This window comes from Streptomyces sp. NPDC048825, from assembly GCF_043198355.1.
GTDB classification, from domain to species: Bacteria; Actinomycetota; Actinomycetes; order Streptomycetales; family Streptomycetaceae; genus Streptomyces; species Streptomyces xiangluensis.
Genome location: NZ_JBICUR010000024.1, coordinates 1 through 56529 on the forward strand (window position 1 = coordinate 1; position 56529 = coordinate 56529).

The 56529-nt window shown below is 69.7% G+C and carries 49 protein-coding genes and 1 tRNA gene (1 of these 50 only partly in view); 27 read left to right on the forward strand and 23 right to left on the reverse strand.

Annotated elements, in window-relative coordinates; all coding sequences use genetic code 11:
* Window positions 1-288 precede the first annotated feature (288 nt).
* Window positions 289-3036: a pyruvate dehydrogenase (acetyl-transferring), homodimeric type gene (aceE, locus tag ACGFNK_RS39900; RefSeq protein ID WP_393424405.1), complete on the reverse strand. Its 2748-nt coding sequence runs from the start codon at window positions 3034-3036 to the stop codon at window positions 289-291.
* 479 nt (window positions 3037-3515) lie between these two features.
* On the opposite strand from aceE, the gene ACGFNK_RS39905 reads away from it, so the two are divergent.
* The 6 genes from ACGFNK_RS39905 to ACGFNK_RS39930 all read left to right on the forward strand — a co-directional run bounded on the left by ACGFNK_RS39905 (window position 3516) and on the right by ACGFNK_RS39930 (window position 8006).
* Window positions 3516-3953, forward strand: a complete 438-nt coding sequence (locus ACGFNK_RS39905) for a DUF3052 domain-containing protein (RefSeq protein ID WP_328771960.1) — start codon at window positions 3516-3518, stop codon at window positions 3951-3953.
* Window positions 3954-4099: 146 nt separating this feature from the next.
* Window positions 4100-4558: a peroxiredoxin gene (locus ACGFNK_RS39910; protein WP_393424409.1), complete on the forward strand. Its 459-nt coding sequence runs from the start codon at window positions 4100-4102 to the stop codon at window positions 4556-4558.
* Between the two features lie 113 nt (window positions 4559-4671).
* Entirely contained in the window at window positions 4672-5247 is a 576-nt protein-coding gene (locus ACGFNK_RS39915) for a TerD family protein (RefSeq protein WP_386356559.1), read from the forward strand.
* 124 nt (window positions 5248-5371) lie between these two features.
* Entirely contained in the window at window positions 5372-5947 is a 576-nt protein-coding gene (locus tag ACGFNK_RS39920; RefSeq protein WP_393424412.1) for a TerD family protein, read from the forward strand.
* A 49-nt stretch (window positions 5948-5996) separates the two neighbouring features.
* Complete coding sequence (locus ACGFNK_RS39925) at window positions 5997-7139, forward strand: DUF475 domain-containing protein (protein ID WP_393424415.1); 1143 nt, start codon at window positions 5997-5999, stop codon at window positions 7137-7139.
* A gap of 126 nt (window positions 7140-7265) precedes the next feature.
* Window positions 7266-8006: a Tellurium resistance gene (locus ACGFNK_RS39930; RefSeq protein WP_393424418.1), complete on the forward strand. Its 741-nt coding sequence runs from the start codon at window positions 7266-7268 to the stop codon at window positions 8004-8006.
* A gap of 22 nt (window positions 8007-8028) precedes the next feature.
* Here ACGFNK_RS39930 and ACGFNK_RS39935 read toward each other — a convergent pair whose 3' ends face one another.
* Window positions 8029-8868, reverse strand: a complete 840-nt coding sequence (locus tag ACGFNK_RS39935) for a TerD family protein (protein ID WP_393424421.1) — start codon at window positions 8866-8868, stop codon at window positions 8029-8031.
* 196 nt (window positions 8869-9064) lie between these two features.
* Between ACGFNK_RS39935 and ACGFNK_RS39940 the strand changes: the two genes are divergently transcribed.
* From ACGFNK_RS39940 to ACGFNK_RS39950, 3 genes are all read left to right on the forward strand, one after another.
* The gene (locus tag ACGFNK_RS39940) at window positions 9065-10237 is read left to right on the forward strand and encodes an HpcH/HpaI aldolase/citrate lyase family protein (RefSeq protein WP_393424424.1); all 1173 of its coding nucleotides are present in this window, start codon (window positions 9065-9067) and stop codon (window positions 10235-10237) included.
* Between the two features lie 90 nt (window positions 10238-10327).
* A complete protein-coding gene (locus ACGFNK_RS39945; protein ID WP_393424427.1) occupies window positions 10328-12778 on the forward strand; it encodes a phosphoribosyltransferase in 2451 nt (816 codons plus the stop codon).
* Complete coding sequence (locus ACGFNK_RS39950; protein WP_393424430.1) at window positions 12778-13599, forward strand: HAD family hydrolase; 822 nt, start codon at window positions 12778-12780, stop codon at window positions 13597-13599. Before ACGFNK_RS39945 ends, ACGFNK_RS39950 begins: the two co-directional genes overlap by 1 nt.
* On the opposite strand, the gene ACGFNK_RS39955 is transcribed toward ACGFNK_RS39950, so the two are convergent.
* Entirely contained in the window at window positions 13508-14314 is an 807-nt protein-coding gene (locus ACGFNK_RS39955; RefSeq protein ID WP_393424433.1) for a DedA family protein, read from the reverse strand. The genes ACGFNK_RS39950 and ACGFNK_RS39955 overlap by 92 nt on opposite strands.
* Window positions 14315-14446: 132 nt before the next feature.
* Between ACGFNK_RS39955 and ACGFNK_RS39960 the strand changes: the two genes are divergently transcribed.
* Both ACGFNK_RS39960 and ACGFNK_RS39965 read left to right on the forward strand, forming a co-directional pair.
* The gene (locus ACGFNK_RS39960; RefSeq protein ID WP_393424437.1) at window positions 14447-15586 is read left to right on the forward strand and encodes a sensor histidine kinase; all 1140 of its coding nucleotides are present in this window, start codon (window positions 14447-14449) and stop codon (window positions 15584-15586) included.
* On the forward strand, window positions 15577-16221 hold the full coding sequence (locus ACGFNK_RS39965; protein WP_393424440.1) for a response regulator: 645 nt from the start codon (window positions 15577-15579) through the stop codon (window positions 16219-16221). The genes ACGFNK_RS39960 and ACGFNK_RS39965 overlap by 10 nt, the downstream gene beginning before the upstream one ends.
* Window positions 16222-16321: 100 nt before the next feature.
* Here ACGFNK_RS39965 and ACGFNK_RS39970 read toward each other — a convergent pair whose 3' ends face one another.
* The 3 genes from ACGFNK_RS39970 to ACGFNK_RS39980 form a co-directional block, all read right to left on the reverse strand.
* A complete protein-coding gene (locus ACGFNK_RS39970; RefSeq protein ID WP_386356530.1) occupies window positions 16322-16543 on the reverse strand; it encodes a zinc ribbon domain-containing protein in 222 nt (73 codons plus the stop codon).
* 44 nt (window positions 16544-16587) lie between these two features.
* On the reverse strand, window positions 16588-18015 hold the full coding sequence (locus ACGFNK_RS39975) for a hypothetical protein (RefSeq protein WP_393424443.1): 1428 nt from the start codon (window positions 18013-18015) through the stop codon (window positions 16588-16590).
* A 74-nt stretch (window positions 18016-18089) separates the two neighbouring features.
* On the reverse strand, window positions 18090-18857 hold the full coding sequence (locus ACGFNK_RS39980) for a DUF4097 family beta strand repeat-containing protein (RefSeq protein ID WP_393424446.1): 768 nt from the start codon (window positions 18855-18857) through the stop codon (window positions 18090-18092).
* Window positions 18858-19087: 230 nt separating this feature from the next.
* Between ACGFNK_RS39980 and ACGFNK_RS39985 the strand changes: the two genes are divergently transcribed.
* Together ACGFNK_RS39985 and ACGFNK_RS39990 are read left to right on the forward strand one after the other, a co-directional pair.
* Window positions 19088-19159 (forward strand) — tRNA-Val (locus ACGFNK_RS39985).
* 246 nt (window positions 19160-19405) lie between these two features.
* Window positions 19406-20794 carry a Tat pathway signal sequence domain protein gene (locus ACGFNK_RS39990; protein ID WP_393424449.1) on the forward strand — a complete coding sequence of 463 codons (1389 nt, stop codon included), beginning with the start codon at window positions 19406-19408 and terminating at the stop codon, window positions 20792-20794.
* A 37-nt stretch (window positions 20795-20831) separates the two neighbouring features.
* Here ACGFNK_RS39990 and ACGFNK_RS39995 read toward each other — a convergent pair whose 3' ends face one another.
* On the reverse strand, window positions 20832-21179 hold the full coding sequence (locus ACGFNK_RS39995) for a hypothetical protein (RefSeq protein ID WP_393424452.1): 348 nt from the start codon (window positions 21177-21179) through the stop codon (window positions 20832-20834).
* Between the two features lie 462 nt (window positions 21180-21641).
* Window positions 21642-22241: a hypothetical protein gene (locus ACGFNK_RS40000; RefSeq protein WP_393424455.1), complete on the reverse strand. Its 600-nt coding sequence runs from the start codon at window positions 22239-22241 to the stop codon at window positions 21642-21644.
* 125 nt (window positions 22242-22366) lie between these two features.
* On the opposite strand from ACGFNK_RS40000, the gene ACGFNK_RS40005 reads away from it, so the two are divergent.
* The 6 genes from ACGFNK_RS40005 to ACGFNK_RS40030 all read left to right on the forward strand — a co-directional run bounded on the left by ACGFNK_RS40005 (window position 22367) and on the right by ACGFNK_RS40030 (window position 25562).
* Window positions 22367-22939 (forward strand): dihydrofolate reductase family protein, encoded by a 573-nt coding sequence (locus tag ACGFNK_RS40005; RefSeq protein ID WP_393424728.1) that lies wholly within the window; start codon window positions 22367-22369, stop codon window positions 22937-22939.
* A gap of 246 nt (window positions 22940-23185) precedes the next feature.
* Entirely contained in the window at window positions 23186-23758 is a 573-nt protein-coding gene (locus ACGFNK_RS40010) for a GNAT family N-acetyltransferase (RefSeq protein ID WP_393424458.1), read from the forward strand.
* A gap of 52 nt (window positions 23759-23810) precedes the next feature.
* Entirely contained in the window at window positions 23811-24179 is a 369-nt protein-coding gene (locus ACGFNK_RS40015; RefSeq protein WP_393424461.1) for an ArsR/SmtB family transcription factor, read from the forward strand.
* Window positions 24176-24661 carry an SRPBCC domain-containing protein gene (locus tag ACGFNK_RS40020; RefSeq protein ID WP_393424464.1) on the forward strand — a complete coding sequence of 162 codons (486 nt, stop codon included), beginning with the start codon at window positions 24176-24178 and terminating at the stop codon, window positions 24659-24661. The genes ACGFNK_RS40015 and ACGFNK_RS40020 overlap by 4 nt, the downstream gene beginning before the upstream one ends.
* 197 nt (window positions 24662-24858) lie before the next feature.
* On the forward strand, window positions 24859-25215 hold the full coding sequence (locus tag ACGFNK_RS40025; protein ID WP_393424467.1) for a YciI family protein: 357 nt from the start codon (window positions 24859-24861) through the stop codon (window positions 25213-25215).
* Window positions 25216-25328: 113 nt separating this feature from the next.
* Window positions 25329-25562, forward strand: a complete 234-nt coding sequence (locus ACGFNK_RS40030) for a DUF2277 domain-containing protein (protein WP_393424470.1) — start codon at window positions 25329-25331, stop codon at window positions 25560-25562.
* Window positions 25563-25617: 55 nt separating this feature from the next.
* Here ACGFNK_RS40030 and ACGFNK_RS40035 read toward each other — a convergent pair whose 3' ends face one another.
* The 5 genes from ACGFNK_RS40035 to ACGFNK_RS40055 form a co-directional block, all read right to left on the reverse strand.
* Complete coding sequence (locus tag ACGFNK_RS40035; protein WP_386356501.1) at window positions 25618-26235, reverse strand: DedA family protein; 618 nt, start codon at window positions 26233-26235, stop codon at window positions 25618-25620.
* Window positions 26236-26487: 252 nt separating this feature from the next.
* A complete protein-coding gene (locus ACGFNK_RS40040) occupies window positions 26488-26940 on the reverse strand; it encodes a DoxX family protein (RefSeq protein WP_393424474.1) in 453 nt (150 codons plus the stop codon).
* Window positions 26941-27026: 86 nt separating this feature from the next.
* Window positions 27027-28973, reverse strand: a complete 1947-nt coding sequence (locus tag ACGFNK_RS40045; protein WP_393424477.1) for an FAD/NAD(P)-binding protein — start codon at window positions 28971-28973, stop codon at window positions 27027-27029.
* A 298-nt stretch (window positions 28974-29271) separates the two neighbouring features.
* Window positions 29272-31149 carry an alkaline phosphatase D family protein gene (locus ACGFNK_RS40050; protein ID WP_393424480.1) on the reverse strand — a complete coding sequence of 626 codons (1878 nt, stop codon included), beginning with the start codon at window positions 31147-31149 and terminating at the stop codon, window positions 29272-29274.
* A 276-nt stretch (window positions 31150-31425) separates the two neighbouring features.
* Entirely contained in the window at window positions 31426-32070 is a 645-nt protein-coding gene (locus tag ACGFNK_RS40055; RefSeq protein ID WP_386356493.1) for an HNH endonuclease family protein, read from the reverse strand.
* A gap of 366 nt (window positions 32071-32436) precedes the next feature.
* On the opposite strand from ACGFNK_RS40055, the gene ACGFNK_RS40060 reads away from it, so the two are divergent.
* Window positions 32437-33105, forward strand: coding sequence for an HAD family hydrolase (locus tag ACGFNK_RS40060; RefSeq protein ID WP_393424484.1), 669 nt, complete (start codon window positions 32437-32439; stop codon window positions 33103-33105).
* A gap of 103 nt (window positions 33106-33208) precedes the next feature.
* On the opposite strand, the gene ACGFNK_RS40065 is transcribed toward ACGFNK_RS40060, so the two are convergent.
* Entirely contained in the window at window positions 33209-34336 is a 1128-nt protein-coding gene (locus tag ACGFNK_RS40065; RefSeq protein WP_393424487.1) for a peptidoglycan-binding protein, read from the reverse strand.
* 462 nt (window positions 34337-34798) lie between these two features.
* Here ACGFNK_RS40065 and ACGFNK_RS40070 point away from each other — a divergent pair, with 462 nt between their 5' ends.
* A complete protein-coding gene (locus ACGFNK_RS40070; protein WP_393424490.1) occupies window positions 34799-36880 on the forward strand; it encodes a DHA2 family efflux MFS transporter permease subunit in 2082 nt (693 codons plus the stop codon).
* Between the two features lie 357 nt (window positions 36881-37237).
* Here ACGFNK_RS40070 and ACGFNK_RS40075 read toward each other — a convergent pair whose 3' ends face one another.
* Window positions 37238-38848: a hypothetical protein gene (locus ACGFNK_RS40075; RefSeq protein WP_393424493.1), complete on the reverse strand. Its 1611-nt coding sequence runs from the start codon at window positions 38846-38848 to the stop codon at window positions 37238-37240.
* A 174-nt stretch (window positions 38849-39022) separates the two neighbouring features.
* Window positions 39023-39274 carry a helix-turn-helix domain-containing protein gene (locus tag ACGFNK_RS40080; RefSeq protein WP_386345027.1) on the reverse strand — a complete coding sequence of 84 codons (252 nt, stop codon included), beginning with the start codon at window positions 39272-39274 and terminating at the stop codon, window positions 39023-39025.
* A gap of 61 nt (window positions 39275-39335) precedes the next feature.
* Between ACGFNK_RS40080 and map the strand changes: the two genes are divergently transcribed.
* Both map and ACGFNK_RS40090 read left to right on the forward strand, forming a co-directional pair.
* Complete coding sequence (gene map, locus ACGFNK_RS40085) at window positions 39336-40103, forward strand: type I methionyl aminopeptidase (RefSeq protein WP_386345025.1); 768 nt, start codon at window positions 39336-39338, stop codon at window positions 40101-40103.
* A gap of 487 nt (window positions 40104-40590) precedes the next feature.
* Window positions 40591-43221, forward strand: a complete 2631-nt coding sequence (locus ACGFNK_RS40090) for an ATP-dependent Clp protease ATP-binding subunit (protein ID WP_393424498.1) — start codon at window positions 40591-40593, stop codon at window positions 43219-43221.
* 104 nt (window positions 43222-43325) lie between these two features.
* Here ACGFNK_RS40090 and ggt read toward each other — a convergent pair whose 3' ends face one another.
* The gene (gene ggt / locus ACGFNK_RS40095) at window positions 43326-45128 is read right to left on the reverse strand and encodes a gamma-glutamyltransferase (RefSeq protein WP_393424501.1); all 1803 of its coding nucleotides are present in this window, start codon (window positions 45126-45128) and stop codon (window positions 43326-43328) included.
* Between the two features lie 104 nt (window positions 45129-45232).
* Between ggt and ACGFNK_RS40100 the strand changes: the two genes are divergently transcribed.
* Together ACGFNK_RS40100 and ACGFNK_RS40105 are read left to right on the forward strand one after the other, a co-directional pair.
* Window positions 45233-45988: a hypothetical protein gene (locus ACGFNK_RS40100; RefSeq protein ID WP_393424504.1), complete on the forward strand. Its 756-nt coding sequence runs from the start codon at window positions 45233-45235 to the stop codon at window positions 45986-45988.
* A gap of 116 nt (window positions 45989-46104) precedes the next feature.
* Window positions 46105-47688 carry an alpha/beta fold hydrolase gene (locus ACGFNK_RS40105; RefSeq protein ID WP_393424507.1) on the forward strand — a complete coding sequence of 528 codons (1584 nt, stop codon included), beginning with the start codon at window positions 46105-46107 and terminating at the stop codon, window positions 47686-47688.
* Between the two features lie 80 nt (window positions 47689-47768).
* On the opposite strand, the gene ACGFNK_RS40110 is transcribed toward ACGFNK_RS40105, so the two are convergent.
* Both ACGFNK_RS40110 and ACGFNK_RS40115 read right to left on the reverse strand, forming a co-directional pair.
* Complete coding sequence (locus ACGFNK_RS40110) at window positions 47769-48512, reverse strand: amino acid ABC transporter ATP-binding protein (protein ID WP_393424510.1); 744 nt, start codon at window positions 48510-48512, stop codon at window positions 47769-47771.
* A gap of 197 nt (window positions 48513-48709) precedes the next feature.
* Window positions 48710-49147 (reverse strand): DUF6278 family protein, encoded by a 438-nt coding sequence (locus ACGFNK_RS40115; protein WP_386345018.1) that lies wholly within the window; start codon window positions 49145-49147, stop codon window positions 48710-48712.
* 254 nt (window positions 49148-49401) lie between these two features.
* On the opposite strand from ACGFNK_RS40115, the gene ACGFNK_RS40120 reads away from it, so the two are divergent.
* A complete protein-coding gene (locus tag ACGFNK_RS40120; RefSeq protein ID WP_393424731.1) occupies window positions 49402-51117 on the forward strand; it encodes an SGNH/GDSL hydrolase family protein in 1716 nt (571 codons plus the stop codon).
* Window positions 51118-51265: 148 nt separating this feature from the next.
* On the opposite strand, the gene ACGFNK_RS40125 is transcribed toward ACGFNK_RS40120, so the two are convergent.
* The 3 genes from ACGFNK_RS40125 to pcaC are packed head-to-tail and all read right to left on the reverse strand — an operon-like array spanning window position 51266 to window position 54059.
* The gene (locus ACGFNK_RS40125; RefSeq protein ID WP_393424514.1) at window positions 51266-52045 is read right to left on the reverse strand and encodes an exodeoxyribonuclease III; all 780 of its coding nucleotides are present in this window, start codon (window positions 52043-52045) and stop codon (window positions 51266-51268) included.
* 52 nt (window positions 52046-52097) lie between these two features.
* Window positions 52098-52733 carry an MBL fold metallo-hydrolase gene (locus ACGFNK_RS40130; RefSeq protein ID WP_393424517.1) on the reverse strand — a complete coding sequence of 212 codons (636 nt, stop codon included), beginning with the start codon at window positions 52731-52733 and terminating at the stop codon, window positions 52098-52100.
* Between the two features lie 33 nt (window positions 52734-52766).
* Complete coding sequence (gene pcaC, locus ACGFNK_RS40135) at window positions 52767-54059, reverse strand: 4-carboxymuconolactone decarboxylase (RefSeq protein ID WP_393424520.1); 1293 nt, start codon at window positions 54057-54059, stop codon at window positions 52767-52769.
* Between the two features lie 718 nt (window positions 54060-54777).
* On the opposite strand from pcaC, the gene ACGFNK_RS40140 reads away from it, so the two are divergent.
* On the forward strand, window positions 54778-56208 hold the full coding sequence (locus ACGFNK_RS40140; protein ID WP_393424523.1) for a glycoside hydrolase family 43 protein: 1431 nt from the start codon (window positions 54778-54780) through the stop codon (window positions 56206-56208).
* Window positions 56209-56297: 89 nt separating this feature from the next.
* On the opposite strand, the gene ACGFNK_RS40145 is transcribed toward ACGFNK_RS40140, so the two are convergent.
* Window positions 56298-56529, reverse strand: partial view of an ATP-binding protein gene (locus tag ACGFNK_RS40145; RefSeq protein WP_393424526.1) — the final stretch only. It continues 1193 nt past the right edge of the window; 232 of the gene's 1425 nt are visible here — the last part of the coding sequence; the start codon falls outside the window, past its right edge; its stop codon occupies window positions 56298-56300.

The window sequence follows — 56529 nt, forward strand, 5'->3', positions numbered from 1 at the left end:
GTCAGCCCGTCGCAGGGTGGGCATACGGCCCTCCGGCTCACACAGGGCGCAGGTGGCCTGAGACAGAACCTACGCGACGGGCATACGACGCACCGGCCCACGTCCCCTCCCGCCGGTGGGAGGGTGCGGGCACGTTGTGGCTGGTGAGCATGATGACTGGCGGCTCCGGGAGCGCCCCGTCAGGGGCGCGGGGCTGTGACATAAGCGGCTCCGCCGCGGGGCGCGACCAGCCACAACGGACCTGCAGTCAAGGAACGGCCCTTGGAACCGCCCCTCCAAGCGGAGCGCTTACGCGTCGCCGCCCGCCGCGCCGGGATCCGCCGCCGAGACATCCAGCAGCTGATACCGGTCGATGGCCTGCTTGAGGGCCGAGCGATCGACCTTCCCCTCGCGGGCGAGCTCCGTGAGGACCGCGACCACGATCGACTGGGCGTCGATGTGGAAGTAACGGCGAGCCGCCCCGCGGGTGTCCGCGAAGCCGAAGCCGTCCGCCCCCAGGGACTGGTACGTACCGGGCACCCAGCGCGAGATCTGATCCGGAACCGACCGCATCCAGTCGGAAACGGCCACGAACGGCCCCTCGGCGCCCGACAACTTCCGCGTCACGTACGGAACTCGCTGCTCCTCCTCGGGATGGAGGAAATTGTGCTCCTCCACCGACACAGCTTCGCGCCGCAGCTCGTTCCAGGAGGTCGCCGACCAGACGTCCGCCTTGACGTTCCACTCCTCGGCAAGGATCTTCTGCGCCTCGACGGCCCACGGCACCGCGACACCGGACGCCATGATCTGCGCCGGAATGGAGCCCGAAGCGCCTGCCGAGAAGCGGTGGATGCCCTTGAGGATGCCCTCGACGTCCACGTTCTCGGGTTCGGCCGGGTGCTGGATCGGCTCGTTGTAGACGGTGAGGTAGTAGAAGACGTCCTCGCCGTGCGGGTACTCCTCGGAGGAGCCGTACATCCGGCGCAGCCCGTCCTTCACGATGTGCGCGATCTCGAAGCCGTACGCCGGGTCGTACGCGACACAGCCCGGATTCGTCGAGGCCAGCAACTGCGAGTGCCCGTCCGCGTGCTGCAGGCCTTCACCGGTCAGCGTCGTACGCCCGGCCGTCGCACCCAGTACGAACCCGCGGGCCAACTGGTCGGCCATCTGCCAGAACTGGTCACCGGTGCGCTGGAAACCGAACATCGAGTAGAAGACGTACACCGGGATGAGCGGCTCACCGTGCGTCGCGTACGCCGAACCCGCCGCGATCAGCGAGGCCGTACAGCCCGCTTCGGAGATGCCGTCGTGCAGCATCTGGCCGGTCGGCGACTCCTTGTACGCGAGCAGCAGATCGCGGTCGACGGCCTCGTACTGCTGCCCCAGCGGGTTGTAGATCTTCGCGCTCGGGAAGAACGAGTCCATGCCGAACGTGCGGTACTCGTCCGGCGCGATCAGTACGAACCGCTTGCCGAGTTCCTTGTCCCGCATGAGGTCCTTCAGCAGCCGCACGAACGCCATGGTCGTGGCGATCGACTGCTGACCCGAGCCCTTCTTCACGCTCGCGTACGTCTTGTCCTCGGGCAGCGTGAGCGGCTTCGAGCGCACGACGCGGGTCGGGACGTAGCCGCCCAGGCCCTGGCGGCGGTCGTGCATGTACTGGAGCTCTTCCGAGTCGCGACCCGGGTGGTAGTAGGGCGGCGGGCCCTCCTCCAGTTCCTTGTCGGAGATCGGCAGGTGGAGCCGGTCGCGGAAACCCTTGAGGTCGGCGACCGTCAGCTTCTTCATTTGGTGGGTGGCGTTACGGCCCTCGAAGTTCGGGCCGAGTGTCCAGCCCTTGACCGTCTGCGCCAGGATCACGGTTGGCTGCCCCTTGTGGGCACGGGCAGCCGAGTACGCGGCGAAGATCTTTTTGTGGTCGTGACCGCCGCGGCCCAGGTGCAGGATCTGGTCGTCGGTCATGTTCTCGACCATCGCGCGCAGCCGGTGATCGTCGCTGAAGAAGTGCTTGCGGATGTACGCGCCGGTCTCCGTCGCGTACGTCTGGAACTGCCCGTCCGGCGTGGTGTTCAGTTTGTTGACGAGCACGCCGTCGCGGTCCTGGGCGAGCAGCGGGTCCCAGGTGCGGTCCCAGACCAGCTTGATCACGTTCCAGCCGGCGCCCCGGAACTGCGACTCCAGCTCCTGGATGATCTTGCCGTTGCCGCGTACGGGCCCGTCGAGTCGCTGGAGGTTGCAGTTGACGACGAAGGTCAGGTTGTCGAGACCCTCGCGTGCGGCGATCGACAGCTGGCCGAGCGACTCCGGCTCGTCCATCTCGCCGTCGCCGAGGAAGGCCCACACATGGGACTTGGAGGTGTCCGCGATGCCGCGCGCCTCCATATAGCGGTTCATCCGCGCCTGGAAGATCGCGCCCAGCGGGCCGAGGCCCATGGAGACGGTCGGGAACTCCCAGAAGTCGGGCATCGAGCGGGGGTGCGGGTAGCTGGACAGTCCGTCCGGATACTTCGACTTCTCCTGGCGGAAGCCGTCGAGCTGCCGCTCGGAGAGGCGGTCGAGCATGAACGCGCGTGCGTAGATGCCCGGGGAGGCATGGCCCTGGAAGAAGACCTGGTCGCCGCCGTCGCCCTCGTCCTTGCCGCGGAAGAAGTGGTTGAAGCCCACGTCGTACAGCGAGGCGGAGGAGGCGAAGGTGGCGATGTGGCCGCCGACGCCGATGCCGGGGCGCTGGGCCCTGGACACCATCACGGCCGCGTTCCACCGGGTCGCGTTCAGGATCTTGCGCTCGATCTCCTCGTTGCCGGGGAAGAACGGCTCGTCCTTGGTGGCGATGGTGTTGACGTAGTCCGTGCTGCGCATTTCGGGCACGGCCACGCGCTTCTCGCGGGCCCGCTCGATCAGGCGCAACATCAGATACCGGGCTCGCTCCCGGCCGCGCTGGTCGACAGCGGCATCGAGGGAATCGAGCCACTCCTGGGTCTCTTCGGGATCGAAGTCAGGTACCTGACTCGGAAGGCCGCCAATGATGATCGGGTTGCGATCGGGTCCGGAAGCCACGCTGTTCCTTCGCTTTCAGGGAGGCCGTTCTTCTCGGTTCTTCTTCTCGGCTCTGCTTGGTCCTTGCTCGGTGTTCTCGCCGCTGTCCTCGGGGCTCGCACCGATCCCCATCGTGTACCTCGGAAACGGAAACGTCACCTCTACCGAGGGGTAACCGGGACGTTCACACGGTTCCCCGGGGATGAGCCCGGCGAATCGCAACGATACGCCCGACCCATGACGCGGTCCGCAAAGCCATTCGAGTCCCGTACCCTCGAAGGGTTCCGAAATTCACAAAGCGGGCAGATCGCTGTGGTGTGTGTCACCTGGAGTCGTGATTGGCTGTCGGGAGTTGCGGCGACACCGCCAGGATCGTCACCGTTTCGGCGGTCTCGACGGCCGGGTACTTGCGCGATCCGTCCCGCCCGTGTGGACTACGGCCAATGCTTCGCGCACGCGCGTGGCTTGAACCTTTACCAAACATGATCAGGAGGCAACCCGTGAGCGCGACCGCGGACCACGCGGAGGAGCGGACGAGCCTGGCCGCCAGGCTGGGATTCCAGCCCGAGCAGGTGGTCCAGGAGATCGGCTTCGACGACGACGTCGACCAGGAGCTCCGCGAGGCCATTGAGGAAGTGATCGGCAGCGAGCTCGTGGACGAGGAGTACGACGACGTCGCCGACGCCGTGGTGCTCTGGTTCCGTGACGACGACGGCGACCTGACTGATGCGCTGGTGGATGCCACCACGTACGTCGAGGAGGGCGGCGGCATTCTGCTGCTGACGCCGAAGACCGGCCGTGACGGCTATGTGGAGCCGAGCGATATCGCCGAAGCCGCAACAACCGCGGGGCTGTCCCAGACCAAGAGCATCAGCGTGGGCAAGGACTGGAGCGGTAGCCGCTTGGCTACGCCGAAGGCGGCCAAGTCCAAGAGGTGACGCTCTGCTGGGCTGAACGTTCTCGTAATACCGGAGGGGCCCGCTTGCGCGGGCCCCTCCGGGGTTTTTGGGGGGCCTGGGTGCGGAGCCCCAGTGATCGTAAGGTGGACCTGCCCGACTAACCCCCAGGAAGGGATGGCAGGACTATGGCGATCGAGGTCGGCGACAAGGCCCCGGACTTCGAGCTCAAGGACAACCACGGCGCCACCGTGAAGCTCTCCGACTTCAGCGGAGCCAAGAACGTCGTTCTGCTCTTCTACCCCTTCGCCTTCACCGGGGTGTGCACCGGAGAGCTGTGTGCTCTGCGCGACAACCTGCCGAAGTTCGCCGACCGTGAGACCCAGCTGCTCGCCGTGTCCAACGACTCCATCCACACGCTGCGCGTCTTCGGCGAGCAGGAGGGGCTGGAGTACCCGCTGCTGTCCGACTTCTGGCCGCACGGCGAGGTCTCGCGGGCGTACGGCGTCTTCGACGAGGACAAGGGCTGTGCGGTGCGCGGGACCTTCATCATCGACAAGGAGGGCGTCGTCCGCTGGACCGTGGTGAACGGGCTGCCGGACGCGCGTGACCTGAACGAGTACGTGAAGGCGCTAGACACTCTGTGATTCTTCGGGCGCAGGGCCTGCGTCAACAGGGAACCCCTCACTAGGATCGACACGTTGATCCGATAGCAACGCACTACGGGGCTCCCCGCCCCTGGACACCATTGGGAGGACTCGTGGGAGTCAGCCTCAGCAAGGGCGGCAACGTATCGCTTTCGAAGGAGGCGCCGGGCCTTACCGCGGTCATCATCGGTCTGGGGTGGGACGTTCGCACCACCACCGGCACCGACTTCGACCTTGATGCCAGCGCCATCCTGGCGGGCACGGACGGCAAGGTCACCAGCGACGCCAACTTCGTGTTCTTCAACAACCTGAAGAGCCCGGACGGCTCGGTCGAGCACACCGGTGACAACATCACCGGTGAGGGAGAGGGCGACGACGAGCAGATCAAGGTCAACCTCGCCACGGTTCCGGCCGACGTCGACAAGATCGTGTTCCCGGTCTCGATCTACGACGCCGAGAACCGTCAGCAGTCGTTCGGCCAGGTCCGCAACGCGTTCATCCGCGTCGTGAACCAGGCGGGCGAGGCGGAGATCGCCCGGTACGACCTCTCCGAGGACGCCTCGACGGAAACGGCGATGGTCTTCGGCGAGCTGTACCGTCACGGCGCGGAGTGGAAGTTCCGCGCCATCGGCCAGGGTTACGCCTCGGGCCTGCGCGGTATCGCGCAGGACTTCGGCGTCAACGTCTGAGCCTTTCGGTCGCTGTCACACAGGGCAGGACCTGCCGCTTCACCTCCAGTCCGGCGTCGCACACTACGAGTGCGGCGCCGGACGTGCTCGACAACCGAAGGCTTTACCGGGGAGGAACAGGAACATGGGCGTCACGCTCGCCAAGGGGGGCAATGTCTCCCTCTCCAAGGCCGCACCGAACCTCACACAGGTGATGATCGGGCTCGGCTGGGATGCGCGCTCCACCACCGGAGCCCCCTTCGACCTCGATGCCAGCGCGCTGCTGTGCAACTCGGGGCGGGTGCTCAGTGATGAGTGGTTCATCTTCTACAACCAGCTCAAGAGCCCGGACGGCTCGGTCGAGCACACCGGCGACAACCTCACCGGCGAGGGCGAAGGCGACGACGAGTCGATCCTGATCGACCTCTCCAAGGTGCCGGCCAACGTCGACAAGATCATCTTCCCGGTCTCGATTCACGATGCCGACAACCGAGGCCAGACCTTCGGACAGGTCAGCAACGCCTTCATCCGCGTCGTCAACCAGGCCGACGGCCAGGAGCTGGCCCGCTACGACCTCTCCGAGGACGCCTCCACGGAGACCGCGATGATCTTCGGTGAGGTCTACCGATATGGCGCGGAGTGGAAGTTCCGGGCCGTGGGACAGGGGTACGCGTCGGGGCTGCGGGGCATCGCTCTAGACTTCGGAGTCAACGTTTCGTAAAGCCGCGCGTGGCGCGGGGGAGACCCGTAAACAGATGATTGGGTAGCCAGTGGTTCTGAAAACCTTCGGCTGGTCGTTCGCGGTCACCGCGCTCGGCCTCGTCGCAGCGGTGCTGTTCGGCGGATGGGGCGCATTCGGGATCGTGCTGATCCTTTCCATCCTCGAGATCTCGCTGTCCTTCGACAACGCGGTGGTCAACGCCGGAATCCTGAAGAAGATGAATGCCTTCTGGCAGAAGATCTTCCTCACCGTCGGCATTCTGATCGCCGTCTTCGGAATGCGGCTGGTCTTCCCCGTGGTGATCGTGGCGATCAGCGCCTCGCTCGGCCCCATCGAGGCCGTCGACCTGGCGTTGAACGAACCGGACCACTATGAGGAGTTGGTGACCGACGCCCACCCGTCGATCGCGGCCTTCGGCGGGATGTTCCTCCTGATGATCTTCCTCGACTTCATCTTCGAGGACCGTGACATCAAGTGGCTGGGCTGGATCGAGCGCCCGCTGTCCAAGCTCGGCAAGGTCGACATGCTCTCGGCCTGCATCGCGCTGATCGTCCTGCTGATCACCTCGTTGACCTTCGCCCAGAACGCACATCTGCACGCCGGGCCCGCCGACAAGGCGGAGACGGTACTGCTCTCGGGTGTCGCCGGTCTCATCACGTACCTGGTCGTGGGCGGTCTCTCCGGCTTCTTCGAGAACCGCCTCGAGGAATCGGAGGAGCGCGAACACGAAGCCGAGGAGGAGGCCAAGAAGGCCGGGAAGCCGGTCTCCGCGGTCGCGCTGGCCGGCAAGGCCGCCTTCTTCATGTTCCTCTACCTCGAGGTACTGGACGCCTCGTTCTCCTTCGACGGTGTCATCGGCGCCTTCGCCATCACCAACGACATCGTGCTGATGGCCCTCGGCCTCGGTATCGGCGCCATGTACGTCAGGTCGCTCACCGTCTACCTGGTCCGCGAGGGCACGCTCGACGACTACGTCTACCTGGAGCACGGCGCGCACTACGCGATCGGCGCGCTCGCCACGATCCTGCTGATCACGATCCAGTACGAGATCAACGAGATCGTCACCGGTCTCATCGGCGTCGTCCTGATCGCCTGGTCCTTCTGGTCCTCGGTCCGCCGCAACCGCGAACTGGCGGCCGCCGAGGGAAAAGCTGACGCCTCGGACAAGGCCGAAGTCTCGTCCGGGGTGTGACGACCCTCCTGTTGAGGAACGCTCTGAGGCGGGGCGGCCACGAGGAAGTCCTCATGGCCGCCCCGTCGTCGTATCTGTTGCATTCGTCTGTATTCGTCGGGGTGGACACCTAACCGTGGGGGTGGAATGAGCTTCTGGGACGGTCTGTGGCGTGGTGGGCGATCGACGCAGTTCGATTCGGGGAGCGCGGCGACCAACGCCATCACGCTGACCAAGCGGAACCAGACGGTCTCGCTCACCAAACAGGGCGCGGCCACCGGCAATCTGCGTATCAACCTGTCCTGGCGGATGCGCACCTCCGACATAGGCGGCGGCCGGCGCGACAGCCTGCTGCGCCATCCCTTCCAGGCGTTCAAGCCCGAAGTGGTGCAGGCGCACACCGAGAGCATGGTCAACGTCGACCTCGACCTGGGGTGCATGTACGAGCTGACGGACGGCACCAAGGGCGTCGTACAGCCGCTGGGCGGCTTCTACGGAGAGCTCAACGCGCCGCCGTACGTGAAACTCAGCGGCGACGACCGCTTCGGCTCGGGCTCGGGCGAGACGATCTTCATCAACCTCGACCACCGAGAGCAGATCAAGCGGCTCCTGGTCTTCGTCTACATCTACGACCAGACCCCGGCCTTCGACCGTACGCACGCCATCGTGACCCTCTATCCCAGCAACGGCCCGCGGATCGAGGTCGGCCTCGACGAGCGCCACCCGCAGGCCCGTTCCTGCGCGGTGGTCATGATCGAGAACGTCAAGAACGAGCTGATCGTGCGGCGCGAGGTGAAGTTCGTGTACGGGTTTCAGGCCGAACTCGACCGGCTTTATGGGTGGGGGCTCCAGTGGGGGCGCGGTTACAAGGCGAAGGCCGACCGTTAACGCAGGTTCGGCGCGGGCGCCCCTAACGCCCGACGAACTGCGGCCCCTGCGGCGGCAGTTTGAACTCCGGGTCGGGGAGGGCCGGGACCGGGTGCGGATAGCCGTACGCGGGCTGGGTCGTCGCCGCGGCGGGCTGGGGCGGGGCGGTTTGCGGATAGGTGTACGAGGCCGGGGAGGCCGGCTGCGGATAGCCGTACGCTGGCTGGGTCGTGGACTCCGGGGGGTAGCCGTAGGCGGGCTGCGACGGCTGCTGGGGCAGACCGGAGGCGGCGGGCTGCTCGGGCGGCAGCGGCACCGAGTTGCCCGCGGACGCGGGCTCGGACTCGTCCACCGAGATGCCGAAGTCGCTCGCCAGGCCCTCCAGGCCGTTCGAATAGCCCTCGCCGAGCGCACGGAACTTCCATCCCTCGCCGCGCCGGTACAGCTCGCCGCAGATCAGCGCGGTCTCCTCGCCGGTCTCCGGCTTGATGTCGAAGTACGCCAGCGGCTCACCGTCCGCGAGGGCGACGTCGTACAGCAGGATCCGCAGGGCGGGGACGCGGTCGAAGGTGACGCCGTCCGCCGAGGCGACCAGGAGGATCCTCGTCACGGCCTTGTCGACGCCCGCCAGATCCGACTGGATCGTTTCGGTGAGCCCCTCGGCGACCCGCTTCTTGCCGAGTCGCCAGACCTTGCCGGAGGGATGCCGGGGCTGGTTGTAGAAGACGAAGTCCTCGTCGGATCGCACACGATCGTCGGGCCCGAGGAGCAGCGCCGAGGCGTCCACGTCGGGAACGCCCGGCCCCGGCGTCCAGCGCAGCACGGACCGTACCGCCGTGGCGTCCAGCGGTACGTTCGACCCCTTCAGCATCGCGTGCGTCATGCGGTCATCCTGCCTTCTCGGTCCTGGTCACGACAACGCGGGTGCGCCACAACCCGTTCGATGTGACGCTGGAGGATATGGCTGTGTTCGTGTGTGTTACCTGAATTTCATGCCGGGCGGGAACCTCGGACATGGAACTCTACGTACTATTACCGGCCACATATCGTCAGGCCGCTCAGCCGCCCCGGGGAGTCTCATGCGTCATTTCGGGCACATCGCTCCGGAGGTGCGGCAGCGCCTCTTCCATCAGGAACCCTGCGTCTTCACCGCGGAATCCCCGGCCCGGATGCTCTCCGTGGCCCTCGGAGCCACGCTGTACAGCCCTGCGACCAGACCACGGCTGGCCGAGGACATCGTGAAGCAGATCGGGCGCGGCGTTGTCTCGATGGTGCTGTGCCTGGAGGACTCCATAGACGACGCGGAGGTCGCGGGGGCCGAGGAGAACCTGGTCCGGCAGTTCCGAGACCTGGCCGAGGGCTGCCCGGAGACCGAGCTGCCGCTGCTGTTCATCCGTGTCCGTACGCCGGAACAGATCCCGGATCTCGTCGAGCGGCTCGGTGACGCGGCCCGGCTGCTGTCCGGTTTCGTACTGCCGAAGTTCACCGAGGAACGGGGCGTGCCGTTCCTGGAGGCGCTCACCGCGGCCGAGGCCGCGAGCGGGCGGCGGCTGTTCGCCATGCCCGTCCTCGAATCGCCGGAACTGCTGTACCGCGAGTCGCGCGTGGAGACCCTGGGGGGCATCTTCCGCGCTGTGGACAAGTACCGCGACCGGGTCCTGGCGCTCAGGCTCGGTGTCACCGACTTCTGCTCCTCCTACGGGCTGCGCCGGGCGCCCGACATGACCGCGTACGACGTACAGATCGTGGCCTCCGTGATCGCCGACGTGGTGAACGTGCTGGGGCGGGCCGACGGCACCGGATTCACGGTGACGGGGCCCGTGTGGGAGTACTTCCGGGTCCAGGAGCGTATGTTCAAGCCGCAGCTGCGCCGCAGCCCCTTCACCCCTGAGGCCGAGGACCTGCGCACCGCGCTGATCGAGCACGACATGGACGGGCTGCTGCGCGAGATCTCTCTCGACCGGGCCAACGGTCTGCTCGGCAAGACCTGCATCCACCCCTCGCACGTACTGCCTGTGCACGCTCTGTCCGTGGTCAGTCACGAGGAGTACAGCGATGCCCAGGACATACTGCGGCCCGAGCGCGGCGGCGGAGGCGTCATGCGGTCCGCGTACACGAACAAGATGAACGAGGTGAAGCCGCACCGCGCCTGGGCCGAGCGCACCCTGCAGCGCGCCGAGGTCTTCGGCGTCGCGAACGAGGACATCGGCTTCGTGGAGCTGCTCGCCGCCGGGCTGACCGGCCAGACATAGGGATTTACCGCCGGGCTGACCGGCCGAACTCACCGCCGATGTGCCCGGCTGAACTCACTGCCGGGCTGCCCGGCCGAACACAGGGATTTAATGAGAAACGTGGTGTGGACAGGTACCTGGGTCGCCGAGCGGCTCGGCGTCGAACTCGTCGGTGACGAGAAGCTGAGCGGGCTGCTGGGGCTTGCCCTGCGGCGCAACCCCAAGCGCGCGCATCTGCTGGTGTCGAACGTGCTGGGCAAGCACGTACCGCAGAGCCCGCGCACGGTGTGGCAGGCCGGGTACGAACTGGGCCACCGGGTGCGTGAACTGCTCGGCGACGCAGCGGCGAGCCGGGCCGTGGTGCTCGGCTACGCGGAGACGGCGACGGGCCTCGGCCACTCGGTCGCGGACGGCCTGGGCCTCGCGCCCTACCTGCACTCGACGCGGCGCCCCGTCGAGGGAGTCGAGCGCGCGGGCGGCTTCGAGGAGTCCCACTCGCACGCCACCTCGCATCTGCTGCTGCCGGAGAAGCCCGGGCTGCTCGCGGGCAACGGAGCGCTGGTCCTCGTGGACGACGAGTTCTCCACGGGCAACACCGTCCTCAACACGATCCGCGCGCTGCACGAGCGCTACCCGCGCGAGCACTACGTGATCGTCGCGCTCGTCGACATGCGTTCCCCCGCCGACCAGGGCCGCCTCGACGCCTTCGCCCAGGAGATCGGCGCCCGCGTGGACCTGGTGGCGGCGGCATCGGGGACGGTGCGGCTGCCCGACGGCGTACTGGAGAAGGGGCAGGCCCTGGTGGCCGAGCATGAGGGGGCCCTGGAACAGCTGCCAGGGTTTGCGGAGCGTGGCAGCGTCGCGCGCGTGGAACTCGGCTGGCCGCGGGACCTGCCCGACGGCGGCCGGCACGGCTTCACTCCCGAGCACCGCATACGCCTGGAGGGCGCCCTGCCCGCCATGGCCGCGCGGCTCGCGGACGCGCTGCCGGACGACGCGCGACGCGTACTCGTCCTCGGCTTCGAGGAGCTGATGTACGCGCCTCTGCGGCTCGGCGTCGCGCTGGAGGAGCTGACCGACGCCGAGGTTCGCTACTCCACCACGACCCGTTCCCCGGTCCTCGCCGTCGACGACCCCGGTTACGCGATCCGCAGCCGCCTCGTCTTCCCCGCCCACGACAAGCCGGACGACGGCCCCGGCGAGCGCTACGCCTACAACGTCGCGGGCGCCGGATTCGACGCTGTCGTCGCCGTGGTCGACTCGGTCGCAGACACGCCCGAACTGCACGCCTCGGGCGGCCTGTTGGCGCGGCTCGCGGCACACACCCCGAGCGTGCTGCTCGCCGTCGTCCCCTCGTACACCCCGTCGTACGCCTTCGCCCCGCAGCTGTCCGAAAGGCCCACCATGCTGCCCGAGCCCCTTCGCGGCCCAGACTTCTCCTCGTACGCCCCTGACGAGGTCGGCTGGCTGCTCCAGGACCTCTCGGACGTGACGCTGGAGGCGCCGACGGAGGAGCGCGAGGAGGCGATCCAGAGCGGGGGCGCGCACTACGCGGAGTCGCTGCCGGTGGAGTACCAGCCGAACCAGCGCTACCAGGAGCTGTTCCGCGCCGCGCTGGACACCTCGGCCGCCCGCATCGCCCAGGCGGCAGGCGCCGTCACGGAGACCGTGCTGGCGGAGCGGTCCCCGCGCCCCGTCCTCGTCTCGCTCGCCCGCGCCGGCACCCCCATCGGCATCCTGATGCGCCGCTGGGCCCAGCACCGGCATGCGCTCGACCTGCCGCACTACGCCGTCTCCATCGTGCGCGGGCGCGGCATCGACGCCAACGCGCTGCGCTGGCTGGCCGCCCACCACGACCCGGCCGATGTCGTCTTCGTGGACGGCTGGACCGGCAAGGGCGCCATCACCCGCGAACTCGCCCAGGCCATCGAGGAGTTCGAAGCCTCCGACGGCATCACCGGCTTCGACCCGGAGATCGCGGTGCTCGCCGACCCCGGCTCCTGCGTCCGCACCTACGGCACCCGCGAGGACTTCCTCATCCCCTCCGCCTGCCTGAACTCGACAGTCTCCGGACTCATTTCGCGTACGGTGCTCCGTGCCGACCTGGTCGGGGAGCACGACTTCCACGGCGCGAAGTTCTACCGCGAACTCGCCGGCTCGGACGTCTCCGTCGACTTCCTCGACGCCATCTCCGACCGCTTCGACGAGGTCGGCGACGCGGTCGACACCCTCGTCAAGGAGCTGCTCTCCATGGACCGCAGCCCAACCTGGGAGGGGTGGGCGGCAGTTGAGCGGATCAGCGAGGAGTACGGCATCCATGACGTGAATCTCGTCAAGCCGGGCGTCGGCGAGACGACCCGCGTACTGCTGCGCCGCGTCCCCTGGAAGATCCTCGCCCGCGCCGGAGCGGGCGCCGACCTGGACCATGTACGCCTGCTCGCCGAACAGCGCGGGGTGCCCGTCGAGGAGGTCGCCGAACTTCCGTACACCTGCGTCGGGTTGATCCACCCCAAGTACACCCGCGGGGCGACCGGCGCCGACGGCAAGGCGGTGACGGTCTGATGCCCGTACTGGTGGCAAGCGACCTCGACCGCACGCTCATCTACTCCGCCGCCGCACTCGCGCTGCCCCTGCCGGACGAGCGGGCGCCGCGGCTGCTGTGCGTCGAGGTGTACGAGAGCAAGCCGTTGTCGTACATGACCGAGACCGCGTCCGCACTGCTCGCCGAACTCGGCGAGACGGCCCTCTTCGTACCGACCACGACCCGTACGCGTCAGCAGTACCGCCGCATCCAACTCCCCGGTCCCGCACCGAAGTTCGCGATCTGCGCCAACGGCGGCCATCTCCTCGTCGACGGCGCCTCGGACCCGGAGTGGCACACGCAGGTCACCGAGCGGCTGGCCGGCGAGTGCGCCCCGCTCGCCGAGGTCCGGGACCATATGACCGCCACCGCCGACCCCGCTTGGGTGCGCAAGCACCGTGTCGCCGAGGACCTCTTCGCATACGTCGTCGTCGAGCGCGAACTGCTCCCCGAGGACTGGGTGAAGGAACTGGCCGTCTGGGCGGAGAACCGCGGCTGGACCGTCTCCCTCCAGGGCCGCAAGATCTACGCCGTACCGAAGCCACTCACCAAGAGCGCCGCGATGCACGAGATCGCCCGCCGCACCGGAGCCGACCTCACCCTCGCAGCCGGCGACTCCCTCCTCGACGCCGACCTTCTCCTCGCCGCGGACCGCGGCTGGCGCCCAGGCCACGGCGAACTGGCCGACGTGGGCTGGACGGCCCCCGGGGTCACCTCTCTTCCGGAACGGGGTGTCGCCGCGGGTGAGCGGATTCTGCGGGAGTTCCTGCGGGAGGTGCGGGAGGTGCGGGAGGTTCGGTAGCACCAGGGCCAGGGCCCTCCGCAGCGGCTGCGACGGACGAGGCCATGGGGGCTTCCCTGTCCAGGGCGCGCCGTCGCCCACCCCGCCCGGGCCTGAAGAGCCGTACGCCCGCGAAGAGCAGCACCGCCAGCACCGCCGCTACCAGCACCACCTTCGAGTAAGCCGACACATAGCCGCTGACCTCCGTCCAGTTCTCGCCGAGCAGATAGCCGGCGAGGACGAAGACGGTGTTCCAGATAGCGCTGCCCAGCGTGGTCAGGCAGAGGAAGACGGGCAGGCGCATGCGCTCGACGCCCGCGGGCACGGATATCAGGCTGCGGAAGATCGGGATCATTCGTCCGAAGAACACGGCCTTGGTGCCGTGCCGGACAAACCACGCCTCCGTCTTCTCTATGTCCGCGACCTTCACCAGCGGCAGCCGGGCCGCGATCGCCACCGTGCGGTCACGGCCGAGCAGCGCCCCCACTCCGTACAACGCGAGCGCACCTATGACGGAACCGGCCGTCGTCCACAGCAGCGCCGCGAACAGGTTCATCTGTCCGGTGCTCGCCGCGAACCCCGCGAGCGGCAGGATGACCTCGCTCGGCAGGGGTGGAAACAGGTTTTCCAGGGCGATGGCGATGCCCGCGCCCGGCGCACCGAGCGTGTCCATAAGGCTGTTGATCCACTGAGGCGCGCCGCTGTCTGCCGCGATGCCGGCTGCGATGGCTGTCATGCTGCTCACGCTAGAAAACCGAAGCTGAAGAGACCCTGAGGGCGACCGCAAGATTCCAGGCGGTCAACCGCAGATCGGAATTGCGGTTTTCCGCAGTGCACGCGGAGCCGACGCCCGGCTAGCGTGGCGATCATGCGAGATGTGGCACGACGTGCGGCGTGGTGCGGGGTGGGGCTCCTGACCGGAGCCGCCTCGGCCGTCGTCGAGCTGCTCTTCACCGTTCTGTCCGGCCTCGCCCTGTTACCCGTACTGGCCTGGCCGCGCGGCCGGCGGTCCGTGCTCCGGCCCGTGTTCGCGGGTGCGCGGAGACTGACGCAGTTCGAGCGCCGACGGCTCGGGACCTGGCTGAGCGTGTCCGTGTCTCCCGTGTACGAGGACGCGCGCGCCCTGCGCTACATCGCCTGCCGCTGGGCGCTCGGGGCGTTGGGTGCGATTGTGCTGCTGTCGGTGGCGTTCGGGCTCGTCTACAGCACGTACTGGATGTTCGCCTGGATCGTCGGCGGCGTCGAGCACCCCTGGGCGATCGTCTTCTCGGGCTTCGGCGGTCTCTTCCTGCTCTTCCTGGCGGTGCAGGGCCTCTTCGGAGTCGCCGAGCTGGAGCGGCAGTTGGCCCGGCATTTCCTCGGGCCCAGCCACCAGGAGGAGTTGGAGCAGCGGATCGTCGAGCTGGCCGCGAGCCGCGCCGCGGTGGTGGACGCCGTCGACGACGAACGGCGCCGTATCGAGCGGGACTTGCACGACGGCGTGCAACAGCGGCTCGTCGCCCTCGGCATGCTGCTCGGCCGCGCCCTGCGCAGCCAGGACCCGGAGCGCGCGGACCGGCTGCTGCGCCAGGCCCACGACGAGAGCCGGCAGGCGCTGGCCGATCTGCGCGAGGTGGCCTGGCGGATCTACCCGACCACGCTGGACGAGGCGGGACTGCGAGCGGCCCTGGAGACGGTCGCCGAGCGTTCGTCCGTGCCGGTGAGAGTGGAGTACGAGCTGGCTGCGGAGCCGGAGAAGGCGACGGCGTCCGTCGCGTACTTCGTGGTCTGCGAGGCTGTGACCAACGCGGTCAAGCACGCGGTGGCGAGTCATATCACCGTCCACCTGTGGGCGGCCGAGGGCGTCCTGTGCATACGGATCGAGGACGACGGCATGGGCGGCGCGAATCTCACGGGCAGCGGGCTGTTCGGGCTGGCCCGGCGGGTCGACGCCCTCGACGGCGGATTCCATGTGCTCAGTCCGCCCGGCGGGCCCACCGTCATCTCCGCGGAGCTGCCATGCGCGTGATCCTGGCCGAGGACTCGACCCTGCTCAGAGAGGGGCTCGTGCGCCTGCTCGCCGAGGAGGGCCACGAGGTGCTGGCCGCGGTCGGCGACGCCGAGCGGCTGCTGGCAGCTGTCGCCGATGAGCAGCCGGACGTGGTCGTCGCGGACGTACGGATGCCTCCTACCCACAGCGACGAGGGCCTGCGAGCCGCCCTGGAGATTCGCGAGCGCTGGCCGGACGTGGGTGTGCTGGTGCTCTCGCAGTACGTCGAGAAGCGGTACGCGACGGAGCTGTTGACCGGAGACTCAGAAGGCGTCGGCTATCTGCTCAAGGACCGTGTCGTCCAGGTCGACGAGTTCCTGGACGCGTTGGAGCGGGTGAGCCAGGGGAGAGCTGCCTTCGACCCCGAGGTAGTGCGTCAGCTCCTCGGCCGCAGCGAGCGCGCGGACCTACTGAACCGGCTCACCCCGCGCGAGCGGGACGTGCTGGCGGAGATGGCGCAGGGGCATACGAACGCGGCCATCGCGCAACGGCTGCACATCTCCCTCAGCGGAGTCGAGAAACACATCAACGCGATCTTCGACAAGCTCGAACTGACCGGGGCAGAAGGCTACTCCCGCAGGGTGCTGGCCGTACTTCGCTACTTGGGGACATGAGGCTTCTGGGGAGCCCGAAAGGCCGGAGCGAGGATGGGAGCGCGGCTGCTTGACGCAGAGCCTCCTCCGCGGTTGTGCGACGCCCGGAAGCCGCCAGGAGTCAGCCGCAGCAGCCCCCGCCGCAGCACCCTCCGCCGCTCGCCTTGGGCGCCGGTGCGGTCGCGGGCGCCGAGGCCGAGCCGCCGACGGCGACCGTCGACAGCAGCTTCACCGTGTCGTCGTGGCCGGCCGGGCAGGCCGCGGGGGCGGACGACTCGGCCATGGGGCGGCTCTTCTCGAAGGTGTCACCGCAGGTCCGGCAGCGGTATTCGTAGCGAGGCATACGGACAGATTAGCGGGCGGCAGCGCCCTGACGGGACGAGCGCTTCACACGGAGTGCCCCCGCTCCTCGCGGATCTGCGCCACCACCCGGGACACCGTCCGCCGCACGGCCTCCGTCTCGGTCAGGAAATGCCAGTAATCAGGGTGCCGTCCCTCCAAGGTGGCGACGGCCCGTTCCAGACGGCCCACCGAGTCGTCGAGCGGGCGGGCGTGACGCGGGTCGGGCGTATGACGGCCTGCCATCGCCAGCCGCTGGGCGTCGCGGATCGCGAAGCGTGTGCGGTCGATCTCGCGCTGTGGATCCTTCTGCACCTCGTTCAGCCGCCGCAGTCGGTCCCCGGCCGCGGACACGGCCTCGTCGGTCGTGTTCAGCAGAGCCCGCACCGTGGACAGCAGTGCCGTCGCGTCCGCCCAGCGCTGCTCGTCGCGCGCCGCCCGCGCCTCCGCCAGCTTCGACTCGGCCTGCCGTACGGTCTCGGCGGCCTGGTCCGGTACGTGCTGAAGGTCCTGCCAGCAGGCGGCCGTGAACCGGCGGCGCAGCTCGCTCAGCACCGGATCCACCTGCCCGGAACGGGTGGTGAGGGCCTGGGCGCGCGTCCGCAGCGAGACCAGGCGGCGGTCGATCTCGGCGGCCCGCTCCGGCAGCCGCTCGGCCTCCGCCCGCACCGCCTCGGCGTCACGCGCGACCCGGTCGGCGCGCTCCAGAGTCTCCGGGACGCCATGCTGCCCGGCGCCCTGATTGAGCTTGGTCAGCTCGGGGCCGAGGATGGCGAGGCGGGCTGCCAGGTCGTCGGCCTTGAGCCCTGAGCCCCGTACGGCGTCCAGGGCGTTCGAGGCGGCGAGAAGGGCCTGGCGGGCGCGCTCGACGGCCGGGGCGAGCCGGGCCAGCTGGGTCTCGGCCTTGCCGAGCAGCGGGCCGAGCCCGTCGGTGAACCGGTCCAGCTCCTGCTTGACGCGGGTCAGCTCGTCCTTGGCCTTCGTCAGCTCCGTACGCGCCCGGGCCGCGACGGAGGCCTCCAGGTCGTCGCGGTCGAGGTCGTGGGCGTCGATCGCGTTGATGTACGTATGGCTGACCTCGTCGATACGACGCCCCAGCGCGTCGAAGTCGGCGACCGCGCGCCGGGCCGCGGGGGAGTCGTCGACGGCCGTGATCGTCTCGATCGAGATGCGCAGATCGCGCTGCGCGGTGTCGAGTTCGTAGAAAGCGGCCGCCGCGGCGTCCTTGGCCGTCTGTGCCTCGGCCCGCTGGCTCTCGGAACGGCCGCCGAACCACCGCCGCGTCCCGCCGCCGGTGAACGCGGCGGGGAGCGTGAGCACGAGCAGCGGGAGCGGAAGGAGGACCAGGGTCAGCAGGTCACGGGCGGCGCCGCGCGTGCTCGGCGCCCTCGCGGCCCTCAAATCGGCACGGTGGCGAGGTAGTTGCTGTGCCCATGGCACAAACGGCGTGTACGGCTGTGAAGGTGTCGCCGTCACATCCCTCTCCCGTGCTGTGGTCCACCCTGCCCGGTGTCATTCTCCCACCAGGTAGGGACGAACACACGGCCCGGTTAGTTCGCCGTACGCACCGTGACTTTCCCGTCCCGTGTCTCGGCGGACACCTCGTGCGCGCTGCGCTCGTCGCGGGGCACGGAAACATCGACACTGCCGTCGCCGGTCTCGGTCTGCACGCGGTACGTCGCCACCGCGGGCAGCTCGATGGTGACGGAGCCGTCCTCGCTGCGCGAGGAGACCCGGTCCGGTACGGCGGCGAGGCCGAGCCGCACGGAACCGTCCCGCGTGTGCACGTCCACGCGCCTGGAGCCGACGCCGGTCGCGGTGACCGAGCCGTCGCCGGTGCGCAGGGTCAGGGACCCGCTGGAGTCCTTGACGTGCACGGAACCGTCGCCCGTGCGGACGTTCAGGGCCTCCTTGAAGCCGCTCGCCCGTACGCTGCCGTCCCCGTCCTTCACGGTGACCGCGATACCGCGTGGCACCTCGATCCGGTGCTTGGCAGCGCAGTCGGCGACCACGCCCGCGCACTTCATCCGCAGCGTGAGCTTGTCGTCCTCCATCGCCCAGGTCACCTTGGGGTCCCCGCCGACGACGACGCTGCCCTGGAACCACCGCGTGACCTTCACCTTGTCGACATCGGCGGCGACCAGTTCGAGCGCGGAGTCGTCGGAGTCGACGGTCAGCGTGCGGCCCTCCAGCGCGAACGAACGGTGCTCGGGTTCCTCGTCGTCCCCCGCGCTGGCACCGCACCCGGCGGCGAACAGGGTGACTGCGGCGGCGGCTGCGGTGGCCACGGCTGCGGAACGGCGGATACGTACGGCCATGATGGGCTCCCCCTGGTGTCGGGCGCCCCGACCGTGGACTCCGTGGCCCTTTCCGGCATGCCCGGGACGCTCTTCGACCGTACGGAGCGGGGGCTCAGGGCGGGATCCGGCCCGCTCCCGGATCCCAGGTGGGGAAAACCCCCGCACCGCGCGGGACCGCGCCCCGATACGTTGCCCGATACGTGTTTGCCGGGCACTGCCCCTGGCAAGGTAGGCTGTCGGCTCGTCCCGGGTGCGTAGCTCAGGGGTAGAGCGCCTGCCTTACAAGCAGGATGTCGGCGGTTCGAAACCGTCCGCGCCCACGCGTTTGACCAGCCAGGATGCCCATCGGGCGCCTGGCTGGTTCTGTGTGCCGATCGTTTTGAAGACGTCAGATCTCTGCGCGACCCCGTTGCATGCCGGTCAGCATCGAGTCCACACCCCGCCTTCTCGTCCTGCCCTTCCGCCCCAACGGGCACGCATGTCAAGGACGTTGACCTGCCCCGCACGTGCCAGCACAATGAGCGCGCAGTGTTGAGAGCGCTCTCAGTCTCGGCCCAGGGAGAACCATGACCGGCAGGCAAACCCCGGCGTTCAGCCGGCGAACGCTCATCGGCGCCGGACTCGGTGCCGGTGCCGCGGTGTTCACCACGGTCGGCTCCGGTGCGGCGCACGCCGCCGGAGACTCGGGCGGCGGGAGTTCCGCCCAGCGTCGGGGGCACGCCTTTCTCGCCGCCGCCATGGACGGATATCCGGACCACGGCAGCATTCGCCTGACCCAGAGCTACACCGACCAGGCGGGTCTGTTCAGCACGGCGTTCACGTACGACAACGCCCTCGCGATCCTGGCCCACCTCGCGGTGCGTACCGCCGACGGCCGGGCCAGAGCCGTGGCGCTCGGCGACGCGTTGCTCCATGCCCAGGCCCACGATCCGGCGTACGACGACGGCAGGCTGCGCCAGGCCTACAACGTCGGGCCCTACACCTTCTTCGACGGTTCGAGGCAGCCGGACGGCTTCGTGCGGGCGGACGGGACCGCCAACGTCGGCACCCAGTTCGGGTTCACGGGTACGGCGGTGGGCGACATGGCCTGGGCGGGCATCGCGCTGAGCGCCCTCGCCCGCCGGACCGGGGCGCGTCGCTTCCTCGCGGGTGCGGTGCGGATCGGTACATGGATCGAGCGGAACGGTCGTACCGACGAACCTCTCGGCGGCTACAAGTTCGGGGTCAACGGGGCGAACGAGAAGCTGCCGTTCACTTCGACCGAGCACAACACCGACCTGGTCTGTCTCTTCGGACGGCTCGCCCGGCTCACCGGGGACCGGGTGTGGCTGGAGCGGCGTGCGCGGGCCGAAGCCTTCGTCAAGAAGATGTGGGAGCCGTCCGGCGGCTTCTTCTACACCGGCACCAACGACGGCATCACGGTCAACAAGTCACCGATCCCCGAGGACACCCAGACCTGGACCCATCTCGCCCTCGGCTCCCGCAAGTACTCACGCTCGCTGGACTGGGCCGCGGCCGAGCTGGCCGTCCTCGATCACGCCGACCGGCGGAACAGCACGGTGCCCGCGGGCCAGTCGTACGAGGGCGTCACCTTCAGCTCCGCCAGTCTCCTGGCGAACGAGGACGCCCCGATCGCCGAGTTCCAGCCCAAGCCCGACCGGAACGGTGTGTGGTTCGAGGGGACCGCCCACCTCGCGCTCGCCCTGCGGGACCGGCACGCCCCGGGTGACGAGGCGCGCGCCCGCCGGCTGATCGCCTCGATCGAACAGGCCCAGGACCTGCTCGGCGCCGGCCAGACCGTCGGCGACAAGGCACTGCCCGAACGCTCCGGAGTCGTCTCGGCGAGCAGCCCGCTCGACACCGGATTCGGCTTCGGCTACTACCCGTACCGGCATGCGGGGGCGACCGCCTGGTACCTGTTGGCGGCGACGCGCACGAACCCCTTGCGGGCCTGAACGCGCAGCCGCCCTCCACGCCTCGGCGGTCCTTGCCTCACGAGGACCGCCTCTCCTCCTCCGCCTCCCGTACGTGCTTCAGGCGCATCCTCGCGTCCACCTTCTCCGCGCCCGTGACCTCGGCCCAGAAGCGGTGGCAGGTCACGAAGACGGCCAGCTCCCGCTCGCGCTCGCGGAGCTTCTCCACCTCGGCCTGTTCGTCGGCAGTCCAGCCGGGTGAGGCGGGCAGTTCCACCTTGCGCCAGCCGTGGTTGTCGCTGATGCCCTCCATGGGCTCGACCGACCAGGGGAGCCGCTTCAGCAGGGCCAGCAGCTCGGCCCGGACCTGATGCAGTTCCTCCTGACCGGCCAGGAGGTCACTCGGAAAGTCATAGGTCTCAGCCACGCGCCAATGCTACGCCTGTTCGAATTTGGGATGCGAGTTCCTTGGGGGACTTCACACGGACGGGTGTGGCTGAGCGCTTGAGTTGGCCACTGAGCGCCTTAGGTGGCCGGGCAGCAGCCGCGGCTGTCCCGCAGAGCAGTTGTCCTCTCTCGCCTGGGGGCTTCGGGAGCTGCGGTCGGGCCTGATCTCGCTTGTCCTGCGCTGCTCCTGGTTCTGATCACGGGGGGCAGCTAGGCCCTGTCTCCCCGATCTTCGCGGGCGCACGACGCCTGGCACGGCACCTCGCCGCACGGCCGCATCGCCCAAGTACGTCCAGTACGAGGGCGATGCGGCCGCACGCCGATGCACCGCACCAGACGCCGCGCGCTGATCCGCGAAGATCGGAGAGACAGGACCTAGGCGCCACCTGGGCGCTGCTGCTCATCTCGCTGCTGGGACGCGAACGGTCAACCGCGGTGGAGGTCAGCAGCGGAGGCCAACGACGCCCCAGCCGCGGCGCTCGGCCTCCGTGACCACCTCTCCCCAGTCGGTGAGGAGGTCGGCAAACGATTCGAAGGTCGTGATCCATCCGCCTGACTCCGCAGCGTGCTGGGTGAACGGCTCACGCACCACTTCCAGTTGGGGTGCCGCCTGCCGCCACCATCCGGCGATCAGTGGCACGTGATCGGGCGGACACCACAGCAACAGGTCCGCGTCCCAGGTGCACGGCCGCTCCGGGAGCCCCGAACCGACCCCGGTGGTGTCGTCCAGACGGTGCCAGAACAGCGCGTCGTTGAACCGGTCCAGCGCCTCGCGCACCTTCGGCTCGACGAAGTCGCGCATCTGGTCCCAGCGGTGGCCGGCCCAAAAGTGCGGCTTGTACGAGCCGAACGTGTTCCGCAAGGCATACCTGCCATACCAGTCCTCACCCGGCTGCGCGGGCCACGACCAGCCATGTTCGAAGAGGTCGTCGCTGTACGCCTCTCCGAAGGCGGCATCGATCAGCATCTCTTCCCGGTCGCCGGGTGCGGCCGCCTCTACTCGCGGCCAGTCCACGATCAGCACCTCTATCCCCACACCCATCACGGCAGCGTAGGGCAGGGAAACGAACGTTGATCACCGCAGCGCTTGGGGCCGATGAGTAATGCCGCCATGCCGGGTCTACAGCACAGTTGAACCAGTCTGGATCGAAACCACAGGAGGCCGAAGTGTCTGCATCAGTGCTCGACATGTCGATGTCACTCGACGGATATATCGCCGATCTCAACGATTTCCTCGGCGGCGACGATGGCGAGCGACTGCACAAGTGGGCCGGCCCGGACGGCGAGTCCGGCCGGCCGTCCGGACCGGCCGCGCAGTTCCAGGACGAATGGAACGCAGCCGGTGCGGTGCTCGCGGGACGGCGCACTGCCGAGCTCATGGATCACTGGGGAGGTGATCACGGTGGTCTCCCGATCTTCGTGCCCAGTCACCGCGCGCCCGGCCCGGCCGCCCGTTGGGGCTATCCGTTGGTGACGTACGTGACCGACGGGATCGAAAGCGCGATGGCACAGGCCAAAGCCACCGCCGGGGACAAGGACGTGCAGGTGCGTGGCGCGTACACGGCGCAACGGGCGCTCGAGGCCGGGGTGCTGGATGAGGTGCAGGTCCATCAGATCCCGGTGCTGCTCGGTGGTGGCCGTCGACTGTTCGACGTCTTGCCGTCGCAGATCGAGTTGGAGATCATCCGGGTGATCGACACGCCGGAGGCCACCCACATCCGCTACCGCGTCCGTCGCTGAGCCGGTCGACCAGCGGCCTGTTGGTCGTGGCGGGTCGGGTGCGTTGACGCGTCGGGTCAAGGGCACGCCCTGATGCCCCGAGCAATGCACCTTCATGCGGTGATCCAGCTCCTACGCCCTGCGGCCAACCGCGATGCTCAGAGTGGCCAACCGGCGTGCTCAGTCACAACGGGTGCGACTCCATGACGCTCAGGGCCGCCGAAGACTGAGCGACGGCGCCCCGTATGCCGTGGCATCGTGGGATCCATGGCCATTGAGGTTCGCCCGGCTTCGGTCTTCGAAGATGTCCGTGCCCTGGTCGGGCCCAAGTCGCCCACGGCCAACGTCTGTTGGTGTCTGAGCTACCGGATCCCGTCCAAGCTCAACAACGAGCTTCGCGGACCGGCCCGCGGTGAGTACGTCGCCGAGTTGTGCCGAGCCGATCCGCCTCCGGGAGTTCTCGCCTACGACGGTGACGAGCCGGTCGGCTGGGCCGCCGTGGCACCGCGCTCGGTCACGGCCTTCGCGCGCAACCGCAAGATCCCGCACGTCGACGACCTGCCGGTCTGGTCGCTGTGGTGCATCCGAGTACGTCCAGGTCACCGCAAGCAGGGGGTCTCGCACGCCCTCATCGGCGGCGCCGTCGAGTTCGCCCGCGCCCACGGTGCGCCGGCGATCGAGGCGTACCCGCTCGACAACGGTGACGCCAAGGTCGACCTGACCATGGCGTACGCCGGGATCCGGCGGAACTTCGAACGCGCCGGGTTCGTCCACGCCGCCGACACCACCTCTGTGCTGGCCGGTCATCCCCGGGTCGTGATGCGGCTGGACCTGCGCTGACGAGTGCGTAACCCCTGTACAGGGGCGGAGCTCCGGCCTAACGTACAACCAAATGGTTGTAGATGGGATGACCGACGAGGCCGTGGACCGGCTGTTCCAGGCACTGGCCGACGCCACGCGCCGTGACATCCTCCGCCGCTGCGTGCGGGGCGAGATGTCGGTGTCACGGCTGTCCGAGGCCTATCCGATGAGCTTCGCCGCGGTGCAGAAGCACGTCGCGGTGCTGGAGCGGGCCGGTCTTGTCACCAAGCAGCGCCGCGGACGGGAGCAGCTCGTGCGTACCGACCCCGACGCGGTGGGCCGCGCGCGGCAGGCGCTCGACGAGCTCGAGACGGCCTGGCGGGGCAGAGTGGACAGGATGTCCCGCCTGCTCGCAGAGGATCCCGAGAAGCACGACCCGACGGAAGGACCGGACAGATGACCGTCACGAGTGTGGACAAGGACCTCGACAATCTGACCCTCACCCTGATCGCCGACTTCTCCGCACCCGTCGAGCGGGTGTGGCAGCTGTGGGCCGACCCGCGGCAGCTGGAGCGCTGGTGGGGACCGCCGACCTATCCGGCGACCGTGGAGCAGCACGACCTGACCCCCGGCGGGGACGTCAGCTACTTCATGACCAGCCCGAAGGGCGAGAAGCACTACGGCTGGTGGCGCGTCACCTCGGTCACCTCGCCGACGTCGCTGGAGTTCACCGACGGCTTCGCCGACCAGGACGGCAAGCCGAGCCCCGACCAGCCGACCACCAACGTGCGGGTGCAGCTCACCGAGCGTGACGGAGGCACCCGGATGGAGATGCGCTCGTCCTTCGACTCCCGGGAACAGATGGAGCAGTTGGTGAACATGGGGATGGTCGAGGGTCTGCAGGAGGCGGTCGGCCAGATCGACGGCATCCTCGCCGGCTGACGAGACGGACCGGCCCTGTAAGTCCGGCCGGCAACTGCTGTGACTCACGTCACATGGGGTCCTGGAAAATTCTCCGGGGTGGCTGTCGATCCCGCCGTCGCCCGCTCGACGCAGAGGTGAGAGGCGGGGAGAAGCCCCGTCCTTGTCACCGCGACAACCGCGACAACCGCGACAACCGCGACGACCGAGGAGTCACCATGCCGCGCTTTATGACGCTGGTCCGTATCGAGGAGAACGACGTACCCGCCGAGGGGCTGGGCCCGGAGTTCGGGGAGCGTATGGAGGCGCTGCTCGAGGAGATCACCAAGGCCGGGGTCATGCTGGACACGGCCGGGCTGCACCCGACCTCCGAGGGCACCCGGATCACCTGGTCCGGCGGCAGGTTCAACCAGGTCGACGGGCCGTTCACCGAGACCAAGGAAGTGATCGGCGGCTACTCCGTCACCCAGTGCAAGGACAAGGCCGAGGCCATGGAGTGGGCCAAGCGCTTCCTCGAGATCCACCCGGCGGAGTTCACGCTCACGGTCGAGGTCCGCGAGATCGTCGAGGGCTGACGACTCGGGCGGGAGCGGCGGTACGTCCCTGGAGGCGTACCGCCGCTCCCGTTTCCAGAAGGTGCCGGCTGATCCGGCCCCCACAATTCCCGCCCACGCGCGAAACTGGACCCATGTGCCGAAGCATCAAGACTCTCCGTCCGCCCGTACTCCCCGAAGAGGCCACCGAGGAGGACGTCAGGGCCGCCGCCCTTCAGTACGTCCGCAAGGTGTCCGGGTTCCGGGCTCCGGCCGCTCACAACCGTGAGGTGTTCGACCGGGCGGTCGACGCGATCGCGGAGGCGACGGCCGAGCTGCTGGACGGGCTCGAGGTGCGAGGGCAGACGGCCGCGCGCCAGGCCGGCTGACCCCGTACGCAGCCCGTAGGCACCGGCCGCTCACGCCTCGGATGCGTAGTAGTCCTCAGACGCCCGTGCCCGTCTCCGCCACCGGCCGCCGTATCAGGTACGCCGCCCCTGCTCCCGCACCGAACAGCGCGAGCAGCGAAACGCCCGTGGCGAGCCACGTCGTGCCCAGCAGGTGGCCGCCGAAGTAGCCGAGGGCGACGCTGTACGCGGCCCAGGCCAGGGCCGCGAGGATCGACCAGGGCAGGAACTCGCGGACGCGGCGGTGGGCGGCGCCCGCGCCGAACGAGACGAGTGAGCGCCCGGCGGGCGCGAAGCGGGCGATGACGACAAGGGCGCCGCCGCCGCGTGCGAGGGCCGCGCCGAGACGTTCCTGCGCACCGGTCAGGCGGCGGGAGCGGGCGAGGGCCCGGTCAAGGCGCTCGCCGCCGCGCCGGGCCAGCCGGTACGCGATCAGGTCGCCGAGGACCGAGGCGGTGGCCGCGGAGAGGGTCAGCGGCAGGAGGTCCGGTACGTTCCCGGTCGCCGCGCCGGAGCCGGCCGCGGCCGCCGTCGCCGCCGCGATGACGAGGACTCCGCTCGGCAGCACCGGCACGAACACGTCTAACAGCACGGACAGGGCCACCACGGCGTAGATCCATGGGCTGCCGGTCAGCAGCCCCACACTCTCAAGCACCCGAACTCCCCTGTGTCTCCCCCGTAGGCCCGAACCGTGCCGAGAACCGCGATGTCGCGGGGGAGCGGCAGGTGCGGCCTGTGACAGCCATACAGCGTACGCCGGGGGCCGGAGAGGAGATCCACAGGGGGCACATGTGATCGCTACACCACGTTCACCCGGCCGCCACGGTGCCGTTCGGATGGGCGACTTGATGCGACGACGGCGCCCGCCCCCGGTGCGACAGGGGCGGGCGCCGTTTCGTACAGGGCGTCAGGCTGCGACGGGCTCCGAGCTGCGACTGTTCGCGGTGGACGACGACGTGCGCCGCGAGAAGAGCCGGTCGAGGCCGAGTGCGCCGGAGCCGGTGAAGACCAGCAGGAACATCGACCAGCAGAACATGGCCGCGCCTTCACCCTGGTTCTCGATCGGCCAGAGCGCCTGCGGCTGGTGGACCTTGAAGTACGCGTAGGCCATGGCGCCCGAGGCGATGAACGCCGCGATCCGGGTGCCGAGGCCGAGCAGGACCAGGCTGCCGCCGACGAGCTCGATGACGGCCGCGTATCCGTTCGGCCAGGTGGTCGGCTCGATGGTGCCGCCCTTGCCGTCGGCGCCGCCGAACTCGCCGAAGAGCGACATGACGCCGTGGCAGGCGAAAAGCAGACCGATGACGATGCGGAACAGGCCGATGGCGTACGGCTGGGCGCTGTTTAAGCGTCCGGTCATGGTGGGGGAACTCCTTCGGTCTGGTGCGGTCTTGAGGGACCGCCGTTGGGGACGTAAACCGAGCGAGTGATCGATTTTAGGCTAGCCTAATCGATAGTTGCAAGTTCAACATTTGGCCGGATTTCCGAATTCTCTTCCGGCGTCGCCGCAGGTGAGGTCGTGCGCAGCACCGCCCTCGCCACCGAGTCCGTGTCCGAGAGTGTGACTGAGTCCACCCCCGGCCTGGCGCCCGCGGCGGTCACCCAGTGCACGCCCTCCGTGGGCACGCCGAGCGCGAACCGCTGGGGGTGGGCGCGTCCTCGGCGGTCGATCAGACGGTACGGGCGCGGGGTTACGTCCAGCCCTCCGGTTTCGTAACCGTCCACCGTGTGCGGCCGGCACTGGCCGGTCTTGAGTAGCCGGGCGAGCAAGTCGTCGGCGGTCCGCCGCAGTTCCGGTTCCGGCAGCCGGGCCTCGACGAGGGTGGTGACGCGGACCGTCGAGTCAGGCACGTCGGGGGAGTGCGCCACCCACGCCCCGTCCTCGGCCCGCACCTCCAGGCGCGGGCCGAGCACCTCCAGGACGCCCGCCTCGATCAGCGCGATCATTTCCTCGATACGGCGCCGGGGCGGCCCGATCGACAGGAACGCGTTGAGCGGCGTGTACCAGCGGTCCAGGTGCTCCCGCCGCGAGGTGCCCGCAAGGCCGCCGTGGTCGACGATCAGCCGCACCTCGTTGCGCAGGTCGCGCAGCACGTCGAGGGCCGCCTTGAGAGGGCCGTCGACATTGCCGAGCGCCGCCTGCTCGGCGTCCTCGCGCAGATACCCGAGCAGCCAACTCCGGAAGTTCGCCGGGCTGTTGAAGACCTGTCCCGCGTAGGGGCGCGAAATGCGGTCCCACGACCAGCGATCGGCCGCCTCGATGCCGAACTCGTCGAGGAGCAGGGCCTCTTGGGGGTCGCGGTGGTCAATGGCGAGAAAACGCTCACGGAAGCCCCGTACCGTCGCTGCATCGCCCGCTACTGCCGCGCTGCCCCGCCCCAACAGCGCCTCGTAGTAGACCGTTTCGACCTCCTTCGCGACCAACGGCCATATCTCCGCGAGGAAGTCGGGCGCGTCACCGGAGTCCGCGCGCTTACGGAAGGCGGAGATGACGTCAGGGGTGAGGACGAGCGGGAGGTGACGGCCGTACGGGCCCTTCGCGTTGTCGCCGCGGGCCTGGTACGGGATGCCGCGCCGGGAACCCGCGTACAGGCGCGGCTCACGGCCCGACGCGGCATAACGCAGGCCACCTTGCGCGGTGCGGAGGAAACGGCCGCCGCGGGCCGTCGTCAACAGGGCCATGTGATCGAAGAAGTTGAGGCCCAGGCCGCGCAGCAGGACGGGTTCGCCGGGGGCGAGCGGGGAGACGTCGAGGTCGGCCGGGTTGGCGGGTGGGACATGGCGCAGGCCGTGGCGGTCGGCGTACTCGGCGAGGCGTTGCTGTGTCCGGTCCGCGACCGTCGGCAGGTGGCCCTGGGCGAGGACCACGGTGGTGAGGTCGCGCAGGGTGCGGCCGTTGTCGAGTACGAGTCGCTGGTGGCCGTCGGGCGCGTCGTCGAGCCGTATCGCACGGGCCCGGTGCGTCTCGACGCGGACCGAGGCCGGTGCCCCGCGCACGACTTCGGCGAAGACCCATTCCAGATACTTCCCGTACTGGGCGCGGGTCGGGTACTCGTCCGGGTCCAGCTCGCCGCCGGCCCACTCGTGCAGGCTCGGGCCGGGGCAGATCGGGCCCGAGCAGTCCACGCTGTCGTCAGTGAAGAGGGTCACCTGGGAGGACACGGTGTTCATCAGCAGCTCGGCCGGCTGGCCGGTCCGCCACACGCGCCCCGGACCGGGCGGCGAGGGGTCGACGACGTGGACCGTCAGGCGGGCCCCGGGCGCGAGGAGCTCGGGCGCGGAGGCGCAGAGGCGTTCCAGCACGCTGGTGCCGCGCGGTCCTGCGCCGACCAGGGCGACGGAGACCTCGACGGACTCGGCGCTCGCCGACGATTCCGCGGTCGCTGCAGACAAAGGTGTGACTCCCGTGCATCTGGGGCGCTGAGCGGCAAACCGCCTGCTGGAAGCGGACGGTCCGCATCATCATGCCGTCGTACACCACGGGATCCGAGCCCTTGAGGGGATCATCGGCGCCCGGTGTGGGATGCCTCACGAGCATCAGGGGCAACGGGCGCGATAGAGGGGCAACGTACGCGATACACGTATGCACTTGGCGGATTGGGCGTGTTCGCGCACGCGGAGTGTGCGGGGAGTTGTGTGAGGTTACGGGGCCGCGGGATGTGTCACGCGGACTGCGGACTGCGGACCGGGGTTATGGGGCGAGCTCGGATTCGACGACCGTTCGCAGTCGGGCGCCGCCGCCCTTCTCCGCTCGTGCCTGGTCGAGCCGCAGTCGTGCCGAGCGGCCGCGCAGGGTCAGCGTCATCAGCTGGTTGCCGAACCAGGGGCCGCCCGTTCTGCGCCAGTCGATCGGCGGGCGCGGGACGCCGCCGTGTCCGGCGAAACGGCGGCCGAGGGCTCGGCCCACTCTGCTCCAGCCGAAGTGGAAGCCGAGTTTGATGGACATCGGGATGGAGTTGTGGACGGGGGAGCAGGTCAGTTGCAGCACCCGCGCGTCGGGCGCCGGGGCGCCCTGCGGCCACGAAGGTTCGGCGATGTACGCGTGGTGCACATCCCCGGACAGCACGCACACCGTCGCCGGGGCCTCGGGCCCCGACCCGACCTCGGCGATGAGCGAGGCCAGCGCGTCGAACGACGCCGGAAACGCCGACCAGTGCTCCAGATCGGCCCGCCGCCGCAGATCCTCCCCGAACCGCGCCCACCGGGGCCCGCGTTCCCCACGGCACAACGCGGCGTTCCACGCCTCGGCGTCGTGCACGAGGTGGGGGAGCAGCCAGGGCAGAGACGTACCGATGAGGAGGTGGTCGTAGGGGGTGCGGGCGGTGGCGGCGTGGCCTTCGGCCGACCGTGCCGGGGGGCCGCCCGGCACGCCGCTCGTGCCGCCGTCGGCCGGCCGGGCCGAGGCCTTCGCCATGCTGTCCGGGCCGCCTTGGGCCGCCGAGGCAGGTGGCGGCGCGCCGGGTGCCGTACGTGCCTCGTCGCTCGCGCCGGATGCGGCGACGACGGCGTCGGGCCTGCCGCCCGCGGTGCCCGCGGCATCAGCCCCCCGCCCCTCCAACACCTGCTCCCGCAGCCACGCATGCTCACCGGGCGCGAGCATGGCGCGGTCGGTCTCGTCGAGGACGCGGGCCGCGCGCGTATCGATCATCAGCAGACGTACGCGGCCGAAGTCGCGGCGGTAGCTCCAGCGGACAGAGGTGGGGTTCGCGTCGGCCTCGGCGGCGAAGGTGCGGAGCACGTCCGTGCCGTCCGGGGTGGCGCGTACGGCTGCGTACAGGGGGTCGGCGGCGAGGCGTTCGGGCGGGAGATTGCCGAGGTGCTGGTGGACCCAGTACGACATCAGGCCGCTCAGCAGGCGCTCGCGCCACCAGGGCGTGGCCCGCATGTCGGCGAGCCAGGCGGCGCTGGTGTTCCAGTCGTCGATGACGTCGTGGTCGTCGAAGATCATGCAACTGGGCACCGTGGACAGCAGCCAGCGGACCTCGGGGTCGAGCCACGATTCGTAGTAGAGGCGGGTGTACTCCTCGTAGTCCGCGACCTCGTTGCCCGGTGGATCCTTGAGATCGCGGCGGGCCGCCAGCCAGCGGCGGGTGGCATTGGAGGTCTCGTCCGCATACACCTGGTCGCCCAGCAGCACCAGTACGTCGGGCCGTTCGGCCCCCGGATCCGAGGCGAGGCGTGCGGCCAGAGTGTCCAGCGCGTCCGGGCCCACCGGGTCCTTCTCGTCGGCGGGCGGAGCGGCCCAGCGACAGGAGCCGAAGGCCACCCGCACCGGCGCGTGGTCGTAGGCCGGGGCGTGGATGAGCGAGGGCGGGAAGGGCGAGCCGGGCAGCGGCCACACGGTCGTACCGTCGAGCCGCACTTCGTACGCGGTCGACGTGCCCGGTGTCAGCCCGGTCACCGGGATCAGGGCGTAGTGATGGCCCGCGATCTGAAAGGTGCGGGTCTCGCCGCCGGCGCCGTCGGCGCAGCGCACCTCGGCGGTGCACGGACGGCTCGCCTCGACCCAGACGGTCGCGGACGAGCCGTCGACGTACCTCAGCAGTGGTCCCAGCCGCAGCCTCGCCACGTGATCACCCTCTTCCGTCGCCCCGTACGGTACGGAACGACGGAGGTCACTGGCGAGGTTCCGGTGGAGGTTCTCGGACTGCGGACGGCCTAGCGCCTGTCCGGCGGATCAGGCCGCAGACGCGGGGCCTGGCACGCACATCTGCGGCGTTGTCGTCAATCGCCGACGCTCCGCGTCGACTCGATCCTCCGCCTTGCAGCTGCACGCACCAGGCCCCGCTCACCGGTGTTGACAAGTTGCCGTTGCCTTCCTGCAGCCTGATCCGCCGGACAGGCCCTAGCAGCCGTTGAGCACCGAGGTCAGCTTGCTCTTCTCGGCGGAGTCGACGGAGAGGTCGTAGTAGTACTTCACCTGGACCCAGGCGCGTACGTACGTGCAGGCGTACGAGCTGACCGACGGCATCCACTCCGCCGGGTCCTGGTCGCCCTTCGACTGGTTCACGTTGTCCGTGACCGCGATGAGCTGCGGGCGGGTCAGGTCGTTGGCGAAGGACTGGCGCCGCGAGGTGGTCCAGCTGTCGGCGCCGGAGTCCCAGGCCTCGGCGAGCGGGACGAGGTGGTCGATGTCGACGTCGGAGGCGGCGCGCCAGGTGGCGCCGTCGTAGACGGAGTACCAACTGCCGCTGGTCGCGGCGCAGCTGGAGTCCTGCTGGACGTTCGTGCCGTCGCGCTTCAGGACGACCTCACGGGTGTTGCAGGCGCCGGACTGGGTGATCCAGTGCGGGAAGAGGTCGCGGTTGTAGCCGGTGCGGTCCTCGTTCGCCACGGTGAGCTGGGACAGGTAGGAGCGGGCGGTGGCGGCGCTCACGGGGGTGGGCAGGGCGGCGGAGGCGGTCGGACCGTTGAACAGCCCGACCAGGGCTATCAATCCGCCGGCGGCGGCGAGTATGCTGAGCCGTCGACGCGCGTAGACCTTCGGCATGCGAACTCCCTTTGGGGGGATGGGAAGTTGACGGTGCGTGCGAATGCTTGCGGTGCCGCGTTTCGGGGAGATGTGCGCCGGGTGAGAAGTTAATGTCGTGACCATGACATAACAAGGGGTACGGCGCCGAGGTCGGCGGAGCTTTGGGCTCGTGCGTGCCTTTGTTGGGCTTTTGGCCGGCCCTTTGTTACGCGAAGTTCTGCGAAATCGAGTCCTCTGAGTGGTGGCGGGATTGCCCATCGGTTTTGTACCGTGAGGGAACAAAGTGGCTCCCGCCCGCTTTCCCTGACCGGTGGGCGGGGCCACCTTGTCCTGGGGGCACCTTTTGTCCCGGGGCCCTCGGCCCCCTCTCCCACGCTTTGGAGCATGCCGATGACGGCCACGACCGTGCTGACCGCCCGCGCCCTGCTGCTGGACATGGACGGCACCCTCGTCAACTCCGATGCCGTCGTCGAACGCGTCTGGCATCGGTGGGCCGAGCGCAACGGCCTGGACGGGGGCGACGTCATGAAGGTCGTTCACGGCCGGCAGGGACATGCGTCGATGGCTCTGCTGCTGCCTCATCGGCCCATGGAGAAGAACATCGCGGACAACGAGCGCATGCTGGCCGAGGAGACGGCTGACATGGAGGGCGTCGTCGCGATTCCGGGAGCCGCGGAACTTCTGGCCGCGCTACGGGAGTTGCCGCATGCGCTGGTGACGTCCGCGGACGTGCCGCTGTCGACCGCACGGATGGCTGCCGCCGGGCTTCCGCTGCCCGATGTGCGGGTCACCGCCGAGTCCGTCGGGGCGAGCAAGCCCGATCCTGAGGGGTTTTTGAAGGGGGCGGCCGAGTTGGGGGTCGCGCCTTCCGAGTGTGTGGTGTTCGAGGACTCCGGGGCGGGGATCGCGGCGGGGCGCTCCGCGGGGATGCGGGTTGTCGGGGTGGGGGCTCGGGCCGGGTTTCATCGGCCTGATGTGGTGGTGCAGGACCTTACGCAGGTGCGGGTCGAGGCTTTGGGCGCCGGGGGGATTCGGGTGCTTGTGGGCGCGTGAGGGCTCGGTCCGGTGGGCAACTCGGCGGCTGCGGGGTCGTGGTGGCTGGTCGCGCCCGGGCGACGGAGCCGCGCATTGGCACAGCCCCGAACCCCGGCGGGACCTACGGCTCGTCCGTTTCCGACTCCAGACGTTCTCGCGTCGGCTCGCCGTATATGCCCAATTCGTCGTCGACGCCTCGGGAGCCCTGGAAGCTTCGTACGGAGTTTTCCGTCTGGTCGTCGTACGTGCCTGTGGTGGGGCCTGCGTAGAGGAAGAGCTGGCGTAGGCGGAGTTGGAGCTCCGTTACCTCGGCGCCGTCGTCGCCCGGGCGCAGGACCCCCGAGTTGTCGCGCTCGCCGCCTCCGCCGGAGCCGGGCGGTGCCGAGTCGGCGGGGGGCTCGGTCGACGGTGGGCGTGTCGAGGGGGTCTCGCGGGGCGGGGTGGGCTCGGCCGTGGGCTTCTGGGGTGGCGGGGAGGTGCTCGGGGTGGCTGGTTCGGACGGTTCGGTCGGTGGGGCCGACGTGTGTGGCTGCGCCGGCGGTGTCGTCTTCGACGGAGACGGGGACGGCGGCTCCGGCGAGACCGCGTCCGGAATGCTCGCGCGCATGTCGCCCGGGCCCGCGCTGTCCCGAGACGGCGTGTCGTACGAGAACAGTCCACTTGCGAACCCGGCGGCGGTCATCACCACAGCGCCGACCACGGTACCGACGAAGGCGAGCCGACGCCGACGGCCGCGCCTGCGGGCGGGCTGCTCGGGCTCGGGCAGAGGCTGAGGGCCGGTTACAGGGTCCGGGCCGGGGGCCTGTGCGTCGAACCGGTGGAGGTCCGTCAGGTGGAGGTCGGCCGTCGGGGCGTCGTCGGGCGAAGGGGCCTGGGACGCCGGATACGGGGCGGTCGGAGGCGGGGCCTGGCCCGCCGGAGAGGAACCCGGCATCGACGGCGGCTCGGGCCGGTGCTGGACTGCGGGCGGTCCGGACCGGTGCTGTCCTGCGGGCGGACCGGAAGGACCGGAAGGACCGGAAGGACCGGACGGGCCGGACGGCCACGGCGGCCCCGCGGGCGCGCCCGGCTCGACCGGCGCGTCGCCCGCCGTCGAGGGCATGTGCTCGACGAACGGGTCACCCGCCCCCGATGACGACGTGGGCTCGACCAGCGGGTCAGCCGCCCCCGAGCCCTCGGGCTCGCCAAGTGCGTCACCCGCCCCCGAACCCTCGGGCTCGCCAAGTGCGTCACCCGCCCGCGAGGACATCGGCTCGACCAGCGGGTCAGCGGCCTCCGAGGACCCGAGCCCGCTTAACAACCCCGGTGGCCCGACGCCCGAGCCCGCCTCCACGTCGACCTCGAACTCATCCGCGTCCAGATCCACATAGGGCCGTATACGCAACGGATCGAAGTCCTCCGCCGCGGCAGCCTCCGCGGAGCGGGTCTCCAGGAGTTCGTCCGCCGCCCGCTGAGCGCATGCGCACGACGGTGCGCCTCCCGGCTCACGCGGTGTCCCGCATTCCGGGCAGACGTACACGCTCCGGCCACTCACGTATGGATCCCTCCCGTAACGAACTTCAGCGATTATGCAGACCTCCTCCACACCATCTCCCAGTTACCACCGGAATCTCGAACTCCTCTGTGGATTCAACGGGCCATAACCGGTCACACCGACAAGAATGCAAAGGGCAACGGGGACCCGAGGGACCCTCGCGGCCGGGAGGTCTGCATGGCCGAGGAAGTGCACCGTACGAACGCCCACGAGACGGCGGACGGGGACCACCCGCCACCGCCCCGTGACCACACACGCGGCGCCCCCGGTCAGGAGTACGTACGGGGTGGCGTCCTCGTCTCGATCGGCGCCCTGCTGTTGGGCATGCTGCTCGCGGCGCTGGACCAGACGATCGTGTCGACCGCGCTGCCGACCATCGTCAGCGAACTCGGCGGCCTGGACCATCTGTCCTGGGTGGTCACGGCGTATCTGCTCGCCGCCACCGCCGCCACCCCGCTCTGGGGCAAGCTCGGTGACCAGTACGGACGCAAGAAGCTGTTCCAGACGGCAATTGTGATCTTTCTCATCGGCTCCGCGCTCTGTGGAATGGCGCAGAACATGCCCCAGTTGATCGGCTACCGGGCGCTCCAGGGCCTCGGCGGCGGCGGGTTGATGGTGCTGTCGATGGCGATCGTCGGCGACCTCGTCCCGCCGCGCGAACGGGGCAAGTACCAGGGCCTGTTCGGTGCCGTCTTCGGCGCGACCAGTGTGCTCGGCCCGCTGCTCGGCGGGCTGTTCACCGAGCATCTGAGCTGGCGCTGGGTCTTCTACGTCAATCTCCCCGTCGGCGTGGTCGCGCTCGCCGTCATCGCCACCGTCCTGCGCATCCCCGTCCGGGCCACGCGGCACACGATCGACTATCTCGGTACGTTCCTGATCGCGGCCGTCGCCGCCTGCCTCGTCCTCGTCGCCTCGCTCGGTGGCACCACCTGGGGCTGGGCCTCGCCGCAGATCATCGGCCTCGCGGTGCTCGCTGTCGTGCTGGGCGCGGCCTTCGTGTCCGTCGAACGGAAGGCCGCCGAGCCCGTTCTCCCCCTGAAACTCTTCGGCATCCGCACCTTCACCCTCTCCGCCGTGATCAGCCTGATCGTGGGCTTCGCGATGTTCGGCGCGATGACGTACCTGCCGACGTTTCTGCAGGTCGTCCAGGGTGTCTCGCCCACCATGTCCGGCGTGCACATGCTGCCGATGGTGGCCGGTCTGCTGCTCGCCTCGACGGTGTCAGGCCAGATCGTCAGCCGGACCGGCCGCTGGAAGGTGTTCCCGATCGCGGGCACGGGCGTCACCACGCTCGGCCTGCTGCTGCTCCATCAGCTCGACGAGAGCAGCTCCACGTTCGAGATGAGCGGGTACTTCGCCGTGTTCGGCCTCGGCCTCGGCCTGGTCATGCAGGTCCTGGTGCTGATCGTGCAGAACGCCGTCTCGTACGAGGATCTCGGCGTCGCCACCTCCGGCGCCACCTTCTTCCGGTCCATCGGCGCCGCGTTCGGCGTCGCCATCTTCGGCACGATCTTCGCCGGCCGCCTCGCCGACAAGCTGACGACCGCGCTCGCCGGGCAGTCGCTGCCACCCGGTATCGGCCCGGACTCCCTCGAGAGCGACCCGCGCGGCATCGCCGAACTCCCTTCCGCGCTGCGTCTGTCGGCGGTGCAGGCGTACGCCTCGGCGATCACGGACGTCTTCCTGTACGCGGCTCCCGTCGCCGTACTCGGCTTCGTACTGGCCTGGTTCCTGCGCGAGGACAAGCTGCGGGGCTCGGTGACGGTGCCCGACGCCACGGAGACGCTGGCCAGCAATCCGGTGGAGCGCTCCTCGTACGACGAGGTGTGCCGCGCGCTGTCCGTGCTCGGCACGCGCGAGGGACGGCGCGCGATCTACGAGAAGATCACCGCCCGCGCCGGTTACGACCTGCTGCCTGCCGCGAGTTGGCTGCTGCTGCGCATCCGGCGCTACGGCTGGGCCGAGCCCGGCGTCCTCGCCGAGTACAGCGCCGTCCCGCTGAACGTCATCATGGAGGCGGCCCGCCAGGTCGAGGAACGTCACCTGGCCGTACGTGAGGGCCTCGACCTCGTCCTCACCGCCGAGGGCCGGGACGTCGCCGGCGAACTCGCCGAGGCCCGCGAGGAATCCCTCGCCGAACTGCTGGGCGACTGGTGGACCCCGGACCGACCCACCGACCTTGCCCAGCTCATCAAGGAACTGAACGCTGAAATGTGCGGCTCGGACGCGGAGCGCCCACGGGTTGCCTCCGGCGGTTGAGCAGGGGGGTTCGTTTTCGGGTGCGGGTGCGTTGGGGCTGGTCGCGCAGTTCCCCGCGCCCCTGGGTGGGTGGTGGGTCGGGGCCGTGGGCCGGTGCGTCAGCCCGTCGCAGGGTGGGCATACGGCCCTCCGGCTCACACAGGGCGCAGGTGACCTGAGACAGAACCTACGCGACGGGCATACGACGCACCGGCCCACGTCCCCTCCCGCCGGTGGGAAGCTGCGGGCAGTTGGGGGTACGGGCTTTCCCCGGGCGCCGGGAGTCGAAGGCCTTTGCTGGCGCGACCAGCCACGACGGGACCCCAGTCGAACACGAACCCCAACCTCCCACCCCCGTAGGCGCCCGACCGCCGAAGGTCACCCCGTGTAGCCCGCGACGCGCAACGCATGGACCAGGTCCCAGTGGCGCTCCTCGGACACGGCCTTGGCCGCCTCCAGGAGGAGAGGCGCGAGCCGCGCCGGGTCGGGAGCCGCGCTCCGGGCCGCCTCCTCGGGCGTGCGGACGCGCACGTACGCGTCGAGGAGCGCGCGGACCTCGCGTTCGCGGCCACCCCTGGCGAGCGCCAACACCGCCTCGCCGATCTCCGAGGCGGGCCGCGCAACGCCCTGTCGCAGCATCTGCCGGCCATCCGCCAGACGCCCCGCCGCCGCAAGCGCATCGGCCGCGGCGACCAGCCGGTCGGCCGGCAGCGAAACCGCCTCCCACAGCAGCGTGGCCCAGTCCGCACCCAGGCCCGCACGGTGCAGCTCGGCGGCGAGGAGGGGAAGCCGGGCCGCAGGCCAGTACGCGGCTTCGGCCAGCAGGGCGTGCGCCTCCCCGCTACGCCCCTCACCGCGCAGCCGGACAAGCCGCTCGACGGCCTCGACCGTGGCCCGCCGGGCCTCGTCGTCCAACGGCTCGCGCCGCCCCGACGGCCGCTGCTCCGCTTCCTCGGCAGCCCCGGCGTAACGGACCCCCCGCGGGCTGCGGTCCGTGGCGGCAGGCGCGGACATGTCCGGTACGGCTCTGGCACCGGGGTCCGCTTCCATCCCGGCGAAACGGGCACTGCCTCGGGGCCGCCGTTTGGAGCGTTGCTTGGCCGCTTTGGGGGCGGGCGCGGACGGCGTAGGGCCGACGTCAGCTGCGGAGGGCGGATCGTCGGACGGCGTGGCGTGCTCGGGTGAGGATGGGGCGGACATCGGGGTGTCCACGCCGAAGTCGGGCCGGCGGGCGGCTCGTCGCGCGGTCGAGTCCTGCCAGATGTCCGGCCAGTCGTCCTCGACCGGCTCCCGACGCTGCGCACCCACGCGTCCCGCGGCGGCACTGTCGGAGCCGTACGCGCCACCGCTCCCACGGGACGCCCCCCCGTGACCGTCGTGCGACGAACCCCCTCCCCCGTCGGGCACCTCATCGACCCAGACCACACCCCCGCCGTCCCCCTGAGGGATAGTCATCGCCTCGCGCGACTGTCCGCCCGTCGTCCGGCGGTCCAACTCGCCCATCCGGGACCTGATTTCGGCGCAGCGGGCGGTGGCGCGTTCATGGTCGTCGCTGGCCCAGGCCAGGTCGAGGCGTATGGAGTCGGCCTCGTCGCGGGAGGCGGCGGCGCGCAGGGACTGGGTCAGTTCCGCGTGGCGTTCGGCGGCGTAGCGCTGTTCGCGGAGCATGACGTCGAGGCGGTCGCTGAGAGCGTCCCGGCCGCCGGGCCGGGCGTCGTACGCGGCGAGTGAGGCTCGGTGCAAAGCGCGCGCCCGCTCGGTCTCCTGGGCGGCGGCCCGGTCGCCGTATGCGACCGCGAGGTCCTGGAGGAGCGCCTCCACGACGTCCCAGGGCGGCACTTCCCAGCCGTCGAGACAGGCCCGCATTCCCTCGGGATCGCGCCGCCAGAACACAGCGCACCACCCGCCGCCCTGGTCGAGCCGGGTCAGCAGGCCTTTCAGATACTGAGCGAACTCCCGCACCTGGCCCGGGAGTTGATCCACCGCCATTACGTTCACCCCACGCCAGACTGGAGTACTCCGGTCCGGTAGAAAACACCATTCGTGTTACGGATGCGCTACGAGAGGTTTTCGGACCGGGCGCGGAGTGCTCCGTCCCACTCGCAACGTGACGTGCGCGGCTCGACTTCGGGACGCCGGCAAGTCCCGTACACGCGAAGGACGCTACACCCCCGACAGGGCGCAGCTCCCCGCTATCTCATCCATCGACAGACCCAGCACTCCGGCCAGTGCCGCCACGGTGAAGAAGGCGGGGGTCGGGGCACGGCCGGTCTCGATCTTGCGGAGCGTCTCGGCGGAGAGGCCCGCGCTGGCGGCGACCTCCGCCATACTGCGGCTCCCACGGGCCTCGCGCAGCAACTGGCCGAGCCGCTCGCCGCGTTGACGCTCTTCGGGGGTCAGGGGGGTGCGCACCATGCCCCCATACTAATACCGGCAAGCGGTATATAAATAGGCGTCGACCGGTATAGTAATTGGCATGGTGGAACTGAAGACGGATACGTCTATCGACGCGATGTACGAAGCGGGCCAGGTCGTGGGCCGCGCCCTCACGGCGGTACGGGAGGCCGCTGACGTGGGCGTCTCGCTGCTGGAGCTGGACGAGGTCGCCCACGACGTCCTGCGCGGCGCAGGCGCCGGCTCCCCCTTCCTCGGCTATCACCCTTCCTTCGCCCCCACGCCCTTCCCGGCGGTCCTGATCACCTCGGTCAACGACGCGATCGTGCACGGCATCCCGACCGGCTACCGACTGCGCGACGGCGACCTGCTCTCCATCGACTTCGGTGCCGAACTTGGCGGCTGGGTCGGCGACTCGGCGATCAGTTTCATCGTGGGCAGGCCGCGCGCCGCCGACGTACGCCTCGTGGAGACCGCCGAGCGTGCGCTGGCGGCGGGCATCGAGGCGGCCGTCGTCGGCAATCGCATCGGCGACATCGCCCACGCCGTCGGCACGGTGTGCCGCGCGGCGGGCTACGGCATTCCGGACGGCTTCGGCGGCCACGGCGTAGGCCGCCGCATGCACGAGGACCCTCCGGTCCCGAACGAGGGCCGTCCCGGCCGTGGCCTCCCTCTCCGCCACGGCATGGTCCTGGCCATCGAGCCCATGCTCATCGCCTCCGGCGCAGACGACTACCACGCAGCCCCGGATGGCTGGACCCTCCGAACCAACGACGGCTCCCGTGCAGCCCACGCCGAACACACCGTGGCCATCACAGACTCGGGCCCCAGAGTCCTCACGGCCCGCTGAAAGCACCCCGAAGGGGCCGCTGGGCGTCTACGGGAGTGGTGGGTTCGGTTCATGGGCGACTACCGGCCCGTCGTGGCTGGTCGCGCCCCGCGGCGGAGCCGCTAATGTCACAGCCCCGCGCCCCTGAAAAGCCTGCGGCTCCACTCGCCCTCAGCCACCACGCTCCCGCAGCCTCCCACCGGCGGGAGGGGACGTGGGCCGGTGCGTCGTATGCCCGTCGCGTAGGTTCTGTCTCAGGCCGCCTGCGCCCTGTGTCAGCCGAAGGGCCGTATGCCCACCCTGCGACGGGCTGACGCACCGGCCCACGGCCCCGACCCACCACCCACCCAGGGGCGCGGGGAACTGCGCGACCAGCCACACACAACTCGCACCCAGCAACGAACCCCACGTGTAACCGACGGAGTCATGGGCACTCGCGAGCCGCACGGCAGTCGACAAGTGCCCCAGCCAGCGCAGCGCCAGCGCGCCGGGGCCGGAACGGATGGCCATGACCAGCGGGTTTCCCGGTCCGCAGGGCTACGGCCCGGACCCCTTCGGAGAATTCTTCGCACGCTTCTTCGGGGGCGGCCCCCGCCCCGCCCCCCGGCACATCGACATCGGCCGGCTGATGAGCGGCCCCGCGCGCCAGCTGGTCGCCACCGCCGCGACGTACGCCACCGAACACGGCAGCACGGACCTGGACACCCAGCACCTCCTCCGCGCCGCCCTCGCCGTCGAACCCACCCGCAGCCTGCTGGCCCGAGCCGGCGCCGACCCCGACGCGCTGGCCACCGAGATCGACGAACGCGTGGGCCCGGGCGACAACCAGCCCGCGGCCAAACCCGGCGACCAGTCACCCGACCGCCCCGAGGACCGACCCGACGGCCGAGCCGAGGACCGCCCGCACACCCCCCTCGGCATCACCCCCGCAGTCAAACGCGCCCTCCTCGACGCCCACGCCCTCGCCAGGGCGGAAGGCGTCGGCTACATAGGCCCCGAGCACGTCCTCAGCGCGCTCGCCGCGAACCCCGACTCCGCCGCCGGCCACATCCTGAACGCCGCCCGGTTCAGCCCCTCCCCCCTCCCGCCCGAGGGCTCGGCCCCGGCGGCAGGCGCCCCCGCGCAGCCGGAGCGGGCGCGTTCCTCCCCCACCCCGACCCTGGACAAGTACGGCCGGGATCTCACCGACCTCGCCCGGCAGGGCCGTATCGACCCGGTCATCGGCCGGGACATGGAGATCGAGCAGACCGTCGAGGTGCTGTCCCGACGCGGCAAGAACAACCCGGTTCTGATCGGCGACGCGGGCGTGGGCAAGACCGCCATCGTGGAGGGCCTGGCGGAACGCATCGCCGACGGCGACGTGCCCGACATCCTCACCGGCCGCCGGGTCGTCGCCCTGGACCTCTCGGGCGTGGTCGCCGGCACGCGCTACCGCGGTGACTTCGAGGAGCGGCTGACCAACATCGTCGACGAGATCCGTACGAACTCCGACGAGCTGATCGTCTTCATCGACGAGCTGCACACCGTCGTCGGCGCCGGAGGCGGCGGCGAGGGCGGCTCGATGGACGCGGGCAACATCCTCAAGCCGCCTCTGGCCCGCGGCGAGCTGCACGTCGTGGGCGCCACGACGCTGGAGGAGTTCCGCCGGATCGAGAAGGACGCGGCCCTGGCGCGCCGGTTCCAGCCGATCCTCGTCCCCGAACCCTCCCCGTCGGACGCGCTGGAGATCCTGCGCGGCCTTTCCGACCGGTACGAGGCTCATCACCAGGTCCGCTACACCCACGAGGCCCTGGTCGCCGCCGTGGAGCTGTCCGACCGCTACATCACGGACCGCCATCTGCCGGACAAGGCCATCGACCTGATGGACCAGGCGGGCGCCCGTGTGCGCCTGCGCGCCCGGACCAAGGGCACCGACGTACGCGCCCTGGAGCGCGAGGTCGAGCAGCTCACCCGGGACAAGGACCAGGCGGTGGCGAGCGAGCAGTACGAGCAGGCCACGCAGTTGCGCGACCGGATCAGCGAACTGAAGACGAAGATCGAGGCGGGGCGCGACGGGGAGGCCGACGAAGGGCAGCAGCTCGAGGTCACCGCGGAGGCCATCGCCGAGGTGGTCTCCCGGCAGACCGGCATCCCGGTCAGCAGCCTCACCACCGAGGAGAAGGACCGGCTGCTCGGCCTGGAGGAGCATCTGCACCAGCGGGTCGTCGGACAGGACGAGGCCGTCAGCGTGGTGGCCGACGCGATCCTGCGCTCCCGGGCCGGTCTCGCCAGCCCCGACCGGCCGATCGGCAGCTTCCTCTTCCTCGGCCCGACCGGCGTCGGCAAGACGGAGCTGGCCCGCGCGCTGGCGGAGGCCCTGTTCGGCAGCGAGGAGCGGATGGTGCGCCTGGACATGAGCGAGTACCAGGAACGGCACACCGTCAGCCGGCTCGTCGGCGCCCCGCCCGGCTATGTCGGCCACGAGGAGGCCGGGCAGCTCACCGAGACCGTACGGCGGCACCCGTACTCGCTGCTCCTGCTCGACGAGGTGGAGAAGGCCCACCCGGACGTCTTCAACATCCTGTTGCAGGTGCTCGACGACGGCCGGCTCACCGACGCCCAGGGCCGCACGGTGGACTTCACCAACACCGTGATCGTGATGACGAGCAACCTCGGCTCCGAGGCGATCACCCGCCGCGGCGCCGGCCTCGGGTTCGCCGCGCGCGACGCCGAGGCCGACGAGCAGGCCCGCCGTGAGCAGATCCTGCGCCCGCTGCGCCAGCACTTCCGACCGGAGTTCCTCAACCGGATCGACGAGGTCGTCGTCTTCCGGCAGCTCACCAGCGAGCAACTGCACCGCATCACCGAGCACTTGCTGGATCAGACGCGGCACCGGCTGCGCGCCCGGGACGTCGCGGTCACCTTCACCGACCGGGCCGTCGACTGGCTCGCGCAGCGTGGACACGAGCCCGAATACGGCGCCCGGCCGCTACGCCGCACCATCCAGCGGGAGATCGACAACCGGCTGTCCCGTCTGCTCCTCGACGGCCGGCTCACGGCAGGCAGCCGGGTCACGGTGGACGTCGAGTACGGCGAGCCGGTATTCCGCACCGACGACAGCACCGACGAGGCCGGCCAGGCGGGCCAGGCCGAAGCCTGAGCGCAGTGTCGTCCCGGGGGCGGGGGCCAACCCCCGGCCCCCCGGCCGGGACCGGTGCTGCCCCGAGCCGGAGGCGGTGAGGCTGCCGTCATCCGAGGGCCTTGCTACCTCGCCGGTGTCACCACCATCGCCGAGCCGCCCCCGCGCCGTACCGTCTCCGCCGCCGCCAGCCACTTACCGTTCGGCAGCCGCTGGACGCCCGTCGCCGCGCCGATCTCCGGGTTCTGCCGGAAGCCATGGCCGATCGACTCCAGCTGTGTCCTCAGCTCGCTGTTCCACAGGCCCGGTTCGAGCTCGGTGGTCGTCTGGTTGCGCTGGCTGGCGCGCGGCGCGGCGATCGCGTCGACCAGCGGAAGGCCTCGGTCGACGAAGCCCGTCAGCGTCTGCAGCACCGTCGTGACGATGGTCGCGCCGCCCGGCGAACCGAGCGCCACCACGGGCTTGTTGTGCTGGTCCAGCACGATCGTCGGCGAGATCGACGAGCGTGGCCGCTTGCCCGGGCCCGGAAGGTTCGGGTCGTGCACGTCGGGGCTCGCGGGCGTGAAGGAGAAGTCCGTCAGCTCGTTGTTGAGGATGAAGCCACGGTCCGGGACGGTGATGCCGCTGCCGCCGGTCTGCTCGATGGTGAGGGTGTACGCGACGACGTTGCCCCACTTGTCGGCCGCCGTGAGATGCGTGGTGTTCTCACCTTCGTACGTCGTCGGCGCCGCCGTACCGCCCGAGGAGCAGGCCGCGGGGTTCCGTGGATCTCCCGGTGCCAGCGGGCTCGTCAGCACCGCGTCATCCTTGATCAGGCACTCCCGCGAGTCGGCGTACTTCTGCGACAGCAGTTCCTTGGTCGGTACGTCCTCGAAGGCGGGGTCGCCCACCCAGCGCCCCCGGTCCGCGAAGGCGATACGGCTCGCCTCGATGTAGCGGTGCAGGTACTGGACGTCCGAGGCCTTCGAAAGGTCCGTGTTCTCAAGGATGTTGAGCGCCTCCCCGACCGTGGTGCCGCCGGAGGAGGAGGGAGCGATGGAGTAGACGTTCAGACCGCGGTACTTCGTCTTCGTCGGGGCCTGCCGCTTCGTCTCGTACGCGGCGAGGTCCTTGAGGGACAGTTCGCCCGGGCGTGCGTTGCGTCCCGAGGCCGGGTCCACGGGCGGATCGTTGACCGTGTCGACGATGTCGCGTGCCAGCTTGCCGTGGTACAGCGCGCCGACGCCCTTGCGGCCCAACTCCGCATACGTGCGCGCCAGATCCGGGTTCTTGAACGTCGAGCCGACCACCGGCAGTTCGCCGCCGGGGAGGAACAGCTCGGCCGTGTCGGGGAAATCCTTGAAGCGCGCCTGGTTGGAGGACGTCTGGGAGCGGAAGGTCGCGTCGACGGTGAACCCTTCGCGCGCGAGCCGCTCGGCGGGCTTCAGCAGCGGGCCGAGCCGCTTGCTGCCCCAGGCGTCGAGCGCCGTCTGCCAGGTGGCGGGCGTGCCGGGCGCCCCCACGCCGAGGCCGCTGGTCACCGCGTCGGCGAACGGGATCGGCTGCCCGTTCTCCAGGAAGAGCCCCGAGTCGGCGGTCTGCGGTGCCGTCTCGCGTCCGTCGATGGTGTGCACCGTACGGGACTTGGCGTCGTAGTAGACGAAGTAGCCGCCCCCGCCGATGCCCGAGGAGTACGGCTCGGTGACGCCGAGCGCCGCTGCCGTGGCGACGGCCGCGTCCACCGCGTTGCCGCCCTTGCGCAGGACCTCGATTCCGGCGGCGGACGCGTCGGCGTCCACGCTCGCCACGGCCCCGCCGTATCCGACGGCGACCGGCTCCTTCTCGGGCGGCGCGCCTGCCGGCGCGGACGGGGGTGCCGCCGCCCCGACCGACACCACGGCGGCCGAGACCGCCAGGACCGCGAGCTTCCGTCTGACCGGACGACGCATCCCTACCTCCAGTTAGCAACCGTCTGCGCAGCGTACTTCTTTGCCATGGTCCCGTCAGGGAGTCCTCGAACAGCGTTCCGGCGCGCCCGCTACCATGCGCGCCCATGAATGACGACGTGCGCAACATCGTTCTGGGCGTGGCCTTGGCCGTCATCGGCGCCGCGCTCGGCTGGCTCGCCCGTACGGACCTGTGGAAGCGCAAACTCCGCCGTAAGCAGGCGTTCTTCGGGCTGCCCGAGAACTCCGAGTCGCTGCTGGTGGTGAATCGCGATGCGGGCGGCCCGGATCTCACGGTCGTGCGCCACGATGTGGCCGCGCTGCTCGAACTCGCCGCGCTGATCAAGGACTGCGGCGCACACTCCCAGCTCGTCGCCCACGACGCGGTGCAGCAGGGTTTCGGGGAGCGTACGGAAATCTGCGTGGGCCATCCCTCGGCAAATCGCCGGATGGCCGCGCATCTGCACTCACTGCTCCCGGGCATCCGCCTCAACACGGACCCGGAGCCGGGCCCGGACCGCGGCGCCTTCCAGATCGGCGGGGAGACCTATCGCCTGGAGCCCGGCAGGAACGAGTACGCGTTCCTCGCCCGGCTCACCGCAGGACAGGGCCACACCACGAGACCCGTGTTCGTCTTCTGCGGCCAGCGCGCGATCACCAACCAGGCGGCCACCCGCTATCTCGCCCGCCACCATGAGCGGCTGGCACGCAAGCACGGCAACAACTCCTTCGTTCTGCTCCTGAAGGTCGTCAACTCCCAGGCGTACGGCTCCGACGTCGTCGAGCTCGTCGCGGACGTCACGAAGGCCGCGCAGGCGCCGGCGCCGGAGGCGGCTCCCCAGAAGGGACATCGCGCCTCCTAAGTCCCTACACATTTCAACGATCGTTACTCGCACGTAACTTACTGACGGGTTACCTACGGTAAGAGACTGCGGTTACCGTCGGGTCACTTTGCACTGACACGAGTGAGGAGTGACCCGTGGGAAGCCCTCGCAAAACCCTGCGTACCAGCGCAGTTGGTGCCGTTTCGGCGACCCTGCTCGTCGGCACGGCCCTCGCAACCGCCCCCGCCGTGCAGTCGGCGCCGTTCATGTCGGCTGCGGCCGGCGTCCGGTTCGTAGACATCGCCGGCGACGGCGGCACCACCCTCAAGGCCAACGTCGTCACCCCCACGGACGACGATGGCACCCGCCGCTACCCGCTGATCGTGCTGCCGACGAGTTGGGGCCTGCCGCAGGTCGAGTACCTCGCCCAGGCCCAGAAGCTCGCCAACTCCGGCTATGTGGTCGTCAGTTACAACGTGCGCGGCTTCTGGCAGTCGGGCGGCCACATCGAGGTGGCGGGCCCGCCGGACATCGCCGACGCCTCCAAGGTGATCGACTGGGCCCTCGCCAACACCCCGGCCGACGCGGACCAGGTCGGCATGGCGGGCCTCTCGTACGGCGCGGGCATCAGCCTGCTCGCCGCCGCACACGACAAGCGCGTCAAGGCGGTCGCGGCACTCAGCGGCTGGGCCGACCTGATCGACTCGATCTACTCCGGCCGCACCCAGCACTCCCAGGCGGGGGCCCTGCTGGACGGCGCGGGCAACATCACCGGCCGCCAGAGCCCCGAACTCAAGCAGATCTTCAAGGACTTCTTCGCTTCCAACCTGGCCAAGGAGCCGGAGCTCATCGCCTGGGGGAAGAAGCGTTCCCCCGCCACGTACGTCGACCGGATCAACGCCAACGGCACGGCGGTCATGCTCGCCAACGCCTGGGGCGACACGGTCTTCCCGCCCAACCAGTACGCCGACTTCTACGAGAAGCTGACCGGCCCCAAGCGGCTGGAACTGCGCCCCGGCGATCACGCCACCAACGAGGCGACCGGACTGCTCGGCCTGCCCAGCGACGTGTGGACCGACACCGCCCGCTGGTTCGACCACCACCTCAAGGGCGCAAACAACGGCATCGACCGCGAGCAGCCCGTCCGGCTCAAGTCCCGTTCCACAGGCGGCTACGAGGGCTATCCGGACTGGAAGTCGGTCACCGCGACACGGAAGAAGATCGACCTCGCGGGCACCACCACGATTCGCGCGAACGTCAACTCAGGCGCGGACGGCGGGATCATCTTCCTGTCCAGCATCCTCGACCAGGTGGCCCGGCTGCCCCCGATGGCCTCGATGCCGCTCCTGCCCCGCCGGTACGCCGCCGTATGGCAGTCGGAGAAGTACAAGAGCGCCCAACTGGTGCGCGGGACCACGAGGCTGCACACCACGGTCACCAGCACCAAGGAGAGCGGCACCCTCGTCGCGTACCTCTACGACGTGGGCCCGCTCGGCATCGGCAAGCTGGTCAGCAACGCGCCGCACACCTTCCACGGGCAGACGCCGGGCAAGCCGTTCGGTGTCGACCTGGAGCTGTTCTCCACGGCCTACGACGTCCCGGCGGGGCACCGTCTCGCCCTGGTCGTCGACACGGTCGATCCGCTCTACATCGAGCACAATCCGACCGGCTCACAGCTGACCTTCTCCTCACCCGCGGCCGACCCGTCGTACGTGTCGGTCCCGCTGCGCGAGCAGTGATCTCCGGCTGCTGCCGGGCGGCTCATCGCCATCGCCCGTGAGTTACCGCTCCCCCAGGGAGTTCTTGAACGCGTCACCCGTCAGTGCTTGAGGATCTTGGAGAGGAAGTCCTTGGCACGGTTGCTCCGCGGGTCGGTGAAGAACCCCTCGGGGGTGCGGTCCTCGACGATGCGGCCGTCGTCCATGAAGACGACGCGATTGGCGGCGGAGCGCGCGAAGCCCATCTCGTGGGTGATGACCATCATGGTCATGCCCTCGCGCGCGAGCTGCTGCATCACCTCCAGCACCTCATTGATCATCTCAGGGTCGAGGGCCGAGGTCGGCTCGTCGAACAGCATCGCCTTGGGGTCCATGGCGAGGGCGCGGGCGATGGCCACGCGCTGCTGCTGGCCGCCGGAGAGCTGTGCCGGGTACTTCGGGGCCTGATCGGCGAGGCCCACCCGGTCGAGGATCTGACGCGAGCGACGGTCGGCCTCGTCCTTCTTGCGTCCGCGGACCTTCACCTGCCCCAGCGAGACGTTCTGCAGGACCGTCTTGTGCGCGAAGAGGTTGAACGACTGGAAGACCATCCCGATCTCCGCACGGAGCTTCGCGAGGTCCTTGCCCTCCTCGGGCAGCAGCTTCCCGTCGAGCTTGATCTCCCCCGACTGGATCACCTCCAGCCGGTTGATCGCCCGGCACAGCGTCGACTTGCCCGATCCCGAGGGGCCGATGACCACGACCACCTCCCCCTTGCCGACGGTGAGATTGATGTCCTGGAGGACGTGCAGATCGCCGAAGTACTTGTTGACGTCATGCAGCTCGATCAGGGGATCGACAACCATGTCCGGCCCTACTCACTCTCAGCTGTGTCGCGGTGGCCGCAAACTATCCAGACAGAAGTGCACCCAATGTACGACACGCACCTTTCGGACATAAGCCCTATTTAACGCCCGTTGGTGCGATAGGGGCCGCCGGGGTGACGGGGACCGCTGGGGTGATGGACACGCCGGGGATGATGTGCGCCGAGGACGGCGCCGGGTTACGCCTCCGAGACCTCGCCGTACAGCTGGGAGAGTTCCGGTACACCGCTGGCCGCCCACTCGTGCCCGGCGGCGACGACGTCGATCTCCCGGCCGGATTCCAGCCGTATCACCGGCTGGCCGTTGGGCCACAACTGCCAGGTCGCGCCGGGGACCGTGCGCAGGATGACGGTGCCGAGATACAGGCCGGCGTCGTTGCCGAGCCAGGGCAGGCTCTCCTCGTCGTCGCGCCAGCGTGGCAGCAGCTGGTCGAGCGCCTCCAACGAGCCCGGGGAGTCGTCGAGTTCGATCCCCGCCCGGTACGCCTGGGAGCGCAGCAGTTCGCACTCGGAGAGAAGCTCGGCCACTCCCTCACGATCGCTCTCGCTGTCGGAGAAGACAGCGACTCTGGCGGGGTCTCGCTTCTTGCGCCAGTTGCCCAGGAACGAGATGTTCATACTCCCAGCCTGTCATCCGTATCGCCCGGCGCACCACAGGGCACGCTGGGCCGCTTGTTCCAGGGGATTTCGCCCGGTGTTCGCGCGTCGATCATTGACGGGTCCCTGACGTCTCCTTAGCTTCGCGGAGCACCTGTCGTCTCACACTTGTCGTGTCACATCTGTCGTCTCGCATGTGTCGTCTTGTCGGCAAACGGGAGGAGTCGGTCGTGCACCGACGTGTCTGGGGTTCGGCTGTCGCTCTCGCTCTTCTCATGATGGCGGTGCCGACGGCGTCCGCGAAGGCCGGGCTGCCGACCCGGACCGGGCCGTTGCCGCTGGAGCGGCTCTTCGACAACACGGCCGTCAGCGATGACACGCGGCCCGGCCAGGCGGACTTCGATGGCTCGGGCGGCTCCCTGTCGGCTCGGGACCTGGCCGCCGCGGGCTGGACGCCGGGCCGCATGCTGACCGTTCAGGGTGCCCGGCTGACCTGGCCGCGCAGTGCGGCGGGCCAACCCGACAACGTGCGCGCCGACGGCCAGTTCGTCCGGGTGCGCGGCCGTGGCGACGCCCTCGCCTTCCTGGTGGCGGGCACGGCCGGCGACGCGGCCACGGGCACGGGAGTGGTGCGGTACGCGAACGGCTCGCACTCCTCGTACCGGCTGACCGCACCCGACTGGCGGCGCGGCCCCCTCGCCACAAAGGCCGTGGCGCTTCCGCACGTCAACACGCCGGGCGGCCAACTCGCCGAGAAGGCACGGCTGTATGTCGTGACCGTGCCGCTGGTCGAAGGCCGGGACATTGCCTCAGTCCAGCTGCCGCGCAACGACGACGTGCATGTGTTCGCGCTGTCGGTACGCGCCGACTCGCCCGGCTGGACGGGCAGTTGGGCCACTTCCACCTCCGGGTACGGGGCGGTCGGGCCCTGGACCGACCGGACGCTGCGCCTCGTGGTGCACACCTCGGCGGGCGGGCCGCGGGTACGGATCCGGCTCGACAACACCTTCGCCGGCGCGCCCGTACGGATCGGCAGTGCGACGGTGGCCCTCCAGGCGTCCGGTGCGAGCCCACGGAGCGCTCCCGTGCCGCTGTCGTTCCGGGGCTCCGCCGGGACCGAAATCCCCGCGGGCGCACAGGCGTTCAGCGACCCGCTCGGCTTCGATGTGCCCGCGGACGCCAATCTGCTCGTGAGCTTCCATCTGCCGGGAACGGTGACCGCCGCACCCGTACACAGCCTGGCCGTCCAGCGGTCCTACCTCAGCGGGCCGGGCGACCACGCCGCCGACGCCGGCCCGGACGCGTACACCTCGACGATCAGCAACTGGCCGCTGCTGACCGGTGTGGACGTGGGCGGCGGGCCCGGTTCCGTGGTGCTGCTCGGGGACTCGATCACCGACGGCGAGAAGTCGACGCCGGACGCGAACCTGCGCTGGGGCGACGTGCTCGCCAGGCGGCTGCGGGACCAGGGCCTGGTCCCGCACTACGGCGTCCTCAACCACGGCATCTCGGCGAACCGTGTGGTCACCGACCGCTACCCCGGCGACGGAGTCTCCACCGACATGGGCGGCGTGAGCGCCCTGAACCGCCTCGAGCGTGACGTCCTGGCCCAGACGTCGGCCCGAACGGCCATCGTCTTCCAGGGCATCAACGACGTCCGCTGGGGTGCCGGCGCGGACCAGGTCATCGCCGGGCTGCGCGAGATCGCCGACCGGGCGCACGCTCGTGGGCTGCGGGTGCTGGCCGCGACGATCGTTCCCTGCGAGGGGGAGGCGCGGTGCACGGCCGCCGCCGATGCGGAGCGCTCCGCGGTGAACGGGTGGATTCGGGCCAGTTCCTCGTTTGACGGGGTGCTGGACTTCGATGCGGCGTTGCGGGATCCGGAGCACCCGTCCCGGATGCTGCCCGTGTACGACAGTGGGGATCATCTGCATCCGGGGAATGCGGGGCTCGCTGCGCTGGCGGAGGCTGTGGATTTGAGGTTGCTGTAGCCGCAGCGCCGCTCCGCGGGGAGGTCGTCATTCGGCTGCGGGTCCGTCGTGGCTGGTCGCGCCCACGCGGCGGAGCCGCAAACTGATACAGCCCCGCGCCCCTACGGGGCGCCCCCGGCGGGCGCCCGGATCTACACGAAGCGCCCGGCTACACCTCCAGGTCCACTACCACCGGAGCGTGGTCGGACGCGCCCTTGCCCTTACGCTCCTCGCGGTCCACGTACGAGTCTGTGACCGCCTTTGTGAAGGGCTCGTTGCCGTAGACCAGGTCGATGCGCATGCCTCGGTTCTTCGGGAAGCAGAGTTGGCGGTAGTCCCAGTAGGTGTACGGGTGGTCGTACTTGAGGGGGCGCGGGACCACGTCTGCCAGGCCTGCCTCGCGGAGGTCGGTGAGGGCGGCGCGCTCGGCCGGGGTGATGTGGGTGGAGCCCTCGAAGGCGGCGATGTCGTAGACGTCGTCGTCCGTCGGTGCGATGTTGTAGTCGCCCAGCACCGCGAACGGGCGGCTGCCGCCCGCGTCGCCCGCGACCGCTGCCTTGAGGGCCTCGATCCACTGGAGCTTGTAGGCGAAGTGGGGGTGGTCCACCTCTCGGCCGTTCGGCACGTACACCGACCAGACGCGGACCGGGCCGCAGGTCGCTGCTATGGCGCGGGGCTCTTGGACGCCGTCGTAACCGGGGTCGCCGGGCAGGCCCTTGACCACGTCTTCGAGGCCTGCGCGGGAGATCACCGCCACGCCGTTCCACCGGCCTGTCGCGTGCACCGCCGACTCATAGCCCAGCTTGGTCAGTTCGTCGGTGGGGAACTGCTCGGCGGTGGTCTTGGCCTCCTGGAGGCACAGCACGTCGGTGCCGCTGCTCTCCAGCCAGGCCAGCAGCCTGGGGAGGCGGGCGGTGATCGAGTTCACGTTCCAGGTGGCAATCCGCATGCCGCACAACTTACCGGGAGGGTCTGACAACGGAACCGCGGGAGGCTTGCGCTCAGAGTTCGGCCGAGGCGCCAGGCGTCAACCGCAGGTGCTCCGCGCCGCCCAGGCCGCCGATCTGCCGGTCGTAGATCGGGCGGGCGAGGTCGGTGAGGAGGGCGTCATGGATGTCGTACGCGCGCTGCGGCTTGACCTCGCGTACGTACTCGATGACCTCGGCGATCTTGTTCCAGGGGGCCATCACCGGGAGCATCAACGTCTCGACCGGCTGCTCGGGGACCGTCAGGGCGTCGCCCGGGTGGAAGACGCGACCGCCGTCCACGAGATAGCCGACGTTCGTGATACGCGGAATGTCGGGGTGGATGACCGCGTGCAGTTCGCCGTGGACCTGGACGTCGAAGCCCGCGGCGGTGAAGGTGTCGCCGTGGCCGACGGTGTGCACACGGCCCGGGAACGCCGCCGCGATCTGGTCGGAGACGGACTTCAGGGTCCACAGCTCGGCGCTGGGGTCGGCCTCAAGACCCGCCCGCAGGCGGCCCTCGTCGAAGTGGTCGGGGTGCTCGTGCGTGACCAGGATCGCGTCCGCTCCGACCGCGGCGTCCTCCTCGCTGAAACCGCCGGGGTCGATGACGAGCGTGCGCCCGTCCTTCTCGAGCCGGATACAGGCGTGCGACTTCTTCGTGAGCTTCATGGGTTCCATCCTGCCCCGCCCCCTGGAGCGGGCTCACTCCTGAGGCGTGGTCTCCTCGCGGATGACCTTCTGCGCCACCTTGAAGGCGCTGTTCGCCGCCGGTACGCCGCAGTAGACGGACGCGTGGAGGAGTACTTCCTTGATCTCGGCCGGAGTGAGGCCGTTGCGGAGGGCGGCCCGGGTGTGGAAGGCGAGTTCTTCGAGGTGGCCGCCCGCGACGAGGGCGGTGAGCGTGACACAGCTGCGGGAGCGTCTGTCCAAACCGGGCCGGTCCCAGATCTCGCCCCACGCGTAGCGCGTGATGAACTCCTGGAAGTCCCCGGAGAACTCGTCCGCCTGGGCGAACGCCTGGTCCACATGGGCGTCGCCGAGCACCTCACGGCGGACCTTGATGCCCGCGTCGTACGGGTCGGGTCTGCCCAGGGCCTCGGGCTGCTCGGCGGCGGCGATCTCGGCAACGGGCGCGACCGGCGGCGCCGCGGCCAGGACCGGCTTGACCGGGGACGCCGCGATCGCCATATGGCCGGAGGTCGTGTCGAAGGCGGGCTGCCAGGCGCTGGTGAAGTGCCGTACGAGGAGGTCGGTGACCGCGGCGGGCTGCTCCACGGGGACCAGGTGCGAGGCGCCGGGCACGACCGCGAGACGGGCGTCCGGTATTCCGGCGACCAGGGTGCGGGCCTCGGCGGGGCCGGTGACCTGGTCGTCGGAGCCGACGAGAACGAGCGTGGGCACACCGACCCGGCCGAGTTCGGGGCGTACGTCGAAGGAGGCGAGCGCCTCGCAGGCGGCGATGTAGCAGCCGGGGTCGGTGGTGCGCACCATCTGCACGGCCCACTCGGTGATCGCGGGCTGGGCGGCGGCGAAGCCCGTGGTGAACCAGCGCTCCGGGGACGTACGGGCGATGGGGTCGAGGCCGTTCGTCCGTACGATCACGCCGCGCTGGCGGAACTCGTCCGCCGTGCCGAAGCGCGGTGAGGCGGCGATCAGGGCGAGCGAGGCGACCCGCTCCGGGTGGCGCAGGGCCAGCTCCGTACCGATGGCGCCGCCGAGCGCGCAGCCGGCGTAGCCGAACCGCTGGATGCCGAGCGCGTCGAGCGTGCCGAGCAGCCGGTCGGCCAGGTCGTTGACCGAACCGGCCGGGTACGCGGGCGCGCCGCCGTGACCCGGCAGGTCGAACCGGAACACCCTCCAGTGCTTCATCAGCTCCGGGACCTGCCGGTCCCACATGTGCCACGTTGTACCAAGCGAGGGGCCCAGGATCAGGACTGGCGCCTGTTCCGGCCCGTCAAAGCGGTATTGCAGGGTGCTGGACGTACTTTCACTCACCCGACTCACGCTCCCACATCTCACGTTTTCTCACGTACTTGGGTCGGAACCCCGTGCAAGGCATCCCACCTTGTGGCAGCCTCGCGAAGATCCTCCACATCGGGCTTCACATATCACCACTTGGTGGTTGCCACGTGGGTGTGTCCGGCCCGCCGGGCAAGGATGTGGTCCGGCACCCCATAGTTGGCCGGGTACATGAGACACGATGCGCGTGCATCGTACAGACGCACCCGGCGAAGCTTCAGGAGCACCATGATCCGGTAGGTCCGCCGACGGAGTTGCTTGTTGTTGCGAGGCTTCCGCCCCCTCCCTGCCCGGGGCCGTGGTGCTTGGTGCGCCGAAATTGGCGATCAAACTGGCAAGTTCCATTGACATGCCCTTGGCTGACATCTACTTTCTGCTCGAAGTTGCGAACAGTGTTCGATTTTTCGAACCATGGCCGTCAAAGGGGACAGCCCGTGTTCCGCACCCGTCACTGGCTCATTCCTGAGACAGCTCTGTTAGCCCCCTCCGCCGCCTTCGGCACCCGGTCCGCCACTTCGGAGTCTCCGGTCGCTGCCACGCTCAGGCGGGAACCGCGACTCCTCGGCCCCTGACCGGCATTACGCGACGTCCGACGTCGCGAGGGAGCGGGTCTTACCCCAACGACACGGAGGCCGGGCCTCACCCTCGGCCTGACTATGACCTGATCATGACACTTGCAAAGACAGGAATGCGCATGTCCGCGGTTCTCTCTCGGCTGGCGGCGATGCTGGTCGCCGCCTGCCTGCTCTTCACGGCCCAAGTCGTGACCACACCTCAGCGGGCCGCCGCAGCGGACCCGGGCTACCTGATGACGCACTTCATCGGGGAGGGATCGACCGGTCAGCAGATGTACTTCTCGTACAGCGCGGACGGTCTGAACTGGACCGATCTCAACGGCGGCGGGATGGCCCTGCGCTCCACCGTGGGCACGCGCGGGGTGCGCGACCCCGCACTGGTGCGCTCGCCGGACGGCAGCAGGTACTGGATCATCGCGACCGACCTGTGCATCGACTGCGGGCAGACGTGGAGTACGTCCATCAACAACGGCAGCCGCAGTCTTGTGGTGTGGGAGTCGAGTGACCTGGTGACCTGGTCGGCGCCGTGGCTGCTCAACGTCGCCGGCGCGATCCCTGACGGGCGCAACGCCTGGGCGCCGGAAGCGATCTGGGATCCGGCCAGCAACGACTACGTCCTGTACTGGGCGACGAACACGCCCCTCAACGGCGTGACGAAGCACCGCATCCACTACGCCCACACCACGAACTTCCGCTCGATCACCACCCCCCAGGTCTACATCGAGCGCCCCGGCACCCAGGAAATCATCGACACCCAGATCGTCGAGGTCCCCTCCGGCGTCGGCAACTACCGCTACGTACGGGCCTCCGGCGACGGCCAGATCACCCTCGAGGGCAGCAACTCGATCCTCGGTACCTGGACCAACCTCGGCAACCTCTCCGGCATCGGCCTGACGGGCTCCCAGGTCGAGGGCCCGATGTGGATGAAGTTCAGGGACCGCAACGAGTGGACGCTCTACCTCGACCAGTACGCGGCCGGAAAGGGATACATGCCGGTCACGACGACCAACCCGTCCGTCTCCGGCACCTACAAGCTCCCGACGTCGGGAACCTACTCCCTGGGCGGCACCAAGAAGCGCCACGGCTCGATCCTGAACCTGACGGCCGCCGAGGACGCCCGGGTGCAGGCTCGCTGGGCGAACACCCCGGCCAAGCGGCTGCAGTCCTTCAACTTCCAGGACCGCTACGTGCGACACGCCAACTTCGATGTGCGCATCGACCAGAACGTCACCAACGCGGACGCCCAGTTCCGGCCGCGACCCGGCTTGGCGGGCGCCGGAACCGTCTCGTTCGAGTCGGTGAACTTCCCCGGGTACTTCCTGCGGCACGCCGGATACGACTTCCAACTGGCCTACAACGACGGCACCGCCCAGTTCGCCGCAGAAGCCACCTTCCGCCAGGTCGCCGGGCTCGCCGACGCAAGCTGGTCGTCGTTCCAGTCGTACAACCACCCCGACCGGTACATCCGCCACTACGCGTACGAACTGAAGCTCGACCCCATCACCACCGCGACGGGGCGCAGCGACGCCACCTTCCGTGTGACGAGCTGACCTGACAGGGATGCCGGCGCCCTCGGGCGAACTCCCGCCTGCCGCCCGCCCCCAGGGGAAAGGCGCCGGCATCCCGACGCGATGCGGCACTAGCTGAGCGGCAACCTCAGTTCGAACAAGGCACCTCCGCCGGGGGCGTCGGTGACTGTCAATGTGCCTCCGTGGCGTACGGCTATGTCCTTGGCGATGGCGAGGCCCAGGCCGGCGCCGCCGTCGTCTCGGGCTCGGGATTCGTCGAGGCGGACGAAGCGTTCGAAGATACGGTCGCGGTCGGCGAGGGGGACGCCCGAGCCGTCGTCGGCGACCTGGAGGACTGTCTGA

What these genes read in the sequence shown, in the direction of transcription:
- ACGFNK_RS39910 (WP_393424409.1), top strand. Translation starts at nt 4,100, where the DNA reads ATGGCGATCGAGGTCGGCGACAAGGCCCCGGACTTCGAGCTCAAGGAC.
- ACGFNK_RS39920 (WP_393424412.1), top strand. Translation starts at nt 5,372, where the DNA reads ATGGGCGTCACGCTCGCCAAGGGGGGCAATGTCTCCCTCTCCAAGGCC.
- ACGFNK_RS39930 (WP_393424418.1), top strand. Translation starts at nt 7,266, where the DNA reads ATGAGCTTCTGGGACGGTCTGTGGCGTGGTGGGCGATCGACGCAGTTC.
- ACGFNK_RS39935 (WP_393424421.1), bottom strand. Translation starts at nt 8,868, where the DNA reads ATGACGCACGCGATGCTGAAGGGGTCGAACGTACCGCTGGACGCCACG.
- ACGFNK_RS39940 (WP_393424424.1), top strand. Translation starts at nt 9,065, where the DNA reads ATGCGTCATTTCGGGCACATCGCTCCGGAGGTGCGGCAGCGCCTCTTC.
- ACGFNK_RS39945 (WP_393424427.1), top strand. Translation starts at nt 10,328, where the DNA reads ATGAGAAACGTGGTGTGGACAGGTACCTGGGTCGCCGAGCGGCTCGGC.
- ACGFNK_RS39950 (WP_393424430.1), top strand. Translation starts at nt 12,778, where the DNA reads ATGCCCGTACTGGTGGCAAGCGACCTCGACCGCACGCTCATCTACTCC.
- ACGFNK_RS39955 (WP_393424433.1), bottom strand. Translation starts at nt 14,314, where the DNA reads ATGACAGCCATCGCAGCCGGCATCGCGGCAGACAGCGGCGCGCCTCAG.
- ACGFNK_RS39960 (WP_393424437.1), top strand. Translation starts at nt 14,447, where the DNA reads ATGCGAGATGTGGCACGACGTGCGGCGTGGTGCGGGGTGGGGCTCCTG.
- ACGFNK_RS39965 (WP_393424440.1), top strand. Translation starts at nt 15,577, where the DNA reads ATGCGCGTGATCCTGGCCGAGGACTCGACCCTGCTCAGAGAGGGGCTC.
- ACGFNK_RS39970 (WP_386356530.1), bottom strand. Translation starts at nt 16,543, where the DNA reads ATGCCTCGCTACGAATACCGCTGCCGGACCTGCGGTGACACCTTCGAG.
- ACGFNK_RS39980 (WP_393424446.1), bottom strand. Translation starts at nt 18,857, where the DNA reads ATGGCCGTACGTATCCGCCGTTCCGCAGCCGTGGCCACCGCAGCCGCC.
- ACGFNK_RS39990 (WP_393424449.1), top strand. Translation starts at nt 19,406, where the DNA reads ATGACCGGCAGGCAAACCCCGGCGTTCAGCCGGCGAACGCTCATCGGC.
- ACGFNK_RS40000 (WP_393424455.1), bottom strand. Translation starts at nt 22,241, where the DNA reads ATGGGTGTGGGGATAGAGGTGCTGATCGTGGACTGGCCGCGAGTAGAG.
- ACGFNK_RS40010 (WP_393424458.1), top strand. Translation starts at nt 23,186, where the DNA reads ATGGCCATTGAGGTTCGCCCGGCTTCGGTCTTCGAAGATGTCCGTGCC.
- ACGFNK_RS40015 (WP_393424461.1), top strand. Translation starts at nt 23,811, where the DNA reads ATGGTTGTAGATGGGATGACCGACGAGGCCGTGGACCGGCTGTTCCAG.
- ACGFNK_RS40020 (WP_393424464.1), top strand. Translation starts at nt 24,176, where the DNA reads ATGACCGTCACGAGTGTGGACAAGGACCTCGACAATCTGACCCTCACC.
- ACGFNK_RS40025 (WP_393424467.1), top strand. Translation starts at nt 24,859, where the DNA reads ATGCCGCGCTTTATGACGCTGGTCCGTATCGAGGAGAACGACGTACCC.
- ACGFNK_RS40030 (WP_393424470.1), top strand. Translation starts at nt 25,329, where the DNA reads ATGTGCCGAAGCATCAAGACTCTCCGTCCGCCCGTACTCCCCGAAGAG.
- ACGFNK_RS40040 (WP_393424474.1), bottom strand. Translation starts at nt 26,940, where the DNA reads ATGACCGGACGCTTAAACAGCGCCCAGCCGTACGCCATCGGCCTGTTC.
- ACGFNK_RS40055 (WP_386356493.1), bottom strand. Translation starts at nt 32,070, where the DNA reads ATGCCGAAGGTCTACGCGCGTCGACGGCTCAGCATACTCGCCGCCGCC.
- ACGFNK_RS40060 (WP_393424484.1), top strand. Translation starts at nt 32,437, where the DNA reads ATGCCGATGACGGCCACGACCGTGCTGACCGCCCGCGCCCTGCTGCTG.
- ACGFNK_RS40065 (WP_393424487.1), bottom strand. Translation starts at nt 34,336, where the DNA reads ATGTCCTCGCGGGCGGGTGACGCACTTGGCGAGCCCGAGGGTTCGGGG.
- ACGFNK_RS40070 (WP_393424490.1), top strand. Translation starts at nt 34,799, where the DNA reads ATGGCCGAGGAAGTGCACCGTACGAACGCCCACGAGACGGCGGACGGG.
- ACGFNK_RS40075 (WP_393424493.1), bottom strand. Translation starts at nt 38,848, where the DNA reads ATGGCGGTGGATCAACTCCCGGGCCAGGTGCGGGAGTTCGCTCAGTAT.
- ACGFNK_RS40080 (WP_386345027.1), bottom strand. Translation starts at nt 39,274, where the DNA reads ATGGTGCGCACCCCCCTGACCCCCGAAGAGCGTCAACGCGGCGAGCGG.
- map (WP_386345025.1), top strand. Translation starts at nt 39,336, where the DNA reads ATGGTGGAACTGAAGACGGATACGTCTATCGACGCGATGTACGAAGCG.
- ACGFNK_RS40090 (WP_393424498.1), top strand. Translation starts at nt 40,591, where the DNA reads ATGACCAGCGGGTTTCCCGGTCCGCAGGGCTACGGCCCGGACCCCTTC.
- ggt (WP_393424501.1), bottom strand. Translation starts at nt 45,128, where the DNA reads ATGCGTCGTCCGGTCAGACGGAAGCTCGCGGTCCTGGCGGTCTCGGCC.
- ACGFNK_RS40100 (WP_393424504.1), top strand. Translation starts at nt 45,233, where the DNA reads ATGAATGACGACGTGCGCAACATCGTTCTGGGCGTGGCCTTGGCCGTC.
- ACGFNK_RS40110 (WP_393424510.1), bottom strand. Translation starts at nt 48,512, where the DNA reads ATGGTTGTCGATCCCCTGATCGAGCTGCATGACGTCAACAAGTACTTC.
- ACGFNK_RS40115 (WP_386345018.1), bottom strand. Translation starts at nt 49,147, where the DNA reads ATGAACATCTCGTTCCTGGGCAACTGGCGCAAGAAGCGAGACCCCGCC.
- ACGFNK_RS40120 (WP_393424731.1), top strand. Translation starts at nt 49,402, where the DNA reads ATGATGGCGGTGCCGACGGCGTCCGCGAAGGCCGGGCTGCCGACCCGG.
- ACGFNK_RS40125 (WP_393424514.1), bottom strand. Translation starts at nt 52,045, where the DNA reads ATGCGGATTGCCACCTGGAACGTGAACTCGATCACCGCCCGCCTCCCC.
- ACGFNK_RS40130 (WP_393424517.1), bottom strand. Translation starts at nt 52,733, where the DNA reads ATGAAGCTCACGAAGAAGTCGCACGCCTGTATCCGGCTCGAGAAGGAC.
- ACGFNK_RS40140 (WP_393424523.1), top strand. Translation starts at nt 54,778, where the DNA reads ATGTCCGCGGTTCTCTCTCGGCTGGCGGCGATGCTGGTCGCCGCCTGC.